General features: G+C 36.2%; 35 protein-coding genes and 1 pseudogene (1 of these 36 running past the window's edge). 10 read left to right on the top strand and 26 right to left on the bottom strand.

All coding sequences use genetic code 11. The annotated features are described in order from the left end of the window. Positions 1-3,284: pseudogene (locus B0A67_RS17970) on the bottom strand (hypothetical protein); the annotation flags it as partial. A gap of 271 nt (positions 3,285-3,555) precedes the next feature. Between B0A67_RS17970 and B0A67_RS17975 the strand changes: the two are divergent. After that, positions 3,556-5,298 (top strand): tetratricopeptide repeat protein, encoded by a 1,743-nt coding sequence (locus B0A67_RS17975; protein WP_072958178.1) that lies wholly within the window; start codon positions 3,556-3,558, stop codon positions 5,296-5,298. Between the two features lie 73 nt (positions 5,299-5,371). On the opposite strand, the gene B0A67_RS17980 is transcribed toward B0A67_RS17975, so the two are convergent. Continuing rightward, positions 5,372-5,746, bottom strand: a complete 375-nt coding sequence (locus tag B0A67_RS17980; protein WP_072958175.1) for a winged helix-turn-helix transcriptional regulator — start codon at positions 5,744-5,746, stop codon at positions 5,372-5,374. 118 nt (positions 5,747-5,864) lie between these two features. Between B0A67_RS17980 and B0A67_RS17985 the strand changes: the two genes are divergently transcribed. Then, positions 5,865-6,467, top strand: coding sequence for an FMN-dependent NADH-azoreductase (locus tag B0A67_RS17985; protein WP_072958171.1), 603 nt, complete (start codon positions 5,865-5,867; stop codon positions 6,465-6,467). Positions 6,468-6,549: 82 nt separating this feature from the next. On the opposite strand, the gene B0A67_RS17990 is transcribed toward B0A67_RS17985, so the two are convergent. The 7 genes from B0A67_RS17990 to B0A67_RS18020 form a co-directional block, all read right to left on the bottom strand. Then, positions 6,550-7,074 (bottom strand): PPC domain-containing DNA-binding protein, encoded by a 525-nt coding sequence (locus B0A67_RS17990; RefSeq protein WP_072958167.1) that lies wholly within the window; start codon positions 7,072-7,074, stop codon positions 6,550-6,552. A gap of 232 nt (positions 7,075-7,306) precedes the next feature. After that, complete coding sequence (gene metQ, locus B0A67_RS17995; RefSeq protein WP_072958163.1) at positions 7,307-8,125, bottom strand: methionine ABC transporter substrate-binding lipoprotein MetQ; 819 nt, start codon at positions 8,123-8,125, stop codon at positions 7,307-7,309. A 68-nt stretch (positions 8,126-8,193) separates the two neighbouring features. Then, a complete protein-coding gene (locus B0A67_RS18000) occupies positions 8,194-8,847 on the bottom strand; it encodes a methionine ABC transporter permease MetI (protein ID WP_072958161.1) in 654 nt (217 codons plus the stop codon). Further along, positions 8,840-9,871: a methionine ABC transporter ATP-binding protein MetN gene (gene metN, locus B0A67_RS18005; RefSeq protein ID WP_072958156.1), complete on the bottom strand. Its 1,032-nt coding sequence runs from the start codon at positions 9,869-9,871 to the stop codon at positions 8,840-8,842. The genes B0A67_RS18000 and metN overlap by 8 nt, the downstream gene beginning before the upstream one ends. 319 nt (positions 9,872-10,190) lie before the next feature. After that, positions 10,191-10,409 carry a hypothetical protein gene (locus B0A67_RS18010; RefSeq protein ID WP_072958152.1) on the bottom strand — a complete coding sequence of 73 codons (219 nt, stop codon included), beginning with the start codon at positions 10,407-10,409 and terminating at the stop codon, positions 10,191-10,193. A 226-nt stretch (positions 10,410-10,635) separates the two neighbouring features. Further along, positions 10,636-11,106 (bottom strand): cupin domain-containing protein, encoded by a 471-nt coding sequence (locus tag B0A67_RS18015; RefSeq protein ID WP_072958149.1) that lies wholly within the window; start codon positions 11,104-11,106, stop codon positions 10,636-10,638. Next, on the bottom strand, positions 11,103-12,101 hold the full coding sequence (locus B0A67_RS18020) for a quinone oxidoreductase family protein (RefSeq protein ID WP_072958147.1): 999 nt from the start codon (positions 12,099-12,101) through the stop codon (positions 11,103-11,105). Before B0A67_RS18020 ends, B0A67_RS18015 begins: the two co-directional genes overlap by 4 nt. A 92-nt stretch (positions 12,102-12,193) precedes the next feature. Between B0A67_RS18020 and B0A67_RS18025 the strand changes: the two genes are divergently transcribed. From B0A67_RS18025 to B0A67_RS18055, 7 genes are all read left to right on the top strand, one after another. Continuing rightward, the gene (locus tag B0A67_RS18025; protein ID WP_072958144.1) at positions 12,194-12,574 is read left to right on the top strand and encodes a winged helix-turn-helix transcriptional regulator; all 381 of its coding nucleotides are present in this window, start codon (positions 12,194-12,196) and stop codon (positions 12,572-12,574) included. A gap of 346 nt (positions 12,575-12,920) precedes the next feature. After that, positions 12,921-14,414, top strand: coding sequence for an ankyrin repeat domain-containing protein (locus B0A67_RS18030; RefSeq protein WP_072958141.1), 1,494 nt, complete (start codon positions 12,921-12,923; stop codon positions 14,412-14,414). A gap of 111 nt (positions 14,415-14,525) precedes the next feature. Continuing rightward, positions 14,526-15,008, top strand: a complete 483-nt coding sequence (locus tag B0A67_RS18035; protein WP_072958138.1) for a DUF2271 domain-containing protein — start codon at positions 14,526-14,528, stop codon at positions 15,006-15,008. Positions 15,009-15,154: 146 nt separating this feature from the next. Next, positions 15,155-17,341 carry a PepSY domain-containing protein gene (locus B0A67_RS18040; RefSeq protein ID WP_072958134.1) on the top strand — a complete coding sequence of 729 codons (2,187 nt, stop codon included), beginning with the start codon at positions 15,155-15,157 and terminating at the stop codon, positions 17,339-17,341. Positions 17,342-17,493: 152 nt separating this feature from the next. Beyond that, positions 17,494-18,504, top strand: coding sequence for an FAD:protein FMN transferase (locus B0A67_RS18045; RefSeq protein WP_072958131.1), 1,011 nt, complete (start codon positions 17,494-17,496; stop codon positions 18,502-18,504). 325 nt (positions 18,505-18,829) lie between these two features. After that, positions 18,830-21,226, top strand: a complete 2,397-nt coding sequence (locus B0A67_RS18050) for a TonB-dependent receptor (protein ID WP_072958127.1) — start codon at positions 18,830-18,832, stop codon at positions 21,224-21,226. Between the two features lie 36 nt (positions 21,227-21,262). Continuing rightward, positions 21,263-22,597 carry a hypothetical protein gene (locus B0A67_RS18055; RefSeq protein ID WP_072958123.1) on the top strand — a complete coding sequence of 445 codons (1,335 nt, stop codon included), beginning with the start codon at positions 21,263-21,265 and terminating at the stop codon, positions 22,595-22,597. Between the two features lie 312 nt (positions 22,598-22,909). Here the strand turns inward: B0A67_RS18055 and B0A67_RS18060 are convergent, their stop codons facing one another. After that, positions 22,910-24,133: a DUF4272 domain-containing protein gene (locus B0A67_RS18060; protein ID WP_072958120.1), complete on the bottom strand. Its 1,224-nt coding sequence runs from the start codon at positions 24,131-24,133 to the stop codon at positions 22,910-22,912. Positions 24,134-24,287: 154 nt separating this feature from the next. Between B0A67_RS18060 and B0A67_RS18065 the strand changes: the two genes are divergently transcribed. After that, a complete protein-coding gene (locus B0A67_RS18065; protein WP_072958117.1) occupies positions 24,288-24,902 on the top strand; it encodes a hypothetical protein in 615 nt (204 codons plus the stop codon). A 110-nt stretch (positions 24,903-25,012) separates the two neighbouring features. Here B0A67_RS18065 and B0A67_RS18070 read toward each other — a convergent pair whose 3' ends face one another. The 16 genes from B0A67_RS18070 to B0A67_RS18145 all read right to left on the bottom strand — a co-directional run. Next, positions 25,013-27,424, bottom strand: coding sequence for a sugar-binding domain-containing protein (locus B0A67_RS18070; protein ID WP_072958114.1), 2,412 nt, complete (start codon positions 27,422-27,424; stop codon positions 25,013-25,015). Between the two features lie 264 nt (positions 27,425-27,688). Beyond that, positions 27,689-31,222, bottom strand: a complete 3,534-nt coding sequence (locus tag B0A67_RS18075; RefSeq protein ID WP_072958110.1) for a malectin domain-containing carbohydrate-binding protein — start codon at positions 31,220-31,222, stop codon at positions 27,689-27,691. A gap of 234 nt (positions 31,223-31,456) precedes the next feature. Further along, positions 31,457-34,189 (bottom strand): alpha-d-galacturonidase, encoded by a 2,733-nt coding sequence (locus tag B0A67_RS18080; RefSeq protein WP_072958106.1) that lies wholly within the window; start codon positions 34,187-34,189, stop codon positions 31,457-31,459. Between the two features lie 159 nt (positions 34,190-34,348). Continuing rightward, the gene (locus B0A67_RS18085; RefSeq protein WP_072958103.1) at positions 34,349-35,242 is read right to left on the bottom strand and encodes a sugar phosphate isomerase/epimerase family protein; all 894 of its coding nucleotides are present in this window, start codon (positions 35,240-35,242) and stop codon (positions 34,349-34,351) included. Positions 35,243-35,396: 154 nt separating this feature from the next. Then, on the bottom strand, positions 35,397-36,542 hold the full coding sequence (locus B0A67_RS18090) for a sialidase family protein (RefSeq protein ID WP_072958099.1): 1,146 nt from the start codon (positions 36,540-36,542) through the stop codon (positions 35,397-35,399). 266 nt (positions 36,543-36,808) lie between these two features. Continuing rightward, positions 36,809-39,565 carry a glycoside hydrolase family 78 protein gene (locus B0A67_RS18095; protein ID WP_072958095.1) on the bottom strand — a complete coding sequence of 919 codons (2,757 nt, stop codon included), beginning with the start codon at positions 39,563-39,565 and terminating at the stop codon, positions 36,809-36,811. A gap of 100 nt (positions 39,566-39,665) precedes the next feature. After that, positions 39,666-40,268: a hypothetical protein gene (locus B0A67_RS18100; RefSeq protein WP_072958091.1), complete on the bottom strand. Its 603-nt coding sequence runs from the start codon at positions 40,266-40,268 to the stop codon at positions 39,666-39,668. Between the two features lie 31 nt (positions 40,269-40,299). After that, on the bottom strand, positions 40,300-41,868 hold the full coding sequence (locus B0A67_RS18105) for an MGH1-like glycoside hydrolase domain-containing protein (protein ID WP_072958087.1): 1,569 nt from the start codon (positions 41,866-41,868) through the stop codon (positions 40,300-40,302). A 197-nt stretch (positions 41,869-42,065) separates the two neighbouring features. Next, positions 42,066-44,531 carry a glycoside hydrolase family 95 protein gene (locus tag B0A67_RS18110; protein ID WP_072958084.1) on the bottom strand — a complete coding sequence of 822 codons (2,466 nt, stop codon included), beginning with the start codon at positions 44,529-44,531 and terminating at the stop codon, positions 42,066-42,068. A gap of 201 nt (positions 44,532-44,732) precedes the next feature. Then, positions 44,733-46,160 carry an alpha/beta hydrolase family protein gene (locus tag B0A67_RS18115; RefSeq protein WP_072958081.1) on the bottom strand — a complete coding sequence of 476 codons (1,428 nt, stop codon included), beginning with the start codon at positions 46,158-46,160 and terminating at the stop codon, positions 44,733-44,735. 109 nt (positions 46,161-46,269) lie between these two features. Further along, positions 46,270-49,020: a glycoside hydrolase family 78 protein gene (locus B0A67_RS18120; protein ID WP_072958077.1), complete on the bottom strand. Its 2,751-nt coding sequence runs from the start codon at positions 49,018-49,020 to the stop codon at positions 46,270-46,272. A 138-nt stretch (positions 49,021-49,158) separates the two neighbouring features. Continuing rightward, positions 49,159-51,024, bottom strand: a complete 1,866-nt coding sequence (locus tag B0A67_RS18125; protein ID WP_072958073.1) for a sialidase/neuraminidase family protein — start codon at positions 51,022-51,024, stop codon at positions 49,159-49,161. A gap of 89 nt (positions 51,025-51,113) precedes the next feature. Beyond that, positions 51,114-52,031, bottom strand: a complete 918-nt coding sequence (locus tag B0A67_RS18130; protein WP_072958069.1) for a glycoside hydrolase family 43 protein — start codon at positions 52,029-52,031, stop codon at positions 51,114-51,116. A 60-nt stretch (positions 52,032-52,091) separates the two neighbouring features. Next, positions 52,092-53,666, bottom strand: coding sequence for a glycoside hydrolase family 28 protein (locus B0A67_RS18135; RefSeq protein WP_072958675.1), 1,575 nt, complete (start codon positions 53,664-53,666; stop codon positions 52,092-52,094). 144 nt (positions 53,667-53,810) lie between these two features. After that, entirely contained in the window at positions 53,811-55,202 is a 1,392-nt protein-coding gene (locus B0A67_RS18140; RefSeq protein ID WP_072958064.1) for a glycoside hydrolase family 140 protein, read from the bottom strand. A 110-nt stretch (positions 55,203-55,312) separates the two neighbouring features. Further along, positions 55,313-57,671 carry the 3' portion of a DUF6298 domain-containing protein gene (locus B0A67_RS18145; protein ID WP_072958061.1) on the bottom strand. The gene runs 800 nt beyond the window's last position, so the window shows 2,359 of its 3,159 coding nt (coding positions 801-3,159); its start codon lies beyond the right edge, outside the window — the gene reads right to left on this strand; it ends in the stop codon at positions 55,313-55,315.

Genomic DNA, 57,671 nt, shown 5'->3' on the forward strand with positions numbered 1-57,671 from the left:
TCTTCAACTGTAACCGTTGCTGTTTTTGAATCTGAATTTCCGTTGACATCCGTAACTGTAAGTGTTACCGTATTTGCTCCAATATTAGTACAATCAAAATCTTTTTTATCTAAAGTTATTGTCGCAATAGTGCAATTATCAGTTGAACCATTATCGATTTCTGCCTCAGTTATAACAGCATTTCCTGAAGCATCAAGCTGAATTGTGATATTCTGCGTAACCATTATTGGTTTTACTTTGTCTTCAACTGTAACTGTTGCGGTTTTTGAATCTGAATTTCCGTTGACATCCGTAACAGTTAGCGTTACGATATTATCTCCAACATTGGTACAATCAAAATCTTTCTTATCTAAAGTTATTTCGTCAATACCGCAATTATCTGTTGAGCCATCATTGATTTCTGCTGCAGTTATCGTTGCTTTTCCTGAAGCATCAAGCTGAATTGTGATATTCTGCGTAACTACTATTGGTTTTACTTTATCTTCAACTGTGACTGTTGCCGCTTTTGAATCTGAATTTCCGTTGACATCCGTAACAGTAAGCGTTACGGTATTGTCTCCAATATTCGAACAATCAAAATCTTTCTTATCTAAAGTCATTGTCGTAATACCACAAATATCAGTTGAACCATTATCTATTTCTGCCTCAGTTATAATAGCATTTCCTGAAGCATCAAGCTGAATTGTGATATTCTGCGTAATTACTATTGGTTTTACTTTATCTTCAACTGTGACTGTTGCGGTTTTTGAATCTGAATTTCCGTTGACATCCGTAACAGTTAGCGTTACGATATTATCTCCAACATTGGCACAATCAAAAGTAGTTTTATCTAAAGTCATTGTCGTAATACCACAAATATCAGTTGAGCCATCATTGATTTCTGCTGCAGTTATCGTTGCTTTTCCTAAAGCATCCAATTGAACCGTAATGTTCTGCGTATTAACTGTTGGTTTTACTTTGTCTTCAACTGTAACTGTTGCGGTTTTTGAATCTGAATTTCCGTTGACATCCGTAACTGTAAGTGTTACGGTGTTATCTCCAATATTAGTACAATCAAAATCTTTCTTATCTAAAGTTATTTCGTCAATACCGCAATTGTCTGTTGAGCCATCATTGATTTCTGCCTCGGTTATTGTTGCTTTTCCTACAGCATCCAATTGAACGGTAATATTCTTTGTTTTTACAACTGGAAGTTCTGAATCTTTAACCGTAACGTTAAAAGAACAGGTGTGTACAATATTGTTTTTATCTGTTATTTCAAATGTATTTGTAGTAGTACCCACAGGAAATAAACTACCATTTGGCAATCCTGAAATTTGCTTTATTTTCAAACCTTTCCCTGTCCATTTTAATGAATTGGCTATTATTTTAGCTCCATCAGTAGAAGAATCCCAACCATCAAGGTCAACAGTAGTTGAAGCAGGATAAAAATTTAAACTAACACGTTTTGCATTATTCAAACCAACATTTTCCTTTGCTATTACTAGCATGTCATTATTATTATATCTAGACACTACATGAGATCCGGGAGTGATATTTGTAGAACCAGAACGATAACCGCCAGTAAAAGTGGCTACATCTTTCATTATGGGGTGATTTGGGATGTCGATTGTTCCTAAACTTAATACTCCACTTAAATTAATATCAGTAGGAACTAATACTCTATATGCATTAGTATTATATAATCCTGTAATAGGCTGGCTACTATTCTCAAAAAGAGCATCTACAATACCGCCCCCACTATCGATATATTGAGCTAGTACATCGCCTAAACCTGGCCTGCCTATCTCGCCATAAGCAGTGCAAACAAGTATTGCATCATACTTTTGTAAAACCACTAAGTCTGGTATAAAAGAGGACAAACTGATAACATCTACATTATCAAATTCATGAGTATTTTCAAGTTTCTGTTTTATATCAAGCGCACTATAAAAAGAATATGAATTAAGAATAAGAACATTTGATGCATGATTGTTCTTAAAATAATAATTAACAACAGCACCACATTTGCCCGGGCCATTATTATTTACAACAATATCTGCAGGACAATTTAAAGGAATTGTTACTATTGCTGTTTTTGAACTTGTATTACCATTCACATCTGTAACTGTCAATGTAACGATATTATCTCCTATATCATTAAAATTAAAGCTGTTTTTACTAAGTACTTTTGTAGCTATACCACAATTATCTGTAGAACCATTATCGATGTCATCTGCTGTTATAGTTACTTTTCCGGTATTGTCAAGCTGAACAGTTTTATTTTGTGTTTGTACTACCGGAGCTTCTGTATCTTTGACCGTTACAATAAATGTTGTGGTAAATGTATTAGAATCTTCATCCGTTACAGTTACGGTAATTGTTGAAGTACCTGTTTGATTGGCTAAACCTGTAAAACCAAGAGAACGCGTAGCTCCTGTACCCGATAATATTAAGTTTGCATTTGGAATTAAAGCCTGATTTGATGAAGACGCAGATACTAAAAGATCAGCTGGTAATGTTTCTTGATCGTCAATCCTAAATTGCACAGAACCTGATTCTCCGCTACAAGCAATTGCTACAGGATCAATTAGTGTAACAAAAGGTATTTGAGAAAGTTTACTTATCATTCTGTACAATAAATTCAGTATTTGAGGTTTAGGAATCCAACTGCCACTTGCAAAAACTCCAGTGGTCAATCCCGAAAAACGAACCAATCCCGACCCTGTTTTTTTTTCAGCTAATATTATTTCTCCTGTGGGAGAAACTAGAATTTTTTCTAATCCCGGGCCTGAAAAAAAATTATGCGCAAAGGAGGTTCCTGTATATTGATTAGGGATAATAGGTAAATATGGTGATAAAGCAAAAAAAGAACTGGACGTGTCAAATGGTAATCCAGACGTAAAAACCCCTCTTGTACTGGTAACTCCAAAACCTACATTGTAAGGTGATAAAGCTTCGTTTGTTGCTGTATTTATAAGTAAGGTACCACCTGCGTTGACCCAGTTTTCGATTAATGCAGTATTTGCAGCAAGGAAAGTTAGCATTTTACTTGTACTATTATCACTACCCTCTATCCAGATAAACCTTCTGTTAGAATCAAAAAGTGCCGCAGCATTTACGGTATTATAATTATATTGCGTCCAGTCAGTTCCGTAAACTGAATTCATCGCATCAATATTTCCAGTCAAACCAAATGAATACCAAGGTTGTGTAACATCACTTAAATAGCCGGCAGTAGTTTGGCTTTGAAGTTTAAATACACTAAATAATAGTAAGAAGAAGCAAAGTAGTTTTTTTTTCATGTATTGAATCAGAAATTAATAGTCGTAGTATTAAAGTATAAATCAGAAACTACATTCATTTACAAATGAAGCGGACAATAGATACTTATGGAGCTGTTGACAAATGTAATTCACACATTATACTTTTAACAGCATCAAAGGGGGACAAATAAGGGACATTTTTATTTAAAAAACCATTAAAACCAATGCTTTACAAATTAAGTTGTAAAAACTAATAGATTTTTTTTACTATTTTTACGCACCAGATTTAATAACAACCTACAAAAACGTAATGCTTTTTAGAAAATCATATTGTGTTCTTTTATTGCTTTTTATTTTACAAGTAAAATCACAGAACCCCCCAATCAAAATTCCTTGTCTGGAAAATAAGATTGCCAACATTGAGGCAGTCTTACTTCAAGAAAAGTCTTTTGATACTGATACTATCTCGTTAAAAAAGCATCTTGAACTTTTAGGCAAATCACAAACATATAAGTCTGTTTATGACGGTTTACTGGCTAACGGATACAGTGATTTTTATAATACCGCCAATTCAAAAAGTAAGTTTTATTATTCACAGTCCATTAAAAGCGCTGCTGTACAAAAAGATGTGTCTCTTGAGATCTGGGCAGAACTTAACTATATTAGTTATCTCTATCTCTACAGGGATTATATAAATATGACGCCTAAGTTGTTGCAGGTAATTGATAAAATAAAAAAAACACCTGCCAATGAAATCATTCTTCCGGGAGAATCTTTCAAGAAAATTGGCTGGATGCTCCAAACCCTCGAAGACTATCCTGAATCCTTATATTACCTAAATCTTGCCAAAAAACATACTGCAAAAAATACTGCCGGATATGCCTCGCTGATAGATAATATTGGCATGAACTATTTTCGTTTGGGAAATGATCAGGAAGCCGAATCTTATTTTAATCAGGCAGGGGTTTTGGCAAAGCAAATTCAGGATGAGCTACAATATGCAAAAGCTTTAGGTAATCTGGCGCTTGTAAAACAAAAGAAAGGCGATTTGCTACCAGCGATTTCTTTACTAAAAAAAGATATCGAAATTTCTGAAGAGCATAAAAGCAATCAAAATACGATGTATGCCTCTATTCTCCTGGCTGAATTGTATGTAGAAAATAAAGAGCTTAACCAAGCAGAAAAAGTACTAAAAAAAGCAGCTGAAATTGCCAATTCAAAATCCTATTTTAAAAAAGCAGAACTTCAGATCATCAAACTAAAATTGGCTATTTTAGACCAGCAAAAAAGAAGTGATAATGAATTAGTGCTGAGACGAAGAATGGTTGTTCTGGAAGATTCCCTAAAAAACAAAGACGGCGATCTTGCTATAAGAAATGCCAACTGGATAATTCAGAAAACGAAATTTCAGCAAAACATCAACAAAACAACCAATCAGGTGAAGCATGAAACTGCGATAAAAAAGAGCTATGCTATCGTGATTGTTTTGGCTTTTATGTCGGCATTATTTATATTCTTCAGCTTAAAAAAACAGTTAAGAAACAGGCAACGACAATACAATCAAAAAGTTAATTTGCTAAAATTAGAGAAAATAAAGATCGAACAAAAGCTTCATGAAACTAATGAAAATTTTAATGCTCAGGTTGATTATCTGAAAGACAAAAACATTCAGATCAAAAAACTGAAAGTTGAAATCGAACAGATTAAAAAATCATCTTCTCACTATCTTGAAAAAGAAAAGGGACAACTCAATACGCTTCTTGAATCGCATTTAATGACGGAGAATAACTGGAATACTTTTAAGAGGGAATTTCAGAAGGAATATCCTGAATTTTCCCGATTATTACAACAGGATTTTCCTGAAATTACTGATGCTAACAAAAGGATATTGTTATTGCAAAAGCTCAATTTCAGCAACAATGAAATCGCCGAATTATTAGGGATTACACCTGATGCCGTTAAAAAATCGAAACAAAGGCTAAAGAAAAAACTAGGTTCAAAATTTGATCTGCTTTTTGAACATCTCACTTCAAAGTCAATGCAAAATTTGTAATAAAAAAAGCGCCAAATCAATATTTCTGTTTCATTTAAAATAAACAAAACAGCACTATGCTATTTTTGTTTACTCAAGATTTCCGCATACTTTCCTTGATTTTTTCCCGATGCTGTTCACCCCATGCACTAAGTTCACGAATCACGCTTTTTAAAGTTTGGCTGTAGTCCGTAGCTTCATAAATGATGCTTACCGGAGTCGTGGGATACACATTTCGTTTGATAAACTCATTCAGTTCTAAATCCTTGAGTTCGTTGGCTAAAACTTTGGGCGAAATTCCCGCGATTTCTTTCTGAATCTCATTAAAACGTTTCGGCGATTGTATGAGGCTAAGAATTAAAGCCATCTTCCATTTGCCGTTTAAAACATACAGTGCATCCAGTATGTTTTTCAGTGATCCGGAGCATTCATCCTTTGTTAGAAGTATTTCATCTTCAATTGTTTTCATATTGCAAAGATAGACACTTTCCTAAAAGTAACCACTTTCCTTTGGGTAAGCACTCACTTTTGTATAGTTGCTAATTGTAGCTTTGCTCATATAAAATCTAACATTAATAATTTTGTTTATGAAACACATACTTCATTTAATTTCAAGTATTCAAGGCAATGAATCCTACAGCCTTAAACTTGGTAAAGCTATAATTGAAAAGATTCAGGATAAATATCCCAACAGTACAGTTGAAGAATTCAATCTGACCGATATTCAAATTCCACATCTTCACCCTGAGGTTCTTCGCACGTTTTTTATTCCGGAAGATCAGTTGACACCACAAGACAAAGAATCTATTGGTTTTTCTGATCAGGCTGTAAAACAATTATTAGCAGCAGATATTATCGTCATTGGTGCACCGCTTTACAACTTTACCATACCGTCATCGCTAAAAGCCTGGATTGATCATATCACCAGAGCAGGAATAACCTTTGGGTATGGCGAAAATGGCCCGGTTGGAAAAGTAACAGAAAAAAAAGTGTACGTTGCCATGAGCTCCGGCGGTATATATTCTGAAGGACCGGGCAAAACCAATGATTTTGTGGTTCCTTATCTAAAAGCTTTTCTGGGTTTTCTGGGCATGACAGATCTTACAGCCTATCGTGTTGAAGGACTGAAAGTACCGGGAGTGAAAGAAAACGCCATGAAAAAAGCAATTGAGAGTATAGAGATTGATTAAATTATAGTTGGTTCAGCAAGAATTAAAATACATTTACTTTTAATTCTTGCCTCAATCAATCTTTTGCAAGTTAGAAAAAGCTTTATTTTACGCAGGACAATTGCAGCACATTAGCATTTAAGGGCTGCTCAATTTTTCGCTCAATTTTTTCATTATTCAGTGTAATGTAAACCTCCATAGAACCTGTGCCCACTTTTAAGGCAAGAATGTGTCCGCCATACGCATTAAATTTATCATCGGTTGCCACGCCATGAATGTGCAATGACGGTTTATCTCCATTCCAGGCAATAGAACCCGTAATGCTTCCCATTTCAACTTTATTAAAGGTTTTTGGATTGAATTTCTTGAGATTAAAATCATAAAAGCCAAAAGTGACCTCTTGTGCAAAGCCAATTCCGGTAAAGTTTCCGGAAGGGATTTTTTCTTCCCGAACCAGCTTTTCAATAGACTCAATAACATTATCTGATTCTCGTAAAACCATTAAATAACCTGTAGCAGTTTTAACATACCGGCATTTTGAAGCATCGTCTTTTTGTTGCGCCTGTGCAAGACTTACTATGAAGCAAAGCAAAACTGAGGCAATAATGTTTTTTGTTTGAAAATTCATTGGATTGATTTTTTAGAATAAAATGCGGATTAAATAAGGAATCAATTTCTATGTTTATTGATTTGACTTTAGAGATTTGTTCCTGCAGAATAAATGTAACTATTTAGTTTTGCTTTTTTCCTAATTACGGTGATTCTTATGATTTGTTTAATAATGCCTGAAACTAAAAAAAAGCGCTAAATCAGTAGATTCAGCGCTTTTTTATTGTCTTCAAACAGGGGACAGATTCTTATTACCAGCCTTTTACAGCTCCGCCTTTGAATTCTTTAAGAGCGGCCGCCTCTACTTCTGCAGATTGAAAAGCCTGTAAAAACTGTTTTACCTTTTCTTCGTTTTTATTGTCTTCGCGACTTACCACTAAATTTACATAAGGAGAATCTTTGTCCTCAACAAACAAAGCATCACGCGAAGGAACAAGTCCTGCCTGCGAAGCAAAAGTATTGTTGATAATGGCAATTGTAACGTTTGCATCATCAAGAGCTCTTGGCAATTGAGGCGCTTCTAATTCTAATATTTTAAGCTTTTTAGGATTACTTACAATATCTGTTACTTTAGGCAATAAACCAATCCCGTCTTTAAGTTTCAGTAGACCGTTTTTCTCTAAAAGCAATAATGAACGTCCTCCGTTGGTTGGATCATTTGGAATAATAATTGTGCTTTCATCCTTCAATTCAGCCAAACTTTTGATCTTTTTAGAATAGGCCGCAATTGGGTAAATAAATGTTTTCCCAATGATTGCCAGTTTGTATCCGCGTTGTTTCGATTGTTCGTCAAGATAGGGTTTGTGCTGAAAAGCGTTCACATCAATATCTCCCTGACTCAAAGCTTCGTTAGGAATCACATAATCGTTAAAAGAAATCAACTCCACTTCAAGTCCGTATTTTTCTTTTGCTACTTTTTTAGCCGCTTCTGCTACTTTGTATTCCGGTCCTGTTGCAACACCCACTTTTATGTGGTGCGGATCGTTGTCTTTACTTTTTCCACAATTAACCAATGAAAGTGTCAAGGTTAAAATTCCGATTATTTTAAAAAAATTATTTTTAGTAATCATGTTTTTAATTTTATAATTAATATTTATCTGTTGTCTGAAAATTTAACCACAAAGTAATCTCAGAGCATTTATCTATGATCAAATCGTTTTGATAAAAAGTCTCCTGCAAACTGAATGATGAATACCAAAAGTACCAGTAATGCCAAAACCGAATTCATAGTCACAGCATCATAACCAATATATCCGTATTGATATCCAACCTGTCCCAAACCGCCGGCACCCACTGCTCCACCCATTGCAGAATAACCTACAAGTGTGATTAAAGTGATCGATGCTGCATTGATTAACGAAGGTAGGGCCTCTGGAAGTAATACTTTATATACAATCTGAAAAGGTGTTGCCCCCAAAGCTCTTGCTGCTTCGATTAATCCCGAAGGCAATCCCAGAAGACTATTCTCTACCAGTCTGGCGATAAATGGCGCTGCACCAATACTAAGCGGAACTAGTGCTGCACTCACACCAATAGAAGTGCCTACCAAAGCACGCGTAAAGGGAATCATCCATACAATTAATATAATGAACGGAATTGAACGAAAAATATTCACCAAAACCGATAAAACTCTGTTTAAAACCGGCTGCTCCAGAATTTGATTTTTTCGGGTAAGGAAAAGCAAAATACCAGTTGGAAGCCCCAATACAAAACCAAAAAATCCCGACACAAATGTCATCACAATGGTTTCCCAGGTACCTTTTAATAATAAGTCAATAATAGAATCAGACATAACCTATGATTTCTGTTTTAATATGTTTAGAAATAAAATATTCAATTGCAGCTTCGTAATTCTCGCGCTTGCCTGATAATTCGATTAGCATTACACCAAAATTCACATCTCCGGCCTGGTCCATTTGTGCACTAACGATTTTAAAATTAGTATCAAACAACCTGGAAACTTCAGAAATTACAGGTTCATTAACCGACTTGCCGGTCATTTCAAGCCTTAACAACGGACTTAATCCTTCACCATCTTCTTTTTGCAATCTTTCCTGATACACTCTTGGAATATCAAGATGTAAAGACGAAGCAATAAATTCCTTTGTCAATGCATGTTTAGGGTCGGCAAAAATTTCTCCTACACTACCCTGCTCTATTAGTTTTCCGTGACTGATTACTGCCACTTCATCGCAAATTGATTTCACGACTTCCATTTGGTGCGTAATCAATAAGATCGTAATGTTTAAGCGACGATTAATATCCTTCAGTAAATTCAAAATAGATCTTGTAGTTGCAGGATCAAGCGCGCTAGTTGCTTCATCGCACAACAATACTTTTGGGTTATTCGCCAATGTTCTGGCAATGGCTACCCTTTGTTTCTGACCTCCTGAAAGACTTGCAGGATAATCGTTAGCTTTTTCGGCCAGGCCTACTAATTCCAGTAATTCTAAAACACGAGTACGAATATCTGTCTTTGAACCTCCAACCAATTCAAGCGGAAAAGCCACATTCTCGAAAACAGTACGTGAAGAAAGCAAATTAAAATGCTGAAAAATCATTCCTATTTGCCTTCTTTCAATGGCCAGTTGCGCATTGGATAACCGCATTAGCAACTTTCCGTCTACGATAATTTCTCCCGAAGTGGGTCTTTCCAGTAAATTTACACATCGAATTAAGGTACTTTTTCCAGCTCCCGAAGTTCCAATTACACCAAAGATTTTCCCTGGTGGAACTTTAAGAGAAACATCCGATAAAGCCGAAACAATTCGGTTTTTCTGATGAAAATTCTTCGTTACATTTTTTAATTCAATCATTTTATTAATTCAAGTTAAATCTGCTACATCCACAGACATAAATACTTAGAGCTTCCGAAATATAAATTTTAAAATCAAAAAGCCTTTCAATTGATTATGAAAGGCTTCAGAAATAAATAATTTTACTTTTATATATAAGCCAGTTCATACCATCGCATAGCACCACAACACATCATGTTGCAGCTGTAATGAATTGTATACTGGTTATTGTTTTTCATTGCTGCGGCAAATTTAAAGAGATAATTTGAATTTCAATATAAAAATCGAATCTTTTTTAACCCTATCGATATAATAGAGTATTTTAAGATTCTGGAGCTGTTTACTTCGTCAGGGCTAAGGCATTCGTATATATAAGACTTTTTTTGATGGCACGCGGATGGAACGGATTTAAACAGATTGATGCCGGTTTATTTTTTGTCAGGATAGATTTCTCCACGCAAAGGGCTTCGACTCCGCTCAGCCGGACAAAACCAGACCAATTTCGTTTTGAATAAAATCCGTGCAAATCAGCGGTTTCGCGATAGCGAATCTGTGTCATCCGTGTGCAACTAAGAATTATTGATTTTTAGTACGCGGATCTCACAGATCTAAACAGATTGATGCCGGTTTATTTTTTGTCAGGATAGATTTCTTTACACAAAGGAGCTTCGACTACGCTCAGCCGGACAAAACCAGACGTATTTCGTTTTGAATAAAATCCGTGAAAATCAGCGGTTTCGCGATAGCGAATCTGTGTCATCCGTATGCCATAAATTCAATAACAATTATTCTCCGGCATCCAATAATATCGCCAATTGAATGCAAGGCAAATCAGATCGGTTACTCCACGCATGGTTGGTTCCTCTTTGCACTACAATATCTCCGGCCTGCAATAAAGTTTCCCCTTGGTCTACAATAAGCCAGATTTCTCCGGAAAGAATTACGATATAATCTAAAGTATCGGTTTGATGCATCAACGGATGTGGCTGCCCTTCGGGGGCTTCAATTCCGAGCTCTTTGTCTGGCGGAATCTGAACGTATCTGAAATAACTACCGTTTTTGGGCGTATTGGGGAAAGCGGTGTTTTTGATCACTTTTTCCTCGTCTAATTTTACAGGCATACTATCTGTCGACCAGATATCAGATATAATCAGACCCGGAAAGTGTTCGGAAACATTCGATACAATTGCATCACTTTCGATTATTGATTTTCCGTCTTTTATTGCCGTAACGATCCTTCTCGGAATTGTTTTCATAGTTGGTTTATTTGCATTATTAATTTCTTTCCGTTCGTTTTATTTTCGCGAAGTATACGGTGTGCTTTGGCAACCGTGGCCACTCCCAGACCGCCCACTATTTCAATATTTAGTGGTGTAATCAAATTTTCCTGCAGTAGTTTCGCTAATTCCGCCAGTCCATTTTTATAATAATTATATCTTTTTTCCAGACTGTACGCATAGTTAGAGATATTGAGAATCGCGGCTCCTTTACTAAAAAGTGCTTCACGGGAATCAGGTGTAGTAAAATTGGTAACATCCACATAAATTCCATTCGTCTTTAAAAGTCGGGCTGCGACAACTGAAATTTCATTTCCCACCAAATCAATTGCAAAATCAAAATGCTCTTTATTATTTAAAGCCAAAGCAGTTTCATAAACATTATTTTTTCTATAATCGATAATCTGACTTGGCTGTATGCCAATTTCCAGCAATGCTGCAATACTGTTTTCATTTCCGGCCGTTACAACAAGATTGTCATATCTTTTTTGAATAAGCATTTTAAGGAGCATATTCCCTACTCCTCCGGCAGCACCGGTTATAAAAATAGTATCCGATAAATTTGCTTTCATTCTGTCAACAGACTGAAGCGCTGTTAAGCCCACAGAAGGGATTCCTGCACCTTGTTCAAAAGAAATACTCTGCGGCAAATGCATTACTATTTCAGCAGGAACACAAATATATTCGGCATAAGTACCATTGGATCCCATACTTCCCGAACCACAAAAAACGGAATCCCCTATTCTAAAATCCGTTACGTTTTCTCCAACAGCAGCAACAATTCCGGAGAACTCCCTGCCCAATATTGGTGAATGCAGCAACTTACGTTCTATTGCATTTTCGGTCATCTGATAATCTATCGGATTAAAACCTGCTGCGGCTATTTTTACCTGAATCTGATTGTCTTTTGGTTGTGGCGTATCAACTTCCAGCAGTTCAAATTCTCCACTTTGATGTAAAACGATTGCTTTCATTTTTATTATTTTATCATACAAAATTAAAATACAAATACTTTATTTTTGCTATGGGTTAACCCGAGGTTACCACTTACCAATAAGAAACTACTATGGCAAAAATCAATGATAACGGAACGCTTCGTGAGGCCAATTGTTCAGAAGAACTTATGGCCATGCGCGATAGTCTGGATGTATTAGGAGGAAAATGGAAACTGATAATTCTTCGGTTTTTAACCAACAGAACACATCAGGTAATTAACTTCAAAAAAATGCAACGCGAGATTGACGGCATTTCGGCTAAGATGCTGAGTAAAGAACTCAAAGAATTAGAAAACAATTTACTGGTTTCCAGAACAACACAGCAAACAAAACCTATTACAGTAGTTTATGCGATTACAGAATATGGAAAATCGGTACTTCCGGTAACGGAAACTTTAGTTAATTGGGGACTACATCATCGTGAAAAGATCATTGAAGCAATTAAAAAGTAAAGAATTAGCAGTAAAACAATCACAAAAACTGAGTTCTCCTTTTTTCAATTTTAAGCATCTAAAAATCAAAATTTCACTTTTCTGCCACTTCTTATTTTATATTTTAATATGTTCTAAAATATAAAATAGAATTAAAAAACAGGCCATTTTATCACTGTCTTTTAATCTTTTCGAAAACTTAAAAATTCATTAAAATTGGACTTTCTTTCCCAAATAAATTGATTTACTAATATTAATTTTTACATTTGTGTTATTTTTAATTATTCTAAATAGATTATAGGTCTTATTTGAATTTTTAGAACATAGAAAATGCTCTTAAACCCATTTAAACAATAAATACCTCCATATGAAAAAGAATATTTTTATCTCTTTTGCATTAGCCGCAACTTTATTTGTTAGTGCCCAACAAAAAAATAGCTTATTAGAACAATCCTTTTGGAAAAATGCACCTGATACCAATACGGTTAAGGCTGAAATTGCGAAAGGAAGTAATCCGGCTGAACCAAATGCAAATGCGTTTGATCCTACTGTACTTGCTATAAACAATGACGCACCAATAGCAACGATCAAATTTTTATTAGACCAGCCAGGAAATGAGGTAGGGAAAATGACGCATGATAATCGTATCTATCTGCATTGGGCGGCTTACAGAGGAAATACCGAACTGATAGAATATCTTATTGCCAAAGGTTCTGATATAAATCTGGAAGACAGCCACGGAACTACTCCAATTGTTTTTGCTGCTTCTAATGGTCAGGCTGATCCTAAATTATATGAAGCTTTTTTTAAAGCGGGAATTGATCCAAAGAAAAAATATACTGATGGTGCAAACCTTCTTCTTGTAGCTGTTCCGGCAGATAAAAACCTTGCTTTAACGGACTATCTAACCACTAAAGGATTGTCTCTTAAAGATGTTGACAGTAACGGAAGTACTGCTTTTGACTATGCTGCAAGAACGGGAAACATCGAACTTTTGAAAAAGTTATTAGATAGAAAAGTAAAATATACGGATAACGCACTTCTTATTGCTGCACAAGGATCCCGAAGAGAAACCAATACACTTGAAACCTATAAATATTTGGTAGAAGAACTAAAAATCAAGCCAACTGCGACCAATAAATCGGGAGAAAATGTGCTTCATATTTTGGCCAATAAACCAAAACAAGGTGAAATAATTGCTTACTTCTTAACTAAAGGTGTTGATGCAAACAAAGTAAATAAAGACGGAAACACTCCGGTAATGATTGCTGCCGGCGCCAGAGAAACTGCTGCTTTAGAAAAATTATTACCTGTAGCCAAAAACATTAATTTACAAAATCTAAAAGGAGAATCAGCTTTGACCACGGCAGTAAAATCAGGAACTCCTGAAGCAGTTGCCATTCTTTTAAGTAAAGGTGCTGACGTAAATGTAAAAGACAAAGACGGAAACAACTTAGGGGTTTATCTAGTGCAATCTTACCGACCAATGGGACGTGAAGCGAACGCCGCTAAAGACCCATTTGATGCTAAAGTAAAATTACTTCAGGAGAAAGGATTGAATCTTAGTGCTCCGCAAAAAGACGGAAGTACATTGTACCACTTTGCAGCTGCTAAAAACGACCTGAACCTGGTAAAAAAATTAGCAGATTTAAATATTGATGTTAATGCTAAAAACAAAGACGGTATAACAGCTTTACATAAAGCTGCAATGGTAGCCAAAGATGATACGATTATGAAATATTTAGTATCTGTGGGCGCTAAAAAAGACGTTACTACAGAGTTTGACGAAAGTGCTTATGCTTTGGCCAAAGAAAATGAATCCCTAACAAAAAACAATGTTTCGATTGAATTCTTAAAATAAGTTATTTGTTATAAGTCAGAAGTTAAAAGTCTGCCTTATAACCCACAACTCATAATCCACAACTCATAATCCACAACTCAAAATTCATAACTCAAAATTCATAACTCAAATATGAAATCAATACTTAAAATAGCTTTAACAAGCGCACTAATCTTTGTTATCTCTTTTCAGGCAAATGCACAAGCGAGTAAATACAAATGCATGCTGCAAATGGCAAATTACATGGGAGAAGGAGCATACATCGTCGTTTCGCTTATTAATCCAACAGGAAATTACGAAAAGACACTTTATGTAATGGGCGATGATAAAAAATGGTACAAATCACTGAAAGAGTGGAATAAATTTCAAACTTCAAAACCTGCAGATATCAGTGCCAAAACCGGAGCGTCAGTTACAGGCGGAGATCGCAGCATTACAACCATAGAAATTGAGGATTCTAAAATTAATAAAGGATATAAATTAAGATTTGAATCTGCTGTTGAAGATCAGAAATACTATGTAAGTGATCTTGAAATTCCTTTAACAACTGAAGGTCTTGCTGATAAAACAGAGGGAAAAGGTTATATCAGATACGTGAGATTAAACAAAATTTAATCGTATCGCTTAAAAATAAAATTGCCACAGATTAGAAAGATTGCAAAAGATTCTTTTTCGGTTAAATGAAAAAATCAATATAAATCCTTTTAACCTGTGGCAAACCAATTCTCAATTACATTTGATTACCCTATAGATTACACTCAATGACTCTTTCTTTCTGGCGTTATACACACTTGGCCCTGGCTTTGTTTTCTTCTTTGTTTTTAATTTTAGCTTCAGCAACCGGTATTATTCTGGCAGTTGATGCAATGCAGGAAAAAACACTCCCATATCGAATAGAGCACTTTGATAAAATTACTTTAGGAGAAACTTTACCGATACTAAAAAAGGCATATCCTGAAATAACAGAGCTAAGCGTAGACCACAATCAATTTGTAACCTTACAGGCCATTGATGAAGAGGGTAATGATGTCAATGCTTATATTGATGCCAAAACAGGTAAAACTTTAGGAAAACCAGTAAAAAAAAGTGAATTTATTCAATGGGTTACCGGTTTCCACCGTTCCTTATTTCTACATGAAACAGGACGCTTCTTTGTTGGTGTAATCTCTTTTTTATTGGTTTTGATTGCTATTTCAGGCTTTGCTCTTGTTCTGAACAGACAAAAAGGAATACGTAATTTCTTTTCGAAAGTGGTCAAAGAATATTTCAGCCAGTATTATCATGTCGTTTTAGGACGACTTGCTTTAATTCCAATTCTGATTATTGCACTTACCGGAACATATTTATCCTTAGAAAGGTTCAACTTTTTTATGGGTAAAGAAAAAAAACAAAAGGAAAAAACAGAAATTGCAGCTCCAAAAGGCAAAACTGTCTCTGTCTTTACAACTACCCTTTTGTCTGATGTCAAAAAAATAGAATTCCCCTTTACAGACGATCCTGAAGAGTATTTTATCATTCAGCTAAACGATCGTGAAATCGAAGTCAATCAGGTTACCGGCGCTGTTGTGACAGAAAAACGTTCTGCAATGACCGCTCAGTTAGCAGATTTAAGTCTTAATCTTCATACCGGAAAAACCAATGCAATTTGGGCTTTTATATTGGCTATTGCCAGTATCAATATTCTCTTTTTTATCTATTCAGGTTTTTCAATTACCTTAAAAAGAAGAGCAAGCCGTATCAAAAATAAATACAAAGCCGGCGAAAGTAAATTTATCCTTTTGGTTGGTTCAGAAAACGGAAGTTCATTGCGATTCGCCAATGCTGTTCTCAAACAATTGATTGCTCATGGTGAAAAGGCTTTTATCACGGAACTGAATAGCTTTACTGTATTTCCAAAAGCTGAACACCTTATTGTTTTCTCCTCTACTCACGGATTGGGAGACGCTCCGTCTAACGGAAATAAATTTATATCTCTCTTAAAGAAACATATACCACAACAAAAAATCAATTATGCTGTAGTGGGTTTTGGTTCGAAATCGTATCCGGATTTTTGCGGATTTGCATTTGAAATCGACAAACAATTAGAAAATCAGCATTGGGCAGAACGTTTCTTAGACGTTCAAACGGTTAACGATAAATCGGCTTCTGAATTTGTAGAATGGGTAAAATTATGGAGTACCAAAACTGAAATTCCGCTATCGACAACTCCTTCATTATACAATCACGTACCCAAAGGTTTGCAAAAAATAATGGTATTGGATAAAACATTAGTTTCTGAAAACGAACAAACCTTTATCCTAACGCTTAGAGCTAATTTGAAATCGCGATTCAATTCCGGAGACCTACTGGCTGTTTATCCGGCAAACGATACCAGAGAACGCCTCTACTCTATTGGGAAACATACCGGAAATATCCAATTGGTTGTCAAATTACATCCGCATGGTCTGGGTTCGGAATTCTTAAACAGTCTGGTGCCGGGCAATGTTATCAAGGCTGGAATTATCAACAATAAAGCATTTCATTTTCCTAAAAAAGTATCACAAGTCGCTTTAATTTCAAACGGAACCGGAATCGCTCCTTTCCTTGGAATGATCGAACAGAATAAAGCTAAAATAGAAACGCATTTGTATGCCGGTTTCAGAATGGAAACTGAAACTGTTTCAGGCTATAAAAAGTTTACGACAGAAATGATTCAAAAGCAAAAACTTCAAAGTTTTCATCTGGCTTTATCACGCGAGAAAGAACATTTTTACGTAATGGACCTGATAAAACGTGACGCCGACTTTTTTATTCATTTACTGCAGCAAGGCGGCATAATAATGATTTGTGGTTCTCTTGCCATGCAAAAAGATGTAGAAGCTATTCTGGACAAATTATGTACTGAAAGAAAAACAAACAGTATCGCTCATTACAGAGAAAATGGTCAGCTACTGACGGATTGTTATTAAGTATTATTTTAGATTTTAGAATATAGATTTTAGAATATCAATTTAAAATAAATCTGCACACCTGAACGATAGCAACAGGCAAACTTATAAAATAAAGTTTTTACTATTGGTTTGTCATCTATATTATAACAATTAACTGTATTAAAAAAATTATGTCAATTCAAAAGTCAGTTTACGCTTTCCTTTTTCTTTCTGTAGTACTGTGCGGCTTATCGGGTAATGCGCAAGTCTTAAGAAAAAGAACCACATTACTGATGGGCGGACGTTTTGATATTACAATCGTTGCCAAAGATTCCCTTTCAGCAGAGCAAAATATTGATGAAGTCATTGCTGAAATTACCCGAATAGAAAACCTGATTTCAGACTGGAAACCTACTTCTCAGGTATCTGAGGTCAATCAAAATGCGGGAATCAAACCTGTAAAAGTAGATCGTGAAGTCTTTGAACTAACACAAAGAGCCATACAATTTTCTGAAGCTACAAATGGCGGTTTTGATGTAAGTTTTGCCGCTATGGACAGAATCTGGAAATTTGACGGGTCGATGACGGAGATGCCTTCGGCGCAAGCCATAAAAAAATCCGTAGAAAAAGTAGGTTATAAAAATATCATTTTAGATTCCGTTCAATCCACTATATTCTTAAAATTAAAGGGAATGAAAATCGGGTTCGGCGCTTTGGGAGAAGGCTATGCAACTGATAAATGCCGAAACATGATGCTCGCAAAAGGTATCAAAGCCGGAATCGTAAACGGATCCGGAGACATGACCGCCTGGGGAAAACAACCCAGTGGTAAAGACTGGAATATTGGGATGACAAATCCGTTTCATCCAGACACCTTATTTGCCGTAGTACCTCTAAACAATGGCGCGGTAACGACCTCTGGAAGTTATGAGAAGTTTGTTGTTTTTGATGGAAAACGTTATTCTCATATCATAAATCCCGCAACAGGTTATCCTGCAACAGGATTGTGCAGCGTGTCCGTGTTTGGTCCAAATGCAGAAACTGCTAATGCTTTAAGTACTTCACTTATGGTTTTAGGACAGACAAAAGGTTTGCTTTTACTTAAAAAATATTCTGAATATAGCTGTGTAATGATTACAGACAATGGAAAACTTGTTAAGTCTAAAAACTTCAAAATCAAAAAATTTAAGGCAAAATTGTAGCAAAAAAATCGCGCAAAGACGCAAAAGCGCAAAGGTTTTAGGTGTAAACTTGGCGGCTTGGCGACTTTGCGTGAGATTTATTCGGTACAGTATTTCAGCTTAATGACATTGAGCTATCGGGAGAGAAATCTCAATTTTTTAAATTAAGAAAACATTCCTTTATCTCTAAAACATCCCTTAACTAATATCAGTATAAGGATTTAAATACCCCTTATTTCCAACATTAGAGTTTCTAATGTAATTCTAATGATTTTCTAATCTGTTTATTTAGATTAAATATAAACAATACCATAAGTTTGCGTTTCTATTGATACGTAAATTTATTATGAGATTTTTATTACTTGTTCTTTTGCTTGCCAATTTTTCGGCTTGGTCACAAAATGGAAACATTACCGGAAAAGTAAGCTTTCCGCATCATCAAACGGCTTCCGGAGCTTCGGTACTGGTTTTAGGAACTCAAAAATTTGCAATTACAGATAATGATGGTCAGTTTCAAGTCGAAGGATTGGCTTACGGACATTATACTTTAGAAATTTCTTCATTAGAGGCCAAAACAAAAACGGTCAATATTCATTTGAATCGCCCTTCTCATTCTATTCATATCTCTTTAGAAAAAAATGATCCTAAAAATCTAAAAGAGGTTGTTATTCAAAAGAAAACCATAAAAAAAGAGATTATGTACAAAGGTTTCTCTGTGAATGTCATTGATACTAAAGAAGCTGCCACGAGAAATCTGCAAACAAACGATTTACTGGATCGTTCTGCAGGAGTTCGAATCAGACAAAATGGTGGTTTAGGTTCTAGTGTTAACTATAACGTAAACGGAATGACAGGAAATTCTATCCGGGTATTTATCGACGGGATTCCAATTTCTACTTACGGTTCTTCTTTCAATCTAAACAGTATTCCTCCGGCATTAATCGAACGTATAGAAGTTTACAAAGGTGTTACTCCTGCTCATTTGGCAGATGACGCCTTGGGTGGAGCTATAAATGTAGTGTTGAAAAAAGGCGCTAAAAATACCTTGAATGCCTCTGTTTCTTATGGTTCTTTCAATACCGTTCAGTCCAATTTTAATACTACATACCGCGACAAATCAGGTTTTACACTAAAAGGGTCCGGATTTTATAATTACTCTGATAATGATTATGAGGTTTGGGGAAAATTTGTTTACAATATCCTTCCTGACGGACGTTACGATTACGTTAGGGCCAAACGTTTCGAGAATAGATACAGATCCTACGGTGGAAGATTTGAGGCTGGTTTTACGGATGTAAAGTGGGCAGATAACTTTTTAATAGGCGTAAATGTTTCTGAAGATCATAATCAGATTCAGCATGGTCAATACATGACAAGACCTTATAAAGGCCGCTTTACTGAAGCAGATGCAACCGCAATCAGTTTGAATTATGCCAAAAAGAATTTCCTGGCAAAAGGACTTGACTTTACGTTAAACACCGTTTATAGTCAAAGAAACGAGACATTAAATGATACTGTAAAGTGGACTTACAATTGGTTTGGAGAAAAGGCACTGGGATTATATGGCAAACCTATTTTATCAACTTACGGGGCACAACAGGCCGGACCAACGATTAATACCATTGCAAGTAATATATTGACTTCACGAATGGGATTGAACTATAATATCAATGAAAAGAACAGGATTGTGTTTAGCAATATGTTTTATATGGTGGACCGAAATGATAACGACCTGATCAAGCCGGAATTTCAGAACAACTTTGAGGCAACACGTGATTTACAAAAAACCGTTACTTCATTAGCCTATGAAATGGAAGCATTTGATTCCCGTTTAAGAACCAACGTTTTTGGTAAATTCTATGAACAAAAATTAAATGAAATAAAACCTGAAATCCTTTCTCAAAATGGGCAAAGCACCATTATTGAAAAAGCGACTAAAAACACCACTTCATTTTTCGGATACGGTTTAGCAACTTCTTATTTTGTTACCCCTAAAACAATGGTATCGTTATCTGCAGAAAAAGCGATACGATTACCCTCTGAAGATGAAGTATTCGGGAGACCGGGGGAAAACATAATAGGAAATTCTGAATTAAAACCTGAACAAAGTAAAAATGTAAATGCCGGAATAAAATTTGGTCCTTACGATTTTGACCAACACAGAATATCTTTTTCAGGATCAGGATTCTGGAGAAATTCTACAGACAAAATTGTACGTGCCATCAGTATTCGTCTGAATGAAGCTGTACAGTCTACACCTTTTGCGAATCTTGGAAAAGCACAGTCTTTGGGCTTCGAAGCCTCATTTGATTATGTTTATAACAAAAGATTATTCGTGTCTATGAACATGTCAAAATTCAATTCATTGTATAAAAGTAAATACGACAATAACGGCAATGTATTGCTGTACTACAATAAACAATTACCTAACGAACCATATTTTACCGTAAACGGAAGTGTTCAGTATAACTTTAAAGATATTCTACAAAAGAACTCTGAACTGAACTTGTATTACAATTTTGGTTACGTAGGCGAATTTTATACGTCGTGGCTTGAAATAGATAAGACCACTACTCAGTTTCCACAAGACTTAGGATTGAGTTATGCTTTCCCTAACAAAAAAATAATAGTAAGTTTTGATGCCCGAAATATTCTTAACGAACAGGTATACGACAATTTTGCTGTTCAAAAGCCCGGAAGAGCCTTTTATTTAAAATTAAACTATACGCTCAATAAATTCTAATACTCTATTATAATTAATTTTTTTAAATACATGAATATGAAAAAAAGTACATTTAAATTGTTTGCATGCGGTCTGGTTTTGACCACATTTGCCTTAACAACAAGTTGCAGCAGTAATGATAATAATGACAATCCGGCACCAACATTACCGGAAACTCCCGGTCGCTGGATCACTCTTGCAGGTGCATTGATGCAAACTGAGCCCGGAGACGGAAACGGAGGTACAAAAGTATTTTCTGTTACTAAAGAAGATGCAAGAAACCCTAATTTTTCTATAGATGTTTACGGAAAAGGATCTCCTGTTCAGTCAAGCAGAACTGCACGTTTACAATCATCTGTAGATGGAAGTACGCTTTTTAATATTACTTACACGGGTGCAAACGGCGGTGAGTTTATGACCTACAAAGTAAACGGAGCTGCTAATTTTGCGCAATCCGGAGCTACTGTAAATATTTCGCAATACGCAGGAACATCACCAAGATGGAACAAACTTTTTGACGGAGATAAAACAGGTGTCGCAGTAAATGTGGCAACACCGGTAATTGTAACTAACCCTGACAAAAGCTACAAACACACCAGAGGACTGGCAACGGTTTTATCATTGAACATGCAACAAACTTTAATTTCGGCATACAAACAATACGAAATTGCATTAAGTGCTCAGGAAGAAGCACAAGGACATCACCTTTTCCGTTTAGATGCACCAACGCTTAACAAAGCAGGAAACAAATTAATCATTGGTACATGGATGCGTAAAACAAATCCAACAACGGGGCAAAATGAAGCAACATTTGATCGTTTGGGATCTAAGTCAGTAATCGTTGATTATCCTTCTTTAGAAAACCCACAGGTGATTACTTCTACAGTAGCATTTGGCGACACAAGTGGTTTCCGTAGTTTTAACAGCTTTTTAGGAACTGATGGAAACATTTATCAGGCCACTCAAAGAGATACAAAAAATGGTTCTTATATCTTAAGAATCAACCAAAACAATCAATACGATAACGCTTATAACTTTAGCTTAGATTCAGCTCTTGGAGTAAAAGGATCTTATATCGATGCCTGGAGATATGCAGGAAACGGAATTGCTTATGTCCTTTATAATCATGCAGATGCAGGAGAACAAGGATTTGTAGCAAGAGTTGACCTTAATGCAAAAACAGCTAAAAAAGTAGAAGAAATTGCTTACGACCCGGCTTTAGATTTTGGTCAATACCAAGGTTTTGTTGTTGACGGAAACGATTTATATATCGCAGTTACTCCTGTTGGAAAAGACGGAAACCTTTATATTATTGACATTCCTACCGGAGCAGTTACCAAGGGAGCGAAATTAATCAACAATCCTGGAAACCATTATATTGGAGTATTCTAAAAATATGCAGCAGCAAGTATGCAGTCTGTAAAGATAATAACTTGAATTTTTTTTTTAATTAGAACATTCCGCTTCAATTTTTTGGAGGGGAATGTTTGTTTTTAATAGTGTTGTGATTCAATTTTACCCCAAAGGGCGCTAAGTATTTTGCTCAATATTACGTTGATAAACGCAAAGTTCGCAAACCTTAAAAAAGAAAAAACTTTGTGTCTTTACGACTTTGCAAGATTTTTTTCTAAGCATACTTTAAGACAAGATGGTTGCAGTCTTTGAGGTAAAATTCACTTTTTACTTTAAATTAATTCGTAAATTTTAGGTATCGCAAGTAACATGATCCCAATCCTGCTCCATATAATTGATAAGCCAGTTTAAGGCATATTGTCTTTCGTAAACGATTCCGGGATTAATTGCTTCTATCTGCCTACCATTAATTCTTTCGTCAACACAAGCCCAATTAAATCTGTAATACAAATCATTGGCATCTAAAATTTCACTTTTAGAACGTATTGAATCGATCGAATCAATAAAAATATTAGGATCTTTATCCTGTCCCACTGGATAATCATCCGGATTAATGTTTTCCAGATCGCAGAACTCATCGGGAAAATCAAGTGTGTCAATCTTATTCAAAGCCCACATTAAAACCCAGATGCCTTCGCATTTCCAGCTTTCATTTGCTTTTTTGTCATCTGTTGGGTCCGCCAGAAATTCTTTTTCATTTTCAGTTGTAAAATCCCAAAGTTTATAAGTTTGCAAATAATCTGTCGCTTCCTCCGGAGAAATACTGCCAAAAGCCACCAAATTTACTACTGCCAAAGCACTCACTCGCTGTGCAACTTCTTTTGGAGTTCTTGTTACAGTTTCGTTTTCAGATTCTATGCAAGGCAAATGTCTGTTGATTTTGATGTTATGCTCCTCGAGGATTTTTTCGTTATTCTCTTTTCTTTGCTTTTGATCTTCTTCTAATTCGTTCTGATCTCCATCAAAATAAACCGAATTGATTTTGACATCTAAATCTTCAATTCCACAATTTCCTTCAGTGTCGATAATTAAATCTAAATTTTTATCTAAAAAATGCTGGCCGGCTGATTTGCTGATAACTGCATCGGGCTGAACAAATAAAACAGCATCAAGTTCGTTTGCTATATTGGCTATTATCGTTTTTAATTCTTCTACTTCTCCTTCTTCCTGAATAATAGTAAACTCTGAATTTAAAGTCTCTATTTTATGCAGAAATAAATCTTTGACTTTTTTATTTACGGTCGGCAATGAGTATACAAAACCATAAAGCCCTTTTAGATTAGCTGTTAAAGCAGAATCATTAATTTCAGGGATTTGATAGGAAGGTTCAACTCTTTCACGATACAAAATTTTTATCTTTTTTGAAGGAGTCGAATCGCTTTCTTTAATTTCTAATTCGATGATATCAGATTCGTCTTCTTTACTTAGTGAAATATTCCCTTTTGGAAAGTTCAATAAGATGGTCTCTTTAATGTTTTCAAAACCACTTTGGTGCGAATAAATAGTGCAGGTCATTTTACGGCTTTTATATATTTAGATCTGCTAATATAAGTTTTATTCTATAAAATGTGTTAGCAAAATCGCGACATCATGAAAATACTTTGTATCGTTTTTAAATTAAATCTCTACTTTTACTTTGATGTAAAATACAGTAATATTAATAAAGTACATGAAAAAAATCACGCTATTTTTAGTTCTAATTATTGCTTTTTGTAGTTGTCAAAACAAAAAAGCAAAGACTACTATTGCTAATCAAGAAATTAAGGATATCAACGAGATTGTCAAGACAATTATAATTCAGGATAGTTTGGATGTATTTTCGAAAGATAAAAACTCTAAGATGTTCTGCAGTGAACTAAGAAGGCTTAATATATATATTCCTGAAAAAAGAAAGGATGGATTAACTCCTCCACCTCCACCCAGAGACATTTATATTACGTCATTATTAAATAATCAAATAGGAGATGAAGTATTTTTTTCATCTAAAGATTCTTTATATCTATTAGAACAAAATTCAAATCCTCAACAACTCAAAATTGAAAAAGAACTCATTAATAAGCTGAATACAACCACAGTTGAAAACGCATTAACAAAGCGAAAAAATTCTGAACTGTTTAGGTTTTACGAGATGACAATTCCAGTTTTTTCTCTTGATCGACAAAACGCCTACGTTCAATTAGATTATCATTGCACCGGCCTTTGCGGAAGTGGGAGAGCCATCTATTTGAAAAAAATAAACGGTAATTGGAAAATAATTCAAAACTGGCAAACCTGGATAAGTTAACATAAAAAAAACAAACCATATAAATGATATAAACTCCATTAAGAAAAAACTTAAATCACTTATATAACTTATATGGTTCGAAAAACTTCGCGGCGTTACCAGCAATAAATTTACTGCACTTTAACTTCAATCACAGAAGCTTGCAAACTCCCCGACTTGGCTTTCAATTGAATAGTCTCCTTCTTCCCATTCGACTGAATGATCACAATACATTTACCGTTAAACAACTTACAGGAATTGGCTTTAAAAGAATCCAGATTGGCTTGATATCCATTATCAACTCCAACTAATTTTCCTCCGCCTGAAACTTCAAAATCAATTAAATCATTAGCGTTTGGAAGCAGATTCCCATCCTTATCTACAGTAGAAACCGTTACGTAAACCAAATCATAAGTATCATTTTTTATTGTCGTTTTATCTGCTTTTAAATCAATTTTAGAAGCTTCTCCGGCGGTATGAATTTCCTTTTCTAAAACTACTTTTCCAGCCTTTCTGGAAACTGCTTTTATCGTTCCCGGTTCGAATTTTACGCGCCATGAAATGTGCAGATCATCATTTTGTTTTGCTTTCTTCCCAAGTGATTTTCCATTAAGGAATAGTTCAACTTCATCTGCATTATTATAATATGCCCAAACCTCTACTTCCTGTCCTGTTTTCCAGTTCCAGTGCGGGAAAATATGCAAAACCGGTTTTGTAGTCCATTCGCTTTGGTACATATAATAGACATCTTTTGGAAGTCCGGCTAAATCGATGATTCCGAAATAAGAACTTCGTGCCGGATACGGATATGGGTCAGGTTCTCCTATATAATCGAATCCTGTCCAGATAAAAGTTCCCGCCATGAAATCCTGTTTCTTGATGGTTTTCCAGTTCTCTTCGTGTGTTGCACCCCAATAGGATTTTACCTGATCGTAGGCCGAAACCGTCCAGTCTGCATTGCCGTCAAACGGAGCGCCGTGTTTTGTTGGCCAGGCTTTAATTCCATCCGGAAGATCATAATGTCCACGTGTTTCTAATGCCGAAACACTTTCAGAAGCTAAGATTTTCTGCCCTTTAAAACGTTCCGGAAAATCTTTGTAATCTTCGTGTTTGTAATTGAAACCTAAAAGATCCAAAGCACCCGATTGATAAATAAAATTCTTCTCGATGATATTCTCTGTCAAAGCTGCAGTTACGGGACGAGTTGTATCTAAAGATTTTACAATCTTAGCTAATTCTCTCGTAATTGCAATTCCAGTGCTGTCAAATTGTTCCCTGATTTCGTTACCAATGCTCCACATCATCACTGACGGATGGTTGCGGTCTCTTTTAATAAAATCTTCCAAATCCTGTTTGTGCCACGCATCCCAGTCTTTATGGTAATCATTGGTTACTTTTTTCTTTTTCCAAACGTCAAAAGCCTCATCCTGAACAATAAATCCCATTTCATCACACAGTTGCATCATTTCCAGAGAATGTGGATTATGTGACATTCTAATGGCATTTGCTCCCATTTCTTTCAACAAAGTCAATTTTCTTCTTACGGCATGAATATTTTCTACAGCGCCCAAGGCTCCATTATCATGATGCAGACAAACACCATGTATTTTGGTTGGTTTTCCGTTTAATGAAAAACCTTTTTCAGCATCAAAATTAAAAAATCGGAAACCCAGAGGTGTTTCGTAATTATCCAGTAATTTCGATTTATCATAAACTTTCGTCACCACTTTATACAAATACGGACTGTCTGTACTCCACAATTTTGGCTGATTCAAAACCAACTCATGAATCTTTTTTTCTGATGTATTGGCATTTATTTTTTCTGTTGAAGTAAAACTAGCCACTTCTTTATTTTCTGCATTTAAAATTGAAGTAACCAATTTAAACTCTTTTGAAGCCGCATTGTCATTATCAACCGTAACTTCTAAATGTATTTTTGATTTTTCAGAAGAAACTTCCGGTGTTGTTACAAAAGTACCCCACTTTCCTACGTGCAGTTTTTCGGTAGCAACCAAACGTACATTTCTATAAATTCCTGAACCTGTATACCATCTTGAATTGGGTTGTGCATCGTTATCGACTTTTACGGCAATCACATTTTCTTTGCCAAAATTCAAATATTTTGATAAGTCATATCCAAATGAAATATATCCATTAGGTCGCATTCCCAGTGAATGTCCGTTAATAAATACTTCACTATTTTTAAAAACACCGTCAAATTCTATAGCAACCGATTTGTTTTTCCAATTGGCAGGAACAGTAAATACTTTACGATACCATCCTTTTCCTGCAGGCAAAAACCCTTGGGCCTGTTTTGTTTTATTGTCTTTATCAAAAGCTCCTTCGATACTCCAATCATGCGGTAATTGAAGAGTTCGCCAAGTTGTAGCATTAAAATCAGATGTAATCGCTTTTGGATGATCTCCTAAATTGAAACTCCAATTTTTATTGAAATCGGTAACAATTCTGACTTGTTTTTGTTGTGCGGTAGCTATTGATGAAGACAATACTAAAAGCGCAATTGCAATTTTCTTTAAAATCATATTCTTTAGTTTTCTCTCGCAAAGCCGCAAAAGCGCAAAGTTTTTTTATTAACCATATAAGTCAATTAAGCTAAAACTTAAATTATCTTATATTACTTATATGGTTTAATTTACTCTGCGACTTTGCGTCTTTGCGAGATTATTTTCTTTTATTACTCGTAATCTCGTGCATCTAACACACAGTATCAACAATTAGAACGTAGACGTACTGCGGTGCGCCTCTACAATAAAATCTTTCGTGTCTTTGTGCCTTTGTGGCAACAACTACTGAAACTCAAAATTATCCAAAAGTAATCCTTTTAAATCCTCCCCTTCCAAAGTAATTTTATACGTTCCGGCATTGATATATCCTCCCGAAGTCGTATTTAATACCTTCCATTTTTCTGGTGAAGGAAAAAACTCAATTGTATCATTTCGCATTAAAATCCCGTAAGCATCTTCCATTTTGAATTTTACTTTTAATGGCGTTTCATTTCTGTTCATAAAACGGAAACGCATCAAATAAATTCCGGCAACTCCGGGTTTTACTTCAAATTCAATGCTGTTATTGGTCTTTTTTGTGAACTCAATATAATCCGCTTTTTTGAAATTTCCTTTTTCTATTCCGGTTCCGGTTACTTTTGTCTTTTCTGCCTCAATGACTACAACGGGTCTTGAATCGTCTTTTTCGCCCATATCATAATTTGGAACTACAATAATAGCACTCAAAACGGCTGCATTATCAAACGATATTTTTTCTCCTTTTTTTACTTTTTTTGAAAAAATGGCAAACTCAATATTGTTGCTGTTCTTTGCAATTTCTTCTGATTTTTTATAATCCGATAACCACGCAAATTTTGTTTTTATTTTATTGTCAATTAACTGATATACATCCGAATCTTCTTTGACGGTAAAAGAACCTTTCATCTTAGAATTGGATGAAAACTGCAAATAATCGGCTCCAAAAACTTCTGAAGGTAACTGAGTGAAAACAACTTCTGAATCTGAATATTGTTTTGAATTAATATCGAGCCACGAAGCTATTTTTGCCTCATTTTTAGCTGAAGCATCCAAAACCAAATTTTGAATATTTCTTAGGGATTCGTTCGCCGGCTTAGCATTCTTATTTTTGGTTGCAATCGCAATGGCAGCAATAATTGCTTGTCCCGCTTTTACATTTGGAAACGAAATATTGATCTTTCCGTTTTTGCTTTTCACCACAAAGGTTTTCTTCAATGCTTTATCGTGTCCGGCTTCTGACCAAATATCAAAATCTTTTAATACTACATTGTCGTTAATTGCAACATCAAACAAACGCCAGCCTTTGCAGTCTAATCCTCCTCCGGTTCCGTACCACGGCTCTGTGAAATATAATTCGACCAAATATTCTCCGTCTGAAGCAGGAAATTCATACTGCAATTGATCCACGCCGTATCTGAAACTCTGAAATAAAGCCTGATCTTTTGTACCGTTTACAGGATCAAAAGTGCTTCTTTGACTGGCATAAAAATCCGGAAGTTTTTCAAATTTATCTGTCCACGATAAAGATCCCCAGGTATTTTGACCGTTTTTATGTGCATCTGTAAGCCAGGTATTTCCCGCAGTATCTTTTAGTTCTGAACCTCCGCAATTTACTCTGTAAATATAATTATATCCTTTTTTTGCTTCTAAAATATTAGTTTGATCAGGGTATAATGCATTTAAATTTGGTGCTTTCGGAAGTGTGTTCAAAACAATATAATCTTTGGCTACAGCCTGACCCTTTACATAACCAACAGCATATAAAACATTGTACTGAATATTAACATTATTCCATTGAAAATGCTGCCCTAAGCCCGGATTTTTTAATCTGCCCAATGAGGTTTGATTCACGTCATTAAACAACTCTACTTCATCACAATTCGAGTAAACATCAATTCCATTTTTTATTCCCGCCGAATCCCAACGGCTTGGCCAGGTGTGAGAAACAATGTATACCATTGGGTTGGTTTTGTTCGAAACATAATTGGCACGGTACATATAATATGCATCCTGAGGTTCACCCCAGATCGTAAAAAGTCCTTTGTAATTGACCGGCCCTACTTTGTCGATATCCCTAAAACCTTCTCCGTTCTGAACACGTCCGGGGTTTTCGTGTGAAGCAAAAAGCCAATTGAATTGTCCTGCAATTTTATCTTTTACCGACTCTGCTTCACGGACTTTAATTTCCATTAATTGAGAAAACCTGTTCTCGCTGTGAATTCCTTTTTGGTCAAATTCACCTTCTGTATGTAAGTCTGCTGTTCGCCATGCACCATATTCACCATTTAATAACTGCGTGGTCATTTCGAGATGGTATTTTAGCGGATCGCCTCCGTAAGTTCCCGACCAGTTTTGTACGACATTCCAGTCTGTTCCTTCTCCTCCGTTACAAGTCGTAACAATACGCTGTGAAGCCGACATGGGATCCATTTCGCGAATAATTTTAGTGCATTCCTCAGCAAACTCTTTCGGAATAGTGCTTTCGTTTTGCAATCCCCACATCACTACTGACGGACTGTTTCTGCGTTCTTTAATCCATTCTCGTAATAAGGTTTTAAAGTTCTCTTTGAACTCAGGAGTATCGTACCAGATATGAGCTGAAAACTGACTCCAAAACAGAATCCCGTTTTCATCCAATTCTTTTTGGTACAATAAATTATGGGGCTGATGTGCTTCTCTAAAAGCATTAAACCCTGCAGCTTTTATCTGCTCGATTCTGGAATGAATCTGCTCGTCTGAAAACGAATGGCTGTTACCAATTAAATGTTCGTATTCGCAGGTTCCGTTGATGAATACAGGTTCATCATTAATAAAAAACCGATTGTCTTTTCCGTCTCTGCTAACTGGCCAGCTGACCCAACGGATTCCGTAAGGTGTTTTTAATTCATCTATTTTTTTTCCGTTTTCATAAACAGAAGTTACCAATTGATACAGATATGGATTTGATGGCGACCACAATTTAGGCTGAGGAATCGCAGGAAGTGTCTGGGCTATCTCTTTTGTTTCATCAGAGTTAGTGTCAACATTACTTTTTACTGAAACTACCTTTTTTCCGTTAGTATCAAAAAGGACATTTTCTATGGTTATATTTTGTTTTAAAGTACCATAATTTTTGATTTCGGTTCTGGTATGAAGAATGGCGCTTTCTTTAGAAGTTGCAGCATCATTCCAGATATGAACACCAAAAGGCTCTATTCTGACGTCATTGGTAATAACCAAAGAGACCGGTCTGAATATCCCCATAGGCTGAGAGCCTTCAGAAAAGCCCCATTCGCCGGAACATCCTCCGCAAACCCAGGGAAGATCTGCAATAAAAGAGGGATGAGCAGCTTTTACTAAAATCTTATTTTCTTTGCCTAAAACAACCAGTTTGGTAATGTCTAATGTAAAAGTCGTTCTGCCACCTTTGTGTTCTCCGGCTTTTTGTCCGTTTACCCAAACTGTAGCGTAGGAACTCACTCCTTCAAAATACAGAAAAAGTCGTTTTCCTTTAGCTGATTTATCTAGTTTTAATAATTTTTGATACCAGGCAGTTCCGTGTAAATTTCCGTGTTTTGTTCTTCTAAAACCATAATATTGATCCCAATTGTGCGGTACATTGACCTGCTGCCATTGTGCGTCGATTTTTGGATTCTTTACAAAGGCTTCTTCTTGTTTTGGAAGCTGGTCTAAAACAATCGTAGCCCAAGCCGAGTTCAGCGAAATTTCCTGACGAAATTTTGCTGAACTATTGTCCTGACTCCAAACAAGACAACTACCTGAGCAAAAACAAAAAATAAAAAAAACTATTTTCTTCATATTTTTAGTAAACCATATAAGTGATATAAGGCAATTTTAGTTTGTGTTGCTGTTTTCTAATTAGACCAGACAGGTTTTAAAAAAACCTGTCTGGTCCGGATAACGTTTGGTTTGCGTGAGGGATGGCAGTGGAGCTCTTTTTTGAGGTGATTTTTTATCACCTCAAAAAAAGCGGGAACGTACAGCCCGACCCGAAGGGTCACGCCCAAATTATATGCTTTATTCTAAATTTTATTAATAAAACAACCAGTCTATTGCACCTTTTTCTCCTGCATCGATATACCCCACATCACGTGGCGTTACGGTTTGATTGGCGTCTATAAATCCTAAAATCAATACTCTTCCTTTGCCTAAATCCAGTTTATTTTCTCCGGGCTGAAAGGTATAGGTATGAATGTTTACACGTGGTAATTCTTTAAGATTCATAGCACTCGCTAAGATCACTTCGGCTTGACCGTGTGCATTTCCGGCAGCATCTGTCTCTAAACTTGGCGGAAACAAAAATCTCTTCTGGTCTGAATTGAAATAACCTACAACCAGTTTTACGGCTTTGGTATTTTTGAATTTCAGCTGTGTCCCGTTTTCATTCTGAGATGTTTCGTCGAATGTAATTCCTTTCAGGTTTTGCAATTCAGGTGCCACTTTAGTAAGCTCAGAAATTGGTGTTCCGTATACTTTTGTTCCGTTTTTTACTGCGTAAGTTCCTTTGCTTTCACTTAATAAAGTGACTTCGGCAGTTTGCCACGGTTTACCTTCTTTAGTTTCTATTTTGCCATCTTTTGATGATTTCAATAATCCTAAATTCCTTTTAAAATTAACCAATTCACGTTCGTAATGTGGTAATAATTCTTTCCATGTTTTGTTATTTCCGTCGTCTCCACCAATCGGAATACGGCGTTGTGCGGTTTGCATACTATTGGCATACCAATACGTATCTTTTGTAAGATCGACCAATAATTCATAATATTCGATACTTTTTTCTAAATGCGGAAGCGCTTTATCAAGATCTGAAATATCATTTGAATAACTGTATCTTAAAACCAATAACGCCGCTTTTACTTTTTCTGAAAAGAAATCAGCGAAAGCTTTATAAGCATGCATATCGTTTTTAAGGCGTAAAAACTCCTCTTTGTCTTTCGTTACTTTAGGTTCGGCTTTGTCTATCGCTTCAACAGCTAATCTGCCGTGTTCTGTGATTTCGGCAATGATTTGAGTTGGAAGTTCCCCTGAATGCGGTTCTTTATTCCATTCTTTTTTGGCATATTCTAAAAGCAATTCGCCGGCAGGTCCGCAAGATTCATGAAATCCCGGATACACACGCCATTTTGCCGGATTAACCAACTGGCTTTCGAACATTCCTAATAATAAAGTCTGACGGTTTCCTTCTGTAATTCCGAAACGTCTTAGTGTTTTTGGAGCAATTTCTCCCGTTTCTTCGTAGGCTTTTAGAATATTATTTGCCGCTTCTAAATCTGTTCCGTATTTAGCCGCTAAATCTTTATCCCAGAATTTAACCTCTTGATTTCTGTCTCTTTTGCTGTCCCACGCATATCTTGCCCAGGCTTTGTACCAAATCCAGTCGCGGTCCATTTCAAGAATTCGTTCGCCTGTTTTTGTTTTATCTGCTGAATAAGGCCAATCCCAATACGATGCCTGAGGATATAAATGTAATGCATTAGCACCGTGAACACTGTGCATTGCTTTTACCGTTTTCTGGATAAAATCAGGTGAACCGTATCTAAATGGCTCTAAATTGGCCAGAATATGTACATTCTCGATATGAATAGATTTTAGAGCACTTAACTGTTTATGGGTTTCTCCCCATGGTCCGCCAGGTGTATAAGTGGTCAATGATTCTCCGGTATATTTACTTTCTGTATATAAGTTTTTGTACAACGGAAGCGATTTTTCCATTACCAAAGGACCATCAGTATCATGCGAACGCAATATAATTGGCGGCTCGTCTGTTCTTCCCAAGGCTTTTAAGCCATCCTGAACTCCGGGAATAATAGTTTTAGTAAACCATTCAACATCATCATCGATAGTATTTATAGCTTCGCCAAGGCAAACCAATAAACCAACATTTGGGTATTTCTCTATAAAAGCCGCAATTGATTTTCTGGTATAATCTGAAAGTAAAGGCGTAATTGGTCGCGAACGATCCTGTGTTTTAATGTTATAATGCTCTGCAAAAGGCTTGGAAACAATGATATTATAAAACATCTGAATGACCCAGATCCCCCTTTTATTGGCTTCTTCTGTCAGGAATTTATAAATTTCTTCATTCTTTTTGAAATCTTCTTCGCTTACTTCAAGAGCAAACGGGTAATCTTTGAGTTTTACTAAAGAAGCAAAAGGATGCCCGTTCCATAAATACAGAGAGTTCATTCTGTTATCGACCATCATATCGAGATACTTGGTCCATAATTTTTTATCGTAAAACCAGGGAAAAGTTTCCGGTGTATACGGATATTCGTAAACGTCTCTGCCCGGAAGGTAGGTCGTTTTCTGCATACCAATACAAGCACCTCTTAAAACCATTTCAGGGCTGTCTTCGATATTTATTTCGGTTGGGATCTTACCTGAAGTTTTAATGCGATCTGCTAACTCCATTGCGCCATACAAAACTCCGGAAGCATCAGTTCCTTCAATATAAATGATATTTTTTTGGGTACGAATTTGAAAACCTTCTTTTTGGATCAGTTTACTATCATCGATTTTAGCATTCTTTGCATTTTGTTTCCAAAAATCAGTTCCTTTTTCTCCAAGAACGATTATAGTCTCTTTTGATTTTTTAGGCATTTTATCAGAAGAAATCATTTTGATTCCTTTTATTGATGCAATTTCAGAGAGTTTCTCTGCTCCAAACTGGGCTCTTGGGGATTTTGAATCACTAACTATAGTCACATTTTGCGCTGTCGCAAAAGAGACATAAAAACCTAAAAAAAGTAAACTTAAATATTTCATGGTATTGTAATTTTATTCTTGAAAATTTTATTTCAATTAAATCTGCAAAATCTGCCTGTATGTAAATAAATCTGCGCGAAATTTTTGCACGCAGATTTAAGCAGATCAAAAAAAAAAAAAAAAAACTATTCGTAAAAACGTATGCAATTAGTGTCTTATTTAATTCTGGAATATGCGTTTTAAATAAGCCACATTTGCACCATAATTGGCTTTTACATTGTGTACTTGTGTAACGTCTCTGGAACGCTCAACGATCAGCCAGCCGCTCCATTTCATTTCGTCAAGTGTTGTTTTTATTTTTGGCATATCAATCGCAGTGTCGTTTTCTAACCATACTTTGTCTGTGTTCGATGCATGAATTTGTGCCAGATGCTTTTTGCCTAAAATCTTTAATTCGCTTACAATGTCTCTTCCGTTGTCTACAGCATTTGCAAAATTGAAAGAGCTTTTAATGTATTTAGAATCAATTTCTTCGAGTAATTTTTTCTCTTCGGTAGCGTCTAATGAAGTTTCGATTGCAATAACACCTCCAATTTTACCGACTTGTTTTCCTGCCCATTTTAATCTTTCGATAATTACCGGACGCAATTCTGGATTTTTAACCAAATCACTTTCTGTACCTAGAGGAAGATAAGCGACTTTTACTTTCATGTCTTTCATTGCTTTTGCACAATCTTCGATCATTGGCACTATGGTTTCTCTCTTGGCAAAAGACTGCGCATAAAATCCGGACATGGCAATAGAACTGATTCCAACATTCAACTCTTTGGATTTATCGAGAAATTTTTGCCTTTCGATCGGATCGCCAAGTTTACTGTCAAAAGTTGGTCGGTTTCCCAGACCTCCCATATCCAGTTCGATTCCGTCAGCTTTTATTTCGGCTGCCAAAGCAAAAGAACCCAGTTTTTGTCTTTTTAAAATCATCCAGTCGCAAACCGCCACTTTATAACGCTGTTTGTTATTAGATGACTGAGCCGTCGCACAACTGTTGAATGCTGTTGATAAAGCAACAAGAAATGCGATAAATAATTGTTTTTTTAGAAATGATTTCATGCCTCTATTTTTTAAGGCCACAGATTAAAATTATTAAAATGATTTTTAAATTTAATTGAATCTGCTAAATCTGCTAGAGTTAATTTTTTCACGCAGATTTGGCAGATTTTTCAATCATTTAAATCTTTTAATCTGTGGCAATATCCTTTTAAAATTACTCTTCTTCTGCCTTTACAGCCGTTACCACTTTGTTTTCTTCACCAGGCCAGATTCCGTTTTTGATCGGAAGTGTTTTTAATTTGCTTGGATCAATTTTTACGTATTTTAGTTTTTCCCTTCTCCATGTATACACGATGTGTACCATCCCGTCAGAACTCTGGATCATCGACGGATAAGAATACTGACTGATTTTTGAGTCTTCCAGAACTAATGCTGCATTCCAGTGAATTCCGTCTTTAGAAACTGAAACATTCAAAGGTGTTCTTGGCCCTTTTGCTTCTGTTCCCGGAGGCAAAACGTGATTATAGACTAATAAATGTCTTCCGTCTTTAAGGGTTACGGCATCCGTTCCGGAGTTATTATTTGGCAGACCAATGAGTTCTATGTCTGACCATGTTTTTCCGTTATCTTTAGAAAATGTACTAAAAATAGCTCTGTTTCTTGTTCTTCCAATTGCCTGTATACTTCCGTCTTTATGAAAAAGAATACTGGGCTGAATGGCATTTATTTTTTGTTTTCCTCTTGATAAAGTATCGCCCATGACCCATGTTTTTCCAAAATCAGGCGTACTTTCCATGCGAAGTCTCCAGCCATCACCTTCGATACTTGAAGGGCATAATAGAGTTCCGTTACTTAATAAAACAGGTTTGTTTTTGATTGGTCCCAAGAAACCTTCTGGCATTTTTTCAGCTTCAGACCATGTTTTTCCGTTATCAGACGAAGTTCTGATTACACCCCACCACTCAGATGGTTTTGGACCAATTTTGTAGAAAAGTATTAAATCTCCACCCGGAACCTGATATAAAACCGGATTCCATGTTGGCAATCTCGGGCCTTCTTTCATCACACCGTCAGCGACTTTTACACCTTCGCTCCATTTATCACTTCCTTTAGGTTTGATGCTTACATAAATACAAACATCAGGATTTCTTTCGTGCGTTCCTCCAAACCAGGATGACACTAAATCTCCATTTGCAGCCTCAACAATTGTTACAGCGTGACAAGACGGATAAGGCGCTTTATCGTATATAAATTCATCTACTAAAATTCCTTCTTTCCACGTCCTGCTTTGTAATGTAGGTTTACAACTTCCTAAAAAAAGCAGTCCAAAAATGACACATGTTAGTTTTATAATCTTCATTCCTGATTTTATTTTGAATTAAATTTTTTGGTTTTTTATGCATTCCTAATAATTTTTCGCACAAAATTATTTATTAAGTGTAAAAATGACACTAAAAAATTAAAGATGTGTCCTGTACTGTCCCGAATTTTAAAAAATGTCTTGACTTTTTCAGTTTTGAAGACAGAAAATTTAAGCATCCATTAAAAATGATAAAATCTTTGTCAAAGCTTTACACTTTGACAAAGATCTAAAACAGCATTATGCCCGCTACAATTCAGATATTCCTATTTTACATTTACAACATAGGAACCTGAAGGCAATGTCAAAAGAATTTTATTATTTTCTTTGGTATAAGCCAAATTTGTTTTATCCAGCTTCTTATTATCTACTAATACACTTGAAACATTCATTGCAGGCAAATAAACTATGGCAGATGTATTTGCCGGAATGGTAATATTCCATTGCAAACTTTTTTTAGTTTTCTTCCAGTTGCTTTTTATCGTTCCGTGAATTGATTCATAAGAAGCATTCACAAACGTTAAGTCCGTTTCAAAATCCGGTTTCATAATAATTTGTTTGAACCCCGGAGTTTCGGGATTGCTTTTAATTCCGGCAATATTCTCATAATACCAAATCAATAAATCGCCTAATAACATGACATGGTTTTGCGAATTCATTTTAGGATCGGCAGTATTTCCGTTCCACAATTCCCAAATGGTTGTCGCGCCGTTTTTAGCCATATACCCCCAACTTGGGTACGTATCGTTTGATGCCAGTTTATAACTTAAATCCGGTCTTCCGTATTCAGATAACGTTCGCATTAAAAACTGGGTTCCAATGACTCCGGTACTAATATGACCTTTGTAGGTTACTTCGACTTCATGAATAATATTATCAAATACTTTTGACTCCAGGTTTTCAGCAACCATCCCAAAGGCCAACGGAAGCAGATTTGCCGTTACAGTATTATTTGCATAATTGTTTTTTGATGCATTGAAAAACTTCGCATTAAAGGCTGTTTTCACTCTTTCAGAAAGTGAATTATAATATTGAATGTCTTGCTGGTTTGTACCGTTAATTGCCGCAAATTTTTTCATCTTCTGCAATAAATGATAATAAAATGCACTTGCAATTAATTCTCCATTAGTTGTTCTGGCTGAGTCTTTGGAGTGAATTAATTCTAAAGATTCCGGTGGAACGCACCAATCTCCGTATTTGTCTTTGGTCATTAAATCCTTCACCAGATAATTCTGTTCCATATACACCACCCATTTTTTCATGGAGGAATAATGTTTTTCGATTACTTTTTGATCGCCAAACTGCTGGTACAACATATCGGCAACCGTGATATAAGTTCCCGGCCAGGTTACATTATCACCGTAATAGCGCCAGAAAGCCGGTGCGACATCGGGAATTCCGCCGTCAGCCGTTTGTGCATTTTTTATATCGTCGAGCCATTTGACATACAAGGTTTGATTATCGAATAAAAAACTTTCTCCATAAGCGCCCGTTGTTCTGTCGCCAAGCCATGGCTGACGCTCATTTCGCTGCGGGCAATCGATTGGCATTCCTTTATAATTTCCGCTAATTCCCCAATATGCATTTTTGAAAATCTGGTTCATGACAGCGTCAGATGATTCGAAAGTTCCCGTTGTTTTAATGTCGTCATACACTACTTTTCCAACAAAATTATCTAACGCTGGCTTTGTTGTATATCCTGAAACCTCGACAAATCTAAAACCGTGAAAAACAAAAGTAGGTTCCCAAATTTCTTCACCTTCGCCTTTTAAAGTATAAACATCAGTAGTTCTTGCATCACGCAAATTTTCTATGTACAAAGAACCGTCTGCCTGCAATGATTCGGCAAATTTCAGCTTAATTTTATCTCCGCTTTTTCCTTTTACTTTCAGTTGCAGCCAGCCTACCATGTTTTGCCCCATATCTAAGATATAAGTTCCTTTAGGCGTTTGTTTGATCGAAATAGGTTTTACCTCGCCCATAATTTTCATATTCGGTGTCATTTGCGCTTCATAAAAGCCACCCGGTTCCTGAACATATTCTGCCAACAGCCACTTTTTATCATCGAAATTGACCGTGCTCCAATTTTTCATTTCTTTACGGGCATCGTATTCTTCTCCGTCATATTCATTGTTGGATAAGATTGGGCCATTTGTGGTCACTTTCCAGGTATCATCTGTTCTAATAATCTCTTTGCTTCCGTCTGTATATTCGACAAATAACTGAAGCGCCATTTTAGGGTAACCAAAAGTTTTAATTTTATAAGGTTTAAAATCCTGACGCATCGTAAAAAAACGTCCGTTTCCTAAAATCGTCCCCAACATATTTTTACCTTCTTTTAGTTGAGAAGTCACATCAAAAACATTGTATTTTACATTTTTGGTATAATCAGTCGGAACGGGAGCTAAAACCTGATCGCCAATTTTATTTCCGTTAATGTACAACTCATACAAACCCATTCCCATGATATAGACCTTCGCATTTTTGACTTGTTTCTTTAAGTTGATCTCTTTTCTTAAATAACGAGCTGATAATCTCGAATACTGAGAAATACTATCTCCCGCAGCAGCTTTTTCATAACCAATCCAGCGTGTTGATTTCCAATCAGCATAATTCATGATTCCCATACTAAAATGAGCTTTTTCTACCGATTGAATTTCTCCTTTATTGGTCCAGACAATTACTTTCCAAAACGCATTTTGGCGGTTCTCCAGTCGTTTTCCGTTATAAACAATATGAACAGATTTGTCACTTTGTACTTTGCCACTATCCCATAAATCTGCTTTATTAGCATTCAGATTCTCTAAAGTAGAAGCTACAACAATTTGATAACCCGTTTGTTCTACATCATTTACACCAGCATTTATCTGCCAGCTCAATCGTGGTTGAACGACATCAATTCCTTCAGGATTGCTGAGCATTTCGCATTGTAAATTAATAACGCTGACTTTGTTTTGGGCTTTCGCCGAAATTGAAATCAGGGTTATAATGATGAATGTAAGAGGTAAAAAAAACTTTTTCATGGTATTATTTTTTATGCGCTTTAAACCCGACAGTTTTAAAAAAAATGCCGGGTCTTATGAGTGATTGAGAAATCAATTTTATCAGGACTTCTTTTTATTTTTACAGAGAATAAATATTGCCATATCTACCCCTTATTTTATCCATTAAACTTAAATCCTGAACTAGAATATTCCTCTCCTTAAGCATGTTATGGGCGTTCCAGCGAATTTTCCAATTGGTATCTTTTGTTTTCTCTCTCAGTTTTGAAATAACGGACTGTTTGATTCCTATACCGTCAAAATCCAGCCAATATTCTAACAAGGACAAAGAATTAAAACGAATTTCTAATATTTTATTATCGAGCTCTTTAACCAATATTTCTCTCACTTTCTCCGCATCTAAAGAATCCGTTTCATCCACTGTAATATTCTCCAAAAGCGGATACAGCTGTGCCATTTTATTTTGATTTATGGCAATTTCAAAAACCCTTGCAAACTCTTTAGTTAAAAAATCATTCCAAAAACTATAGTTTTCGCATTCAGACAAAGAATAATAAATAAGACTAATTTTATCTGTTTCTAAAAATAGTTTATCAGTGCAAAAACGTTTTAACTCCTCAATATTATCTCTGCATAGTTTTTCTATTTCTGCTTCTACTTTTTCTGATGCTTCAAAGTCAAGATTTGAATATTCTTCGTAGCTAATTATACTTTCTAATGCCATTTTAGTAATTTAAATTTTGCTACAATTTACATTAATTAGCAACCAATCGCTCCAATCTCTCAGAAAAAGCAATTTCCTTTCCGTTTTTAAAGATCCTGAAACCTTTTCCTTTTTTATATTTTTCTCCTGTTTTGTCCCAAAGAATTGTAATGATATTACCGTGGTATAAAACATTGTCCAGACAAAACCAGTCCCATTTGTCTTGCGGAATCAACGGATTCACTTCTATTTTTTCATCTGCTCTTGGTCTTAAACCTACCAATCCTGTAATCATTAAATCATTAAAGGTCGAGTGATTGTAATAACGGCTGCGTTCTCTGTCTCCCATTAACCAATATCCGGTTGTTTCATCAAGATATTCTCCCAAATAAGGTCTTCCGCGATAATATTGTGATTCTACGTACAGGTTCATTTGCTTGAAATAATCCGGCTTAGCGACAAAATTCTGATCATAGTTATTCAATACATTCGCCAAAGCAGTTAAAGTCTGAGAACTCGCAAAAGGCCAAATCGCACCGTCCCATTCACAAGTTCCGGTTCCGTGTGATCTAAAACGCGGACTTCTGCGTTCTGCAGTGGTTAATCCAAACGGTGCCGAAAATCCTTTTTCATCCTTAATCTGTTCCCACGCTTTTTCAAAACCTTTGTCTTTTTGTGGCAGGTTAAAATACCACGGAATAAATCCAATTGCTTCTCTAACCTGTGCTAAAGTATCTTTTTCTGTAAAGGTTTCAAAGAATTCACTTTTACTGTTCCACAGTTTTGTTTCTACTAACTTTTGCAGTGTATCTGCTTTCGCTTCAAAATAATGCTCTTGTTTAGGATCTCCTTTCAGCTTTGCAATATTCGCCAAAGCTTTAGCATTTCCAAACATATAACTGTTGATCGTTGGGCGTGCATTTCTAAATTTTCTGGCTCCGCTTAATGATTCTTCCATTCCGTCTTTTACATCAAACTGCCAGAACAAACCATCTTTACGTTTTCTGTCACCTTCCCAGGCTGCATATTCCGCAACCAGATCCGGATACATATCCAGCAAAAATTTATCATCTTTATTCACTAAATAACGATTGTACAATGCATCGGCTGTCCAACTGCTAAAAGTTCTGAGCTTTTTCATCGGTTTACCCTCATTTCCCCTAAACCATAAATGTACATCCTGTTCAATATATTCCGGATTGTGCAACCATCTGAATTCATTAATGTGATGCCCCAAAGCGCAACTGATCATATTGTATTGATCCGCATACGACCGATCTACCAAAAACTCTGTAATTGCATATCCCTGAGGTGTTTTCTTAATGTGTTTTCGCGCACTCCACCATCTGAAATAATAAATCTCCTCAAAATTCTGCTGCGGACATTCAAACAACGGAATATTTTTTTCCATCCAGCCCCACGCACTATCATTCGGAATTGCAAATTTTAAATTTTCCTCTTCCATCGTGTTGAAATAATCAACGTAATGTTTGAAGTTTTCTTTTTTCAAAATTATCGCCGTTCCTTTATTAGAATGACTTAATCCAGATTTGCAACTTATGTTTAAAGTTGAAATCAGGATCATGAAAGCTATTATTTTGTATTTAAAATGATGTAACATATTTTAATTTATTATTATAAAATTCATTCTTTGGGCGTGCCCCTCCGTAAAAACTCCGGAGCGTGCTGTCCGTTCCCGCTTTTTTTTGTTCGGCAAAAGCCTCTCAAAAAAAGAGCTCCACTTCCATCACTCACGCAAATCCACCGCATCAAGACCTGACAGGTTTTTAAAATCTGTCAGGTCTAACCGCATTTATATTAATTGCCATAAAAAGTAAAAGTCTGTCCCGCTTTCATCTGCACATCATACTCATTGTACTTTGGCAATTGTACTTTAGACAATTTTGCTTCTTTAGCAATAATTGGCTTTTTTACTTCAACATCATAAAACAAAGGATTTGTGTTTTCTCCTTTTGCTTTTTTAAGCGAAATTCCTTTATCTCCTTTTAGTATATTCTCTACTTTTAATCTACAGTTTCCTCCTAATTTTGAATAAATTTTTAAAGTTGAAACTTTATTGTTTTTCCAGCTCATATCAATTACAAAACCACCTCTTGCAACAAGACCTTTAATACTTCCATTTTTCCAAACACCTGGTAAAGCCGGAAGTAAATGAATCGCGTCTTCCTGACTTTGCATCAGCATTTCGGCTAATCCGGCTGTACAGCCAAAGTTACCATCAATCTGAAACGGCTGATGCGCATCGAGCATATTCGGATACGTTCCACCGCCTTTTCTTTGTTCTGCAGTAACCAAATGCAACTGATCCTGCAATAATTTATAAGCGTGATCTCCGTCTAATAATCTGGCCCATAAATTCACTTTCCATCCCATTGACCAGCCCGTAGATTCATCTCCTCTGTAATTCAATGAATTCTTTGCCGCTTCAAATAATTCCGGTGTTTTTATTGGAGAGATCTGATTACTTGGAAACAAACCATACAAATGCGAAACATGTCTGTGTTTGTCTTCCGGATTGTCCCAATCGTTCTGCCATTCCTGCAACTGACTGTGTTTTCCCACTTTCATTGGAGGCATTTTAGCCAAAGCTTCACTTAGTCTTTTTGTATAAGCATCATCAGGTGCCACTATTTTTGATGCTTTTATTACATTCGTAAAAAGATCAAAAATCAATTGATTGTCCATTGTTGTCCCCGATGCAATTGTCGCTTTTCCGGTTCCTCCTGCATGCGTATTTTCAGGTGAACTTGATGGCACCACAACCAAATAACCTGTATTGGGGTCGATGATCATGAAATCTAAAAAGAAATCTGCGGCACCTTTTATAACAGGATAAATTTCTTTTAAATAATTTTTATCTCCTGTATATAAATATCTTTCCCATAGATCCTGGCTTACCCACGCGCCGCCTGTTGGCCACATTCCCGATGCAGCAGAATCTACAGGTGCCGTTACGCGCCAAATATCAGTATTATGATGCAGTACCCAACCACTTGCGTTGTACATCATTTTTGCTGTTTCTGCTCCCGTTATACTTAATTCTTTTGCCATTTGAATAAACGGCTCGTGCATTTCTGAAAGATTCGTTATTTCTGCCGGCCAGTAATTCATTTCGGCATTTATGTTTGTCGTGTATTTACTGTCCCATGGCGGTGTAACCATATCATTCCAGATACCTTGCAAATTTGCAGGTTGTCCGCCCGGTTGTGAACTTGAAATTAAAAGATAACGACCAAACTGAAAATACAAACTCGCCAATTGCGGATCAAATTGTTTAGAGAAGTCCCGGATTCTTTCGTTCGTTGGTTGCTTTGCCACTTCATTTGTGCCTAAATCAAAAGAAACCCTGTTGAAAAATTTTTGATAATAGGCAACATGATCTTTTTTGATACTGGCAAAATCTTTGGTTTCGGCTTTAGCCAAATAGGCTTTGCTTTTGGCTACTTCATCTTCGGTTATATCCTGATAATTCTTAAAATTTGTGGCGATCGAAATAAAAAACGTTACTTCATCGGCTTTGTTAATGCTGATGATTCCGTTGCTTGCTGAAACTTCTCCACCTTTATTTTTAGCTATTAATCGTCCCTGAAACTTTACCTTTCCTTTTACACCTTCAAAATTGCTTCCGGTTCCCGAAAGTAAAATCTGACTACCCTCAGTTCCTGAAACGGTTTTATCAAGCGGGCTATTCATAAAAACATTAGCTGTAATTTGTCCCGGCTGACTTGCCGAAAGTTTTACCACAATTACCTGATCTGAAAATGAGGTTAAAATTTCCCTGGTAAATTCTACTCCGTTTACGGTATATTTTACTTTTGCCGTAGCATTTGCAATATCTAAATCCCTGTAATAATTTGAATATTTTTGATGTCCGGGAAACGAAATATAAACGCTTCCAAAAGTCTGATATGGCATTCCGTCATTGGTTTGCGACATAATATCCTGTGTGGCCAATTCCTGCGCTTCATCAAATTTTCCGTCAAAAATTAATTGTCGGACAACTGGCAAAGCTTTTAATGATTTCGAATGTGCATTGCTGTTTGGTGAACCTGCCCAAATGGTTTCTTCGTTCAATTGCAGACGTTCGACAGCCGGATCTCCAAAAACCATTGCTCCCAAACGGCCATTGCCCAAAGGCAAAGCTTCATTCCAGATTGCAGCGGGTTTATCGTACCAAAGTTTTAGATCACTTGTTGTCTGCGCTGTTGCAGTTACCGAAAAAATTCCGGCACAAATCACAGTTATTTTTTTTCTTAGGTTCATATTATTTTTTTTTCGGCAAGAATTACTCGAATGGCGCTAATTCTTGCTTTATTTTTATTACAATTTCTCTAATTTATTTAGCCACAGATTAAAGAATTTTCATTGATTAAAATCTGCCAAATCTGCGTAAAAAAGTCACTCTAATGTTTTAATCTGTGGCAGAAATTTAATTCGTGAATTCGTGGCTATTTTTTTTACATCTTACTTCTTAACTTCATAAATCTTGTTATTTTTCTCTCCGAACATATCATATAATTTATTGATGTCTTTTAAAGCATTTTTAGGCAGATTTTCAGCTTTATTACCAAAAACATATAATTTATCATAGGGTTCAATTACACAAGTCGATTCATCTATTTCGCCTTTTGCGTTTTTTACTTTATTTAAATCCAAACCTAAATATTTTGCCATAAAGGGATACAAAGCCATACGTTTTGAAACTCCAAAATCGTGTCCTTCTTTAGCAAAATGAGCATTTTCTACCAGATCTTTCTTTCCGTATAATTCGTACGTTCTTTGGATAAAAGGAAATTCAAGTTCCGGAACTGCAAGCGTCCAGTCTTTTCCGTCAGAAACAATTAATTGTGGTTTTGGCGCCATCATTGCAGAGATTTCCGCATTATTGGTTCCGTTTCCACAAAGATGTATTCCGCGTCCGCTTTCGCAAGGACAGCCTCCTGAAAAATGCGAAGAAACCATGACAACGGGAGCCGAAACTGTAATTCGATCGTCTAAAGCGGCCAAAAACATCGTGTGTGATCCACCACCGGAACCTCCGGTAACACCTACTTTTGAAACATCAGCATTTTTAGTCGTTGCCAGATAATCTAATAAACGGATTCCGCTTAAAACCTGAACAGTTGAAGCAATACTATTTCTGTGTGTTTCTTCGGGAAATTGCAACAATGATTCTCCCCACGCAAACAAATCATAACTCACTACAATGGCGCCCATTTTTGCCATAACAGCGCAACGGTATTGTTCGTCTTTTCTGTATCTTCCATCTCCAAAATGCCCGTCAGGCGTTAAGATGACTGGCGCTTTTTTATTGAAAGGATAAGGTCTGTAAATTGATCCCGTTACGTAAACACCCGGCAGAATTTCTAAACCAATATTTTCGATACTGTAATCTTTATAAATCCTTTTTGGAGTCAAAATAGGTTTTGACTTGGGCATTGGCGGTGCTTTGTCCAATGCGAAAGATGTTATCATACAGGCTTTAATTTCTTTTTTACGCGCTTCCCATTCGCCAACATTCGAATATAAAGTCGTTAAATAGGCCAAACGCTCTTTTCCTTTATCAACAGAAACTTTATGGTTCTCATATTTTCTGATGATGTAAGTTCCGTCCGGTTGTTTGAAATACATCAATTCAAACGGAGCCAGAATATTGGTCAGTGAAACTGCAAGATTTCCCGGTTCGATTCTCCAGTCGGCATAATCAAGTTCTTTTCCTTTTAACAAACCTCTGTCGTCATTAATGGTAACATGAAAAACCGTTTCGATTTTTTTGAGTGTTTCCGAAACAGGTTTTCTGAAATTTTCATCAGAAGTAACTTGTGCATTTGAACATGTCAATGCAAAAATTGAGGCTAGTATTGTGTATTTAATGTTTGTTAAATTCATCATATTCTTATTGTTGAAATTGGCCCACGGATAACACGGATTTTTTATTCTTTCCTTATTTTTTTGAATTACTTTTCATTTTATATTTAAAATATAAAATCCGTATGCCCATTTATATTTTACATTCTATTGTATATTTTCCTGATCCTAAATTTAAATCTTTTGCCAATTTTCCGTTTATTTTTATTTCTGATTGTACTGAAACCGGTAATTTTATTGTTGCAGTAGTATTCACAGGAATTTCAACTTTTAGAATTAATTTTCCGTCTTTCTTTTCCCATGCCGATGCAATAGTTCCGTAAATAGATTGGTACGTTGCTTTTACAAAAGTCATATCGCCTACAATTTCAGGCTGAATAAAAAAGTGTTTGAAACCCGGTTTTTGATCATCTGCCATAATTCCGGCTAAACTTTGATAAAACCATTCTTCGATTTGTCCCAACATAAAATGATTCCACGAATTTCCTTTTCTTGGATCCCATTGCTCGGTTAAAGTGGTTAAACCAAATTTGATCTGAAAACCATAGCCCGGAGCATCATAATGATTGTTCATTTTATACATCGTTTCGTTTTCGCCATTTTGAGCCAAAGTCTGAAATAAATAACGGTTTCCAACATCACCCGTTGTCAGTCGGTCGCCTTTTGCTTTTATATCTGCTAATAGATTTTGCATTACTGCAGCCTTGTATTGCGGTTCTACGATATCCATAAAAACCGGAACAGCATTACTAAACTGACTGTTAGTTCCGTACTGTTTGGTTTCGGGATTGAAAAACTCTTTATTGAAAGCATTTTTTATTTCAGAAGTCAAAGTTTCATACTTAGCAATATCATCTGTTTTATGCAACAATTTTGCTGCTTTTGCCACCAAACTTGCTCCATAGAAATAATGAGAAGTTGCCGAAAGTGCAATCGGACTATTCTTAGAATATCCGGCAGCATGCGTTCCGTAATCGTACCAATCGCCTAATCCGTGTGACACAATATGATTGGTCGATTTAGACGTTAAATAATCAACATATTTCTTCATTACAGGATAATATTTCTCTATTAAGGAAGGGTCTCCGTAATATTGATAATACATCCAGGGCAAAATAACTCCTGTTACGCCCCACTCCGGAGAATCTGTAAAATCACCTCCAAAAATAACATATTCAGGAACGATACTCGGAATTAAACCATTTTCTCTCTGTGAATCTGAGATGTTTTGCATGGTCGACGGAATGTAACTTTGGAGATTATAATTGAACATTAATCCCGGACCGTTTAAATGAATTTCTTCTAACCAACCCAATTTCTCGCGTTGCGGACAATCTGTAAAAACACTCTGAAAATTACTCTTTATGGAGTTGTTGATCAGTTCATGTGTTTTATTGAAAATGGTATTCGAAGATTCAAAAGTTCCCGCTTCTCCTGCTGAATTATAAATGAAATTTGATTTTAAATCTACTAAGGTTGGCAGATTTTCATTTTTCGTTTTTTTGTAATTGATATTCTCAATCTGAACGTATTGAAATCCATAATAACTGAATTTTGGCTGCCATTCTTCTATGCCTTCTCCTTTTAAAGTATAATCATAATAATAGGGTTTTCCGGATCTTCCCTGCCCTATTGTTCCGTCATCATTTAAACCTTCTCCCACCCAGACACGAACGGTCTGACCTTTTTTTCCTTTGACTTTTATGGTGGTGAATCCCGAAAGATTTTGTCCCATATTAAACACATAAAAATTAGGTTTCAGTTCTTTTACGGAAGCAACATTATATTGTTTCTGAATTGTAATTGGCGGTGCTGTCTGCGCTCTTAAAACTCCTTTTGGTGCTTCCTGAACCACTACTTTTTTCCAATCTGAATCATTGAATCCTGCTTCGTTCCAGCCTTTCTGTTCTAAGTTGGCGTTGTAATCTTCTCCTCCAAAAAGACTATTGTATGTAATGGGGCTTTTGCTGTATTTCCAGGTTTCATCGGACTTTATAAAATCTTCTGAACCGTCTTTGTACACGACTTTCATTTTCAGAAATAAAGTTGGCGGACCAAAGCTTACAAAAAACTTAGTATATCGTTCAGCAAGTGTATTATACATTCCGTTTCCAAGAAGAACACCCATTACATTTTCGCCGTTTTTCAGTTCTTTAGCGCTTAATTCATACGTGTTATAGTTAACCGTTTTGTCATAATCTGTCCATAAAGGAGCGAACTCACTATTGCCTATTTTCTTTCCGTTAATCGTTAATTCGTAATGTCCCAGACCTGAAATATAAACTACTGCTTCTTTAATTTCTTTTGCAACCGTAAATGGCTTACGAAGCATAATACTTCTGCGTGACAAAGAATCTGAAGCATTAATTATTGCGTCCTTTTTTTGCCTGTTAAAAGTTGCCGTATGGTAATTTCTTCCTTCCGGTAAGTGGCTGTTGGCTTTTGTAATGGCTCCAATCCAGATCGGATTCAAAGTTGAGTCTAAAGGAGCAATTCTGAAAGATGCCGTTTCACTCCATTTAGAAAACTTGCCTGATTGATTCCATACTTTGACCTTCCAGAAGTATTTGGCTTGGTTTTTTAACGGGCTCCCTCCATAAGTGATCTGCAAATTTTTATTTGAATTTACCCTTCCGCTGTTCCAGATATCGCCTTCATCAATTTTTAGTTTTTCTTCAGAAGATGCAACCAAAATCTGATAGCCTATTTGGGATGAATTGAATTCTTTTGAAACCAATTGCCAGCTTAATCTCGGCTGATTTTCAGTAACTGCCAAAGGATTTACGGTCATTTCGGTAGTTAAATGCACAGCGGAAACTTGCCCTTTCGAGATAAAAGTGACAAAGAAAGCAAGAGCTAATACTATATTTTTAAAGTTCTTCATTATTATTTTTTTGTCTGCAAAATGCTTATTTCACGAAGATTTAACAGATTATGCTGATTACTTTTTCGCCACGAATTCACGAATTATTTTTAATCATAACTTAAATAAAAATTCGTGAATTAGTGGCTGTTTAATTTTTTACAATTTCTTCGTAATCAACGATTGAATATTAAATACCGCTTCAGGAATTAATTTTCCGGTTTGCGGCAGATCATCATAATCATCTGTGTCCGGTGCTGTGTCCGGATTGGGCGTATATCTTTGTTCTCCTGTGCGGAACATAATACGCTCAAAACCATCTACGGGAGCATAAAAAATTCTCGTTGATTCTTTTTCGTTGTTTACTTTTATGGTATAGGAACGTGTTTTAACATTCAGTTTCACGTTTACTTTGTATTCTTTTCCGGCTTCGTATTTTGCGATGGTATTAAAACGGGCTCCGGTTTTTGTTTTCAATTGTCCATCTGAATCAAAAGTCAGTCTTACAGCTGGTGATCCTTGTTTGTTTTGAAATTCAATCTGTAACAGACCATGATTGTTTTGTTCCGGTTTAACGGTAAAAGTTACTTCCATTTTTTCGGAAAACGGAATAACACGCTCTGCACGGGAATAATCAAAATAATCCTGATCTCTTAAAGTCAGCCATTTTTTACCATCAGCTTTCTTTTCTATTTTGGTTGAAGCCCAGGATAAATCATAGGTATTCCACAGTTTTAATTCTTGCCCGTCAGGAAGCTCGCTAAACGTATCATTTACATCTTCGGTAACTTTAGAAACTACCGGAACAGGAATCGACGCTACCCAAATATCTTCTTTGTTTACGCTGTAACTAACCCAAAGTTTTCCGTCTAGCGGAGTTCCGTCGCCTTCTGAAATTCCCCTTACATATTGTGGGCCTGCAGATTTGTAGTTTCCTCCATAACGCATTGGGCTTATCTCGCCGTGAACCAATAATAAATCCTTATAATTTAATCCATCATCACTGGTTGAAATTGCCAACGGCCAACGGTATTCTGACGGATTATAAACCGTCGCATAACGATTGTCTGATGTTTTTTGTCCCCAGATTTTAGCATTGCTGTTTACAAAACCGGGAGCACGCACCGGCATATATTCCCAGGATTTTCCGCCGTCTTTGCTTATCGAAGTTAAGGCATGTTTCCATAAACCCACTACATCTCCGTTAGGCAAATGATAAGAGCTAAGGGCTTTATACGGTTTCTTTAACGGAATTAATTCGTCATCTCTGTCCGCTTCTTCAACCCATTGTTGTAAAATCAAAGGATCTGAAAGAATTTCTTCGCAGGCTTTTTTCAAACCTTTGTCTTTGGCCTGTGTATAAAAGGGAAAAGCTGATTTTGATTTGTCCCATGATTTATTGTATCTAATGAAATAAATTTCTCCAAAACTTCCATCTTTTTTGATTTCACGAATTACACGTCCAATTCCTTTTCCGTCATTCGGATCGTCTTTTTCATCCATTGCAATTCCGTAGTATGCAAGAGCAAAAAGTCGTTTGTCTTTTGAGGTATAAAAACCCATTCTTTGGTGCATAATGGCATCCAGGTTTTTGGCAACGCCTTCTACTCCCTCTTTTTTCCATCCATCGGGAATGTGGTAAATAGGAAAAATTACTTTTGGCATTTTCCAGCTCACACCATCTTTTGAAGTCATGATGAATGTCTGGCTTGGCGGAATATGTTCTCCTGCAGGATCACTAAGGTATTGAAGATAAAAGCTATTATTCCAATACGCCATCGTTGGCTGATGATTGTATGTCCAGCCAAAACCATCTGCTTTTTCAGGATGCTCGCGGCTTGCACGCATAATTTGTGTAGCGTGAACTCCAATTGCCGGACTTAACTGACCGTGATGATAATCGACATTTGAAAGTGTTTTACCCACATAACGCACGGTGTCGTTTTGTGCATGTACAGCGGTACCAATCAATAGAATTGTGGCTGTAGTTAAGAGGTTGGTTTTTATGTTTTGGAAAGCAATCATTATTTTTATGTTTTTGTTTCACGCAGATTCTACAGTTGTGGCTGATTCTCGCAGATAAATTTAAATCTGCGTGAAATTTTATTTTCTAACTATTTCTTTTCAACTAATCCTTTTAAAACTTGTTCAGAGATTGTGGTGATCGTTCCGTGTTTGTGTCCTTCGGGAAGGCTTATTTTTGAGGAAACATCTTCAAAATGAACAAAATCTGAGGTACTCAAAGCTTTATAATTTTTTGAGCCGTAATTATCGTAATACAACAGCCATTTTTTACCCACTTTTACCACCGTTGGCCCTTCTGATAAATACTCTGTCAGGGGTTCTGAACTTTTATTGAATGGTCCTAAAGGTGATTTACCAAAAGCTACTTTTATATTGCGCATTGGCCTTGTATTGTCTTTCAAAACCAAAACATAATCTTTTTTGCCTTTTTTTACAATCACACAATCGATTACGCTAAAGCCTGGTTCGTAGTATAATTTTGTATCTGAGAAAGTTTTAAAATCTTTGGTCGTCACATAATACATTCTGTGGTTGTTTTTTTCTTCTTCTACTCCTTTTTCAAATCGGAATGGAATTGTAGATGCCCAAATAATAATGTATTCTTTTTTGACATCATCATAGAAAATTTCCGGTGCCCAAACGTTTATTACTTCCGGTTCATTTTTCATCACCGGAATGTATTCCTGTTTTGACCAATGAATCAAATCTTTAGAACTCGCGTATCCAAAACCGTTTCCGCCTTTCCAGTCCGTTGTCCAAACCATATGGTAGGTTCCGTCTGCGCCTTTTGTAATCGATGGATCACGCATTATTTTGCTGGCACCAATTTCGGGTTTCAAAAACGATCCTTCAAGACCTTTCCAATTGTAACCGTCTTCACTGTAGGCTAAATATAAACCTTCTGTTGCCGGTTCCCTGAACGATGTAAAAAGATAAATGTCTTTCTTTTTCTGCGAATAACTAATCGCAATAACGAAAAAGGTTATGATGATGACTATTTTTTTCATGTTGTGTTTCTTTTAAACTTTGTCAAAGTTTTGAACCTAGACAAAGTTGACTCATCAATTTTATTCTATAATTGCTTTTTTATCTAAGGCTGCTCCTTTTTTAACGGCTGTTGTAACGTTGTTAAAAACATTATTTTTTACAAAAACATTCTTAGTTTCTTTTCCGTTTGCTTCGATAAAAATGTCAGTTGCATTAAACGGGAAATTATTATTGATCATCATATTCGAAACATTATCAAGTTTGATCACCGGAACTCCTTTGATTGGTGTTGATGAACCTACATTGTCTAAAATAATGTTTTTTGAATCGGATATTTTAAAAGAAGAGCCAATTGACGCGTTTACTTTTACATCATGAAATTCAACATCTGTTGCTGTGCTTACCGTAAAACCTTCTTTTCCGTCCATATTAATATTGGAAAAAGTAACATTTTGAATTGGCATTTCGGTAATTCCTAAAATTTGCCCCGCTTTGTTTACATTCGAACCCGTAATATTACTCATGTGAATATTTCTGAAAATAGGGGTTTTCTCAGTTACGGGTTCTACTTTGGTATCTTTATCATAGAAAAGGCTCAATACAATGGCTTCTTCTTTTATGTTTTTCATTACAATATTGTCGACACGAATATCTTCTACAACTCCTCCACGACCACGAGCCGCTTTGATACGGATGCCGCGGTCAGTTCCGTCAAAAACACAATTTGAAATCGTCACTTTTTTAATTCCGCCCGACATTTCGCTCCCGATAACTACTCCACCGTGACCACTTAACATCGTACAATTGGTAATTGTAACATTCTCTGTTGGTCGGTTGTATTTACGGCCGTCTGCATCTCTGCCGGATTTAATGGTGATACAATCATCGCCCACACTGATATGGCAATTCGAAATGTGAACATTTTTACAAGAAGACGGATTAATTCCGTCTGTATTTGGTGAATGCGGATTGAAAATTGAAATTCCTGTAACCGTTACATTATCACAAAACTCAGGATTTATGGTCCAGAAAGGTGAATTCTGAAATGTAACCCCTTCGATTAATATGTTTTTACAATTATACGCTTGAAAGAAAGAAGGTCTGAAAAATTTCTTGTCAATTGTTCTTTTGTAATAATCAGAATAGACAATTCCTTTGTTTTGCTCTTCCCACATTTTTTGATATTTCGTTAACGGAATTGGTCCTTTTGCAGTTTCAATTCGGTATACTTCATTCCACCATGCTTTTCCCTGACCGTCGATTACTCCTCTTCCTTTAATGGTGATGTTCTCTACATCTTTGGCATAAAATAAAGGTGAAAAAGATTGCATTACAATTCCTTCGTAACGCATTTCTACATAAGGCAAATAATCATCAAAATTGTCTGAGAATTTCAAAAGTGCGCCTGAATCTAGATGAATCGTGATGTTGCTTTTTAGTTTTATAGGGCCTGTCAGATATTCTCCGGCAGGAAAAAAGATGGTTCCTCCTCCATTTTTAGAAGCTTTTTCAACTGCATTCTGAATGGCTTGGGTACACTTTATTCCTTTATTATTTCCTCCTTCGTTTAGGATGTTTAACCAGCCGTCGTTTGCGAAAGCGGTGTTAAGTCCTGTTATGAAGCAGAGTATTATTAATATATTTTTGATTTTCATAGTTTCTGTTTTTGGTTTCACGCAGATTTGGCAGATTGATAATCAAAAAATCTGTAGCAGCTGCTTAAATCTGCGTGAAATATTTAAAACGCGCTAAATGCCACGAATTAATCTGATTAATCACTTTTTACTTATCATTAATTACTAGTTCGATCTTAAAATCAAAACCCAGTCATTACCGTCTTTTTTATCTCCTGAAGGCTGAAATTCCTTTGTTCCTGTATTGTCTATAATTCCGATTTTAGTCTCTTTTCCGTTTCTTGGATTATACCAGCTTGCAGTTATTTTATCTCCTCTAATTTTGCCCATATTCACGGCTATTTTTCTGCCGGTATATGTGTAAATCAGTGCATAATTATTTGCTCTGGTTGCCACTAGATAATCGTATTTTTCACCTTGATTGGCAATTAAGGACTGATCCGGAACTCTTTCTAAATAAGGAAAAGCTAACATGAGTTTCTTAATGTGCACCATTTGTTTTGCTCCGGGCGCATTAATGGCAGAGGTCCACAATTCTTTATTTCCGTAGGCTGGCTTATCACCTTTTCTAAACATTTGCATTACAGCATTGTGTCCATAAGTATATCCTGCAGCACCTGCAAAAACAGACCAATAGCCGTAACGTCTTACATCGTTATCCGTCCATTTTGGTTGTAAAGTATCGTGTAAACCATGCGGAATTCCTTCGTAAGACGGTTCTCCGTCAAGTGTAGGTTTTATTGGTTTTAAAGTTAAATCTCTCTGAACAAATTTGTAGTTGTCTTCTTTGAAACTATTAGGCAAAGTGTCCTGATCGTAACGACGGTGTCCTGACTGAAACATGTTGAAATCCAGCCATTTTGCATTGTGATAATTTTCAGAAGAATCTGTTCTGCCAAAAGGGTGAAATGTTACTAACTGATCGGGATTACTTGTTTTTAAGGTACTTCCGATTGCGTTCCAGATGTCCATAAATTCATTTCCGTGTGTATCACCTCCGTTTAACCAGATAATGTTGGTTCTGTTTTTATAACGATTGGCTAAAAACTGCGCGTATTCTGTAGCTTGCGCTTTGCTGACTTTGTTTCCCTTAGAAACGTTGGTTCCCCAAACCGGAACCATCGCAACGTAAATACCATTTTTCTGAGCCACATCTAAAGTATAATCTACATGATCCCAATAATCGTATTCTTGCGGATTCTTGAAGTTATTTCCTCCGGTGATCAAAGGCTTTGAAACATCTTCGCTAATTAAAGCCATATCGCCATAAACATTGGTCACATTCAAAGTATGCAACACCATCACCTGCACTACATTAAAACCTTTATCTTTTCTGTCTTTAAAGTATTTATCGATTCCTGCTCTGTCTAATTTCCCGAATGTCAGCCATCCTGTATCTCCTAGCCAGAAAAATGGCTTTTCATCTCCGGTTACGAAATAATGCTGATTTTTTGAAACTTTAAGCTGAGGCAGACTTTTAGATTGAGAATGTCCGATTTGTGCTGTCAACAAAAAGCATATACTTAGGGCGTATAAATATTTAATTTTCAGATTCATTTTGGTTTGTTTTTGAAATTATATTTTTTGGTGTTTGTCGGCCACGAATTCACTGATTTTTATTTGAATATGATTATAAATAATTCGTGAATTCGTGGCTAACAACTCTTTTATTTTTTTACTATGAAAAGTACTTTTTCTTTGATTTCGGCTTGTGGAATTCTTACTTGTTTTCCTCCGTTTATATTTGCTTTTTTAATGAAAGTTCCCTTTGTAGCATTAATTTCATATACTTCGAAAGTACCTTTGTAATCAGACAAATCGATTGAAATATCCTGTGGGTTCTTCGCATAAAAAAGATAACTTTTTCCTTTATTTTCTAATTTCCATACTGGGTCTGAAAACGTATTTCCGTCTACCCATTTCATATCAGCTAAAGCCGAATAAAATTGTGGAAGTTCAACTTTTGGAATATTAGGTAAAGAAGCTCCTGCCATTAATGCCGGCCAGCCAAATCGTGAAGATCCATCTGTTGAATACAGAATTATTTTTTCAGGATATTTTTCGCGGTATTCACGAACTGCACGATATACCTGATCGTCTGTTTCTTTTCCGGTTTTTAGTTTTCTGGCATGTTGTCTCGGTGCTAAGTTTACGCCGCCTTGTGGTGCGTACGCTGTTCCGTCTTCTTTATAATACCAATAACGAATATCAATTAAGTCTACCGTTTTGATTCTTTTTGAATCGTTTAAAATAGCGTCCTGAACATCTTTTGTAGCACTTAAACCAATAATTGCTTTTTTACCGGTTTGGTCTTTCCATTTTTGAACTTCGTCCAGCCAAAACTCCATAAAATGAAGCGGTCCTGTATATTCGGCACTTGTTAATTGAATTACGTTGCTGTTCTCCTGAAAATTCTCCAGAGATTTTCGGATGAAACCCTCGTGCAATTTTCTTCTGACAGGATTTGTAATATCATAAAACTGTTCTGCCATAAAAATACGTTTGTCTCCTGCATAAGGCGGCGGTTCCGGAAAACCTGTACTGTTTATGTTGTTTGCTGAACGCCATGGTGAACTTGACCAATGCGCTCCTGCCTCTATAATGTTATGCTGAAAATATTGTTGGTTCACGAGCAGTTGTCCTTTGGCTTCAGCCAAATCAGCAAAAAGAGCTAAACGATCCCAATACCAATCATTGAATTTTGTTAAGTCATATTTACTTAACTGATCCCAAGCCAAGTCCTGACCGCTTCTGGCAAAAGGCTGTTCGTAAAACGGAGGCCACACATCAGCATCAAAACGACGAACGCGTTCGTGATCGTCCATTCTTCGCTCGTACCATAATCCGTAATTATGTTCTAAGGCGACCATATTGTTGGTACTCAAATATTGTGTTACTTCGCTGATATTATCAGTAAATCCAGTTCCTGTTCTTCCGGGAACAAATCTTGTAACATCCGGTAATGACTTAGAAATATCACTATCTCTCAGACTTCCACGCCACCAGGGAACGCCTAATCTATTTCCTGCAATTACTTTATTGTCATAAGTAAGCCAGCCATTTTTTGTAACTACTTTATTCTCTGAACTGCTATTTTGTTCTGAATTTATTTTTAAATCGTTGGCATTTTTAAGTCCTGAAGCGTTTGTATCTATTGGATTTAATCTTGAAACTTCGGCAATCCATTCGACTAAACTTTCTTTTGGAGCAACTGAATTTTTAGTTAATTCCTGCGCTACTTCAACTGTAGGACTTGAAGATGGTTCTGAACCTAAGTCATAAATATGAGGATCTACAGGAAGTTTATCCAATCTGTTTTCTAATTGTGCGTAAAATAAACTTCTTGGCGAAATGTGATTGTTTACGTCTTTCCAATGACCATCACCAGCCATAATTCCACCCCAAACTCCAAAAGCCCAGTTTTGTGCTGTTGGCGGATTATAACATTCTATTTTAGATGCTGACGTTTCCCAAATAACGCTATTTGCAGCCGTCCAGCCTGCTCCTCTGCCGTTTTGCTCTCTGTTGTTATAACTTAAAGAATGACCGTCTACATAAGAAACATCAAATAGTACTCCTGTAGCCCAGCTGCCAATCGCTCCGCTATTATTGAAAGGTAAAAACGATTCACACTGAATAAACACATTTGGACCTGTTGTTCCAAATCCGCCTACCGCAAAATCATGATAACCATGTTCAGAATAACAGCGTTGAAATAAAGTTTGTTGGCCTTCTGTATAAAAAGTATGTCGTCTAAAGCCGCCAATTTCAGAAATTGGTTCCGTTGCCATACAATCTTCAACTGTAATTTGCTGCGCCGATTTTAACAGCGAGACTGCACCTCCTGCAAAATGCCTGAAATTAACTTGTTTTACCCAAGCATTTCTTGTGTTTTCGATACTAATTCCAATCCATCTGTGTTCTTCGTCTTTTGGTTTTGACAAATCATAAGTTGATTTTATTAGAACATTTTCGATTCCGATTTGCTCAATTCGTCCCGACCATGAGTAGGTAGTTACTTTTGCT

Origin of the sequence: Flavobacterium aquidurense, from assembly GCF_002217195.1 — a bacterium.
GTDB lineage: Bacteria > Bacteroidota > Bacteroidia > Flavobacteriales > Flavobacteriaceae > Flavobacterium > Flavobacterium frigidimaris.

What these genes read in the sequence shown, in the direction of transcription:
- B0A67_RS17975 (WP_072958178.1), top strand. Translation starts at nt 3,556, where the DNA reads ATGCTTTTTAGAAAATCATATTGTGTTCTTTTATTGCTTTTTATTTTA.
- B0A67_RS17980 (WP_072958175.1), bottom strand. Translation starts at nt 5,746, where the DNA reads ATGAAAACAATTGAAGATGAAATACTTCTAACAAAGGATGAATGCTCC.
- B0A67_RS17985 (WP_072958171.1), top strand. Translation starts at nt 5,865, where the DNA reads ATGAAACACATACTTCATTTAATTTCAAGTATTCAAGGCAATGAATCC.
- B0A67_RS17990 (WP_072958167.1), bottom strand. Translation starts at nt 7,074, where the DNA reads ATGAATTTTCAAACAAAAAACATTATTGCCTCAGTTTTGCTTTGCTTC.
- metQ (WP_072958163.1), bottom strand. Translation starts at nt 8,125, where the DNA reads ATGATTACTAAAAATAATTTTTTTAAAATAATCGGAATTTTAACCTTG.
- B0A67_RS18000 (WP_072958161.1), bottom strand. Translation starts at nt 8,847, where the DNA reads ATGTCTGATTCTATTATTGACTTATTATTAAAAGGTACCTGGGAAACC.
- metN (WP_072958156.1), bottom strand. Translation starts at nt 9,871, where the DNA reads ATGATTGAATTAAAAAATGTAACGAAGAATTTTCATCAGAAAAACCGA.
- B0A67_RS18010 (WP_072958152.1), bottom strand. Translation starts at nt 10,409, where the DNA reads ATGACACAGATTCGCTATCGCGAAACCGCTGATTTGCACGGATTTTAT.
- B0A67_RS18015 (WP_072958149.1), bottom strand. Translation starts at nt 11,106, where the DNA reads ATGAAAACAATTCCGAGAAGGATCGTTACGGCAATAAAAGACGGAAAA.
- B0A67_RS18020 (WP_072958147.1), bottom strand. Translation starts at nt 12,101, where the DNA reads ATGAAAGCAATCGTTTTACATCAAAGTGGAGAATTTGAACTGCTGGAA.
- B0A67_RS18025 (WP_072958144.1), top strand. Translation starts at nt 12,194, where the DNA reads ATGGCAAAAATCAATGATAACGGAACGCTTCGTGAGGCCAATTGTTCA.
- B0A67_RS18030 (WP_072958141.1), top strand. Translation starts at nt 12,921, where the DNA reads ATGAAAAAGAATATTTTTATCTCTTTTGCATTAGCCGCAACTTTATTT.
- B0A67_RS18035 (WP_072958138.1), top strand. Translation starts at nt 14,526, where the DNA reads ATGAAATCAATACTTAAAATAGCTTTAACAAGCGCACTAATCTTTGTT.
- B0A67_RS18040 (WP_072958134.1), top strand. Translation starts at nt 15,155, where the DNA reads ATGACTCTTTCTTTCTGGCGTTATACACACTTGGCCCTGGCTTTGTTT.
- B0A67_RS18045 (WP_072958131.1), top strand. Translation starts at nt 17,494, where the DNA reads ATGTCAATTCAAAAGTCAGTTTACGCTTTCCTTTTTCTTTCTGTAGTA.
- B0A67_RS18050 (WP_072958127.1), top strand. Translation starts at nt 18,830, where the DNA reads ATGAGATTTTTATTACTTGTTCTTTTGCTTGCCAATTTTTCGGCTTGG.
- B0A67_RS18055 (WP_072958123.1), top strand. Translation starts at nt 21,263, where the DNA reads ATGAAAAAAAGTACATTTAAATTGTTTGCATGCGGTCTGGTTTTGACC.
- B0A67_RS18060 (WP_072958120.1), bottom strand. Translation starts at nt 24,133, where the DNA reads ATGACCTGCACTATTTATTCGCACCAAAGTGGTTTTGAAAACATTAAA.
- B0A67_RS18065 (WP_072958117.1), top strand. Translation starts at nt 24,288, where the DNA reads ATGAAAAAAATCACGCTATTTTTAGTTCTAATTATTGCTTTTTGTAGT.
- B0A67_RS18070 (WP_072958114.1), bottom strand. Translation starts at nt 27,424, where the DNA reads ATGATTTTAAAGAAAATTGCAATTGCGCTTTTAGTATTGTCTTCATCA.
- B0A67_RS18075 (WP_072958110.1), bottom strand. Translation starts at nt 31,222, where the DNA reads ATGAAGAAAATAGTTTTTTTTATTTTTTGTTTTTGCTCAGGTAGTTGT.
- B0A67_RS18080 (WP_072958106.1), bottom strand. Translation starts at nt 34,189, where the DNA reads ATGAAATATTTAAGTTTACTTTTTTTAGGTTTTTATGTCTCTTTTGCG.
- B0A67_RS18085 (WP_072958103.1), bottom strand. Translation starts at nt 35,242, where the DNA reads ATGAAATCATTTCTAAAAAAACAATTATTTATCGCATTTCTTGTTGCT.
- B0A67_RS18090 (WP_072958099.1), bottom strand. Translation starts at nt 36,542, where the DNA reads ATGAAGATTATAAAACTAACATGTGTCATTTTTGGACTGCTTTTTTTA.
- B0A67_RS18095 (WP_072958095.1), bottom strand. Translation starts at nt 39,565, where the DNA reads ATGAAAAAGTTTTTTTTACCTCTTACATTCATCATTATAACCCTGATT.
- B0A67_RS18100 (WP_072958091.1), bottom strand. Translation starts at nt 40,268, where the DNA reads ATGGCATTAGAAAGTATAATTAGCTACGAAGAATATTCAAATCTTGAC.
- B0A67_RS18105 (WP_072958087.1), bottom strand. Translation starts at nt 41,868, where the DNA reads ATGTTACATCATTTTAAATACAAAATAATAGCTTTCATGATCCTGATT.
- B0A67_RS18110 (WP_072958084.1), bottom strand. Translation starts at nt 44,531, where the DNA reads ATGAACCTAAGAAAAAAAATAACTGTGATTTGTGCCGGAATTTTTTCG.
- B0A67_RS18115 (WP_072958081.1), bottom strand. Translation starts at nt 46,160, where the DNA reads ATGATGAATTTAACAAACATTAAATACACAATACTAGCCTCAATTTTT.
- B0A67_RS18120 (WP_072958077.1), bottom strand. Translation starts at nt 49,020, where the DNA reads ATGAAGAACTTTAAAAATATAGTATTAGCTCTTGCTTTCTTTGTCACT.
- B0A67_RS18125 (WP_072958073.1), bottom strand. Translation starts at nt 51,024, where the DNA reads ATGATTGCTTTCCAAAACATAAAAACCAACCTCTTAACTACAGCCACA.
- B0A67_RS18130 (WP_072958069.1), bottom strand. Translation starts at nt 52,031, where the DNA reads ATGAAAAAAATAGTCATCATCATAACCTTTTTCGTTATTGCGATTAGT.
- B0A67_RS18135 (WP_072958675.1), bottom strand. Translation starts at nt 53,666, where the DNA reads ATGAAAATCAAAAATATATTAATAATACTCTGCTTCATAACAGGACTT.
- B0A67_RS18140 (WP_072958064.1), bottom strand. Translation starts at nt 55,202, where the DNA reads ATGAATCTGAAAATTAAATATTTATACGCCCTAAGTATATGCTTTTTG.